General features: G+C 27.0%; 61 protein-coding genes, 1 pseudogene and 1 other annotated feature (2 of these 63 cut by a window edge). Of the genes and pseudogenes, 11 read left to right on the top strand and 51 right to left on the bottom strand.

The features are described from left to right. Nucleotides 1-1,123, top strand: the 3' portion of a protein-coding gene (locus ACZJV1_RS08060; RefSeq protein ID WP_463651962.1) for an amino acid permease. 293 nt of this gene lie to the left of the window's left edge; the window shows 1,123 of its 1,416 coding nt (coding positions 294-1,416); the start codon falls outside the window, past its left edge; its stop codon occupies nt 1,121-1,123. Between the two features lie 230 nt (nt 1,124-1,353). On the opposite strand, the gene aspS is transcribed toward ACZJV1_RS08060, so the two are convergent. The 4 genes from aspS to ACZJV1_RS08040 form a co-directional block, all read right to left on the bottom strand. Continuing rightward, nucleotides 1,354-2,643 carry an aspartate--tRNA(Asn) ligase gene (aspS, locus tag ACZJV1_RS08055; protein ID WP_463651961.1) on the bottom strand — a complete coding sequence of 430 codons (1,290 nt, stop codon included), beginning with the start codon at nt 2,641-2,643 and terminating at the stop codon, nt 1,354-1,356. 163 nt (nt 2,644-2,806) lie between these two features. Continuing rightward, nucleotides 2,807-3,031 (bottom strand) — a binding site (T-box leader). A 56-nt stretch (nt 3,032-3,087) separates the two neighbouring features. Beyond that, a complete protein-coding gene (locus tag ACZJV1_RS08050; protein WP_463651960.1) occupies nt 3,088-3,399 on the bottom strand; it encodes a PTS sugar transporter subunit IIB in 312 nt (103 codons plus the stop codon). Nucleotides 3,400-3,428: 29 nt separating this feature from the next. Beyond that, the gene (locus ACZJV1_RS08045; RefSeq protein ID WP_463651959.1) at nt 3,429-4,610 is read right to left on the bottom strand and encodes a trans-sulfuration enzyme family protein; all 1,182 of its coding nucleotides are present in this window, start codon (nt 4,608-4,610) and stop codon (nt 3,429-3,431) included. A 12-nt stretch (nt 4,611-4,622) separates the two neighbouring features. Further along, entirely contained in the window at nt 4,623-5,921 is a 1,299-nt protein-coding gene (locus tag ACZJV1_RS08040; protein ID WP_463651958.1) for a PTS sugar transporter subunit IIC, read from the bottom strand. A gap of 151 nt (nt 5,922-6,072) precedes the next feature. Here ACZJV1_RS08040 and ACZJV1_RS08035 point away from each other — a divergent pair, with 151 nt between their 5' ends. Next, nucleotides 6,073-6,792, top strand: coding sequence for a GntR family transcriptional regulator (locus ACZJV1_RS08035; protein ID WP_411167411.1), 720 nt, complete (start codon nt 6,073-6,075; stop codon nt 6,790-6,792). A gap of 337 nt (nt 6,793-7,129) precedes the next feature. Here the strand turns inward: ACZJV1_RS08035 and ACZJV1_RS08030 are convergent, their stop codons facing one another. From ACZJV1_RS08030 to ACZJV1_RS08010, 5 genes are all read right to left on the bottom strand, one after another. Then, nucleotides 7,130-7,852, bottom strand: coding sequence for a GntR family transcriptional regulator (locus ACZJV1_RS08030; RefSeq protein ID WP_463651957.1), 723 nt, complete (start codon nt 7,850-7,852; stop codon nt 7,130-7,132). 131 nt (nt 7,853-7,983) lie between these two features. After that, complete coding sequence (locus ACZJV1_RS08025) at nt 7,984-8,700, bottom strand: SIS domain-containing protein (protein ID WP_460288855.1); 717 nt, start codon at nt 8,698-8,700, stop codon at nt 7,984-7,986. A gap of 45 nt (nt 8,701-8,745) precedes the next feature. Further along, nucleotides 8,746-10,026 (bottom strand): neutral/alkaline non-lysosomal ceramidase N-terminal domain-containing protein, encoded by a 1,281-nt coding sequence (locus ACZJV1_RS08020; RefSeq protein ID WP_463651956.1) that lies wholly within the window; start codon nt 10,024-10,026, stop codon nt 8,746-8,748. 312 nt (nt 10,027-10,338) lie between these two features. Beyond that, the gene (locus tag ACZJV1_RS08015) at nt 10,339-11,058 is read right to left on the bottom strand and encodes an MBL fold metallo-hydrolase (protein ID WP_463651955.1); all 720 of its coding nucleotides are present in this window, start codon (nt 11,056-11,058) and stop codon (nt 10,339-10,341) included. A 248-nt stretch (nt 11,059-11,306) separates the two neighbouring features. Further along, nucleotides 11,307-11,894: a hydrolase gene (locus tag ACZJV1_RS08010; RefSeq protein ID WP_411167406.1), complete on the bottom strand. Its 588-nt coding sequence runs from the start codon at nt 11,892-11,894 to the stop codon at nt 11,307-11,309. A 255-nt stretch (nt 11,895-12,149) separates the two neighbouring features. Between ACZJV1_RS08010 and ACZJV1_RS08005 the strand changes: the two genes are divergently transcribed. Then, nucleotides 12,150-12,701, top strand: a complete 552-nt coding sequence (locus tag ACZJV1_RS08005; RefSeq protein ID WP_463651954.1) for a helix-turn-helix domain-containing protein — start codon at nt 12,150-12,152, stop codon at nt 12,699-12,701. Between the two features lie 351 nt (nt 12,702-13,052). After that, nucleotides 13,053-14,153: a PQQ-dependent sugar dehydrogenase gene (locus tag ACZJV1_RS08000; protein ID WP_463651953.1), complete on the top strand. Its 1,101-nt coding sequence runs from the start codon at nt 13,053-13,055 to the stop codon at nt 14,151-14,153. A 184-nt stretch (nt 14,154-14,337) separates the two neighbouring features. On the opposite strand, the gene ACZJV1_RS07995 is transcribed toward ACZJV1_RS08000, so the two are convergent. From ACZJV1_RS07995 to ACZJV1_RS07985, 3 genes are all read right to left on the bottom strand, one after another. Continuing rightward, nucleotides 14,338-16,275 (bottom strand): KUP/HAK/KT family potassium transporter, encoded by a 1,938-nt coding sequence (locus tag ACZJV1_RS07995; protein WP_463651952.1) that lies wholly within the window; start codon nt 16,273-16,275, stop codon nt 14,338-14,340. 296 nt (nt 16,276-16,571) lie between these two features. After that, a complete protein-coding gene (locus tag ACZJV1_RS07990) occupies nt 16,572-17,192 on the bottom strand; it encodes a nuclease-related domain-containing protein (protein WP_463651951.1) in 621 nt (206 codons plus the stop codon). A gap of 229 nt (nt 17,193-17,421) precedes the next feature. Next, the gene (locus ACZJV1_RS07985; RefSeq protein ID WP_463651950.1) at nt 17,422-19,137 is read right to left on the bottom strand and encodes a methyl-accepting chemotaxis protein; all 1,716 of its coding nucleotides are present in this window, start codon (nt 19,135-19,137) and stop codon (nt 17,422-17,424) included. A 446-nt stretch (nt 19,138-19,583) separates the two neighbouring features. Between ACZJV1_RS07985 and ACZJV1_RS07980 the strand changes: the two genes are divergently transcribed. Then, nucleotides 19,584-19,973 (top strand): hypothetical protein, encoded by a 390-nt coding sequence (locus tag ACZJV1_RS07980; protein ID WP_463651949.1) that lies wholly within the window; start codon nt 19,584-19,586, stop codon nt 19,971-19,973. Nucleotides 19,974-20,333: 360 nt separating this feature from the next. On the opposite strand, the gene ACZJV1_RS07975 is transcribed toward ACZJV1_RS07980, so the two are convergent. From ACZJV1_RS07975 to ACZJV1_RS07965, 3 genes are all read right to left on the bottom strand, one after another. After that, a complete protein-coding gene (locus ACZJV1_RS07975) occupies nt 20,334-20,933 on the bottom strand; it encodes a VanZ family protein (protein ID WP_463651948.1) in 600 nt (199 codons plus the stop codon). A gap of 395 nt (nt 20,934-21,328) precedes the next feature. After that, entirely contained in the window at nt 21,329-22,555 is a 1,227-nt protein-coding gene (locus ACZJV1_RS07970; RefSeq protein ID WP_463651947.1) for an amidohydrolase family protein, read from the bottom strand. 8 nt (nt 22,556-22,563) lie between these two features. Continuing rightward, a complete protein-coding gene (locus ACZJV1_RS07965) occupies nt 22,564-23,634 on the bottom strand; it encodes a hypothetical protein (protein ID WP_463651946.1) in 1,071 nt (356 codons plus the stop codon). Between the two features lie 269 nt (nt 23,635-23,903). Here ACZJV1_RS07965 and ACZJV1_RS07960 point away from each other — a divergent pair, with 269 nt between their 5' ends. After that, nucleotides 23,904-24,077 (top strand): DUF6440 family protein, encoded by a 174-nt coding sequence (locus tag ACZJV1_RS07960; RefSeq protein ID WP_411167396.1) that lies wholly within the window; start codon nt 23,904-23,906, stop codon nt 24,075-24,077. Nucleotides 24,078-24,248: 171 nt separating this feature from the next. Beyond that, nucleotides 24,249-24,419 carry a hypothetical protein gene (locus ACZJV1_RS07955; RefSeq protein WP_322413194.1) on the top strand — a complete coding sequence of 57 codons (171 nt, stop codon included), beginning with the start codon at nt 24,249-24,251 and terminating at the stop codon, nt 24,417-24,419. Nucleotides 24,420-24,553: 134 nt separating this feature from the next. On the opposite strand, the gene ACZJV1_RS07950 is transcribed toward ACZJV1_RS07955, so the two are convergent. The 10 genes from ACZJV1_RS07950 to ACZJV1_RS07905 form a co-directional block, all read right to left on the bottom strand. Further along, nucleotides 24,554-25,084 (bottom strand): GNAT family N-acetyltransferase, encoded by a 531-nt coding sequence (locus ACZJV1_RS07950; RefSeq protein ID WP_411167395.1) that lies wholly within the window; start codon nt 25,082-25,084, stop codon nt 24,554-24,556. Between the two features lie 214 nt (nt 25,085-25,298). After that, on the bottom strand, nt 25,299-26,714 hold the full coding sequence (locus ACZJV1_RS07945; RefSeq protein WP_463651945.1) for a sensor histidine kinase: 1,416 nt from the start codon (nt 26,712-26,714) through the stop codon (nt 25,299-25,301). A gap of 1 nt (nt 26,715) precedes the next feature. Then, entirely contained in the window at nt 26,716-27,423 is a 708-nt protein-coding gene (locus ACZJV1_RS07940; RefSeq protein WP_463651944.1) for a response regulator transcription factor, read from the bottom strand. A gap of 48 nt (nt 27,424-27,471) precedes the next feature. Then, nucleotides 27,472-28,185, bottom strand: coding sequence for an ABC transporter permease (locus ACZJV1_RS07935; protein ID WP_463651943.1), 714 nt, complete (start codon nt 28,183-28,185; stop codon nt 27,472-27,474). A gap of 14 nt (nt 28,186-28,199) precedes the next feature. Then, complete coding sequence (locus ACZJV1_RS07930) at nt 28,200-28,946, bottom strand: ABC transporter permease (RefSeq protein ID WP_463651942.1); 747 nt, start codon at nt 28,944-28,946, stop codon at nt 28,200-28,202. After that, the gene (locus ACZJV1_RS07925; RefSeq protein ID WP_463651941.1) at nt 28,940-29,860 is read right to left on the bottom strand and encodes an ABC transporter ATP-binding protein; all 921 of its coding nucleotides are present in this window, start codon (nt 29,858-29,860) and stop codon (nt 28,940-28,942) included. Before ACZJV1_RS07925 ends, ACZJV1_RS07930 begins: the two co-directional genes overlap by 7 nt. A gap of 177 nt (nt 29,861-30,037) precedes the next feature. After that, a complete protein-coding gene (locus ACZJV1_RS07920; protein ID WP_463651940.1) occupies nt 30,038-30,241 on the bottom strand; it encodes a hypothetical protein in 204 nt (67 codons plus the stop codon). A 94-nt stretch (nt 30,242-30,335) separates the two neighbouring features. Further along, nucleotides 30,336-32,720, bottom strand: a complete 2,385-nt coding sequence (locus ACZJV1_RS07915) for a cation-translocating P-type ATPase (protein ID WP_411167388.1) — start codon at nt 32,718-32,720, stop codon at nt 30,336-30,338. Nucleotides 32,721-32,953: 233 nt separating this feature from the next. Then, the gene (locus ACZJV1_RS07910; protein WP_463651939.1) at nt 32,954-33,997 is read right to left on the bottom strand and encodes a serine hydrolase domain-containing protein; all 1,044 of its coding nucleotides are present in this window, start codon (nt 33,995-33,997) and stop codon (nt 32,954-32,956) included. 62 nt (nt 33,998-34,059) lie between these two features. After that, on the bottom strand, nt 34,060-34,554 hold the full coding sequence (locus ACZJV1_RS07905; RefSeq protein WP_463651938.1) for a GNAT family N-acetyltransferase: 495 nt from the start codon (nt 34,552-34,554) through the stop codon (nt 34,060-34,062). Nucleotides 34,555-34,962: 408 nt separating this feature from the next. On the opposite strand from ACZJV1_RS07905, the gene ACZJV1_RS07900 reads away from it, so the two are divergent. Further along, on the top strand, nt 34,963-35,661 hold the full coding sequence (locus tag ACZJV1_RS07900; RefSeq protein ID WP_463651937.1) for an SDR family oxidoreductase: 699 nt from the start codon (nt 34,963-34,965) through the stop codon (nt 35,659-35,661). 109 nt (nt 35,662-35,770) lie between these two features. Here the strand turns inward: ACZJV1_RS07900 and ACZJV1_RS07895 are convergent, their stop codons facing one another. The 3 genes from ACZJV1_RS07895 to ACZJV1_RS07885 all read right to left on the bottom strand — a co-directional run bounded on the left by ACZJV1_RS07895 (nt 35,771) and on the right by ACZJV1_RS07885 (nt 37,469). Then, nucleotides 35,771-36,259 (bottom strand): CarD family transcriptional regulator, encoded by a 489-nt coding sequence (locus ACZJV1_RS07895; protein ID WP_411167385.1) that lies wholly within the window; start codon nt 36,257-36,259, stop codon nt 35,771-35,773. Between the two features lie 139 nt (nt 36,260-36,398). After that, nucleotides 36,399-37,295 (bottom strand): GNAT family N-acetyltransferase, encoded by an 897-nt coding sequence (locus tag ACZJV1_RS07890; protein WP_463651936.1) that lies wholly within the window; start codon nt 37,293-37,295, stop codon nt 36,399-36,401. Nucleotides 37,296-37,334: 39 nt separating this feature from the next. Then, complete coding sequence (locus ACZJV1_RS07885) at nt 37,335-37,469, bottom strand: hypothetical protein (protein WP_463652146.1); 135 nt, start codon at nt 37,467-37,469, stop codon at nt 37,335-37,337. A 258-nt stretch (nt 37,470-37,727) separates the two neighbouring features. Here ACZJV1_RS07885 and ACZJV1_RS07880 point away from each other — a divergent pair, with 258 nt between their 5' ends. Continuing rightward, nucleotides 37,728-37,943 (top strand): hypothetical protein, encoded by a 216-nt coding sequence (locus tag ACZJV1_RS07880; RefSeq protein WP_463651935.1) that lies wholly within the window; start codon nt 37,728-37,730, stop codon nt 37,941-37,943. A 194-nt stretch (nt 37,944-38,137) separates the two neighbouring features. Here the strand turns inward: ACZJV1_RS07880 and ACZJV1_RS07875 are convergent, their stop codons facing one another. The 9 genes from ACZJV1_RS07875 to ACZJV1_RS07835 form a co-directional block, all read right to left on the bottom strand. Then, nucleotides 38,138-38,575 carry a VOC family protein gene (locus tag ACZJV1_RS07875; protein ID WP_463651934.1) on the bottom strand — a complete coding sequence of 146 codons (438 nt, stop codon included), beginning with the start codon at nt 38,573-38,575 and terminating at the stop codon, nt 38,138-38,140. Between the two features lie 302 nt (nt 38,576-38,877). Then, a complete protein-coding gene (locus ACZJV1_RS07870; protein ID WP_463651933.1) occupies nt 38,878-39,336 on the bottom strand; it encodes a VOC family protein in 459 nt (152 codons plus the stop codon). 165 nt (nt 39,337-39,501) lie between these two features. After that, a complete protein-coding gene (locus tag ACZJV1_RS07865; protein ID WP_463651932.1) occupies nt 39,502-40,059 on the bottom strand; it encodes a GNAT family N-acetyltransferase in 558 nt (185 codons plus the stop codon). A 171-nt stretch (nt 40,060-40,230) separates the two neighbouring features. Then, a complete protein-coding gene (locus ACZJV1_RS07860; RefSeq protein ID WP_463651931.1) occupies nt 40,231-41,061 on the bottom strand; it encodes a pentapeptide repeat-containing protein in 831 nt (276 codons plus the stop codon). Between the two features lie 282 nt (nt 41,062-41,343). Next, nucleotides 41,344-41,913 (bottom strand): hypothetical protein, encoded by a 570-nt coding sequence (locus ACZJV1_RS07855; protein WP_463651930.1) that lies wholly within the window; start codon nt 41,911-41,913, stop codon nt 41,344-41,346. 37 nt (nt 41,914-41,950) lie between these two features. Continuing rightward, the gene (locus ACZJV1_RS07850; protein ID WP_463652145.1) at nt 41,951-42,079 is read right to left on the bottom strand and encodes a CPBP family glutamic-type intramembrane protease; all 129 of its coding nucleotides are present in this window, start codon (nt 42,077-42,079) and stop codon (nt 41,951-41,953) included. A 163-nt stretch (nt 42,080-42,242) separates the two neighbouring features. Further along, a complete protein-coding gene (locus ACZJV1_RS07845; protein ID WP_411167378.1) occupies nt 42,243-42,500 on the bottom strand; it encodes a hypothetical protein in 258 nt (85 codons plus the stop codon). 322 nt (nt 42,501-42,822) lie between these two features. Continuing rightward, nucleotides 42,823-43,176 carry a helix-turn-helix domain-containing protein gene (locus tag ACZJV1_RS07840; protein ID WP_411167377.1) on the bottom strand — a complete coding sequence of 118 codons (354 nt, stop codon included), beginning with the start codon at nt 43,174-43,176 and terminating at the stop codon, nt 42,823-42,825. Nucleotides 43,177-43,354: 178 nt separating this feature from the next. Continuing rightward, a complete protein-coding gene (locus ACZJV1_RS07835; RefSeq protein WP_463651929.1) occupies nt 43,355-43,639 on the bottom strand; it encodes a hypothetical protein in 285 nt (94 codons plus the stop codon). 405 nt (nt 43,640-44,044) lie between these two features. Here ACZJV1_RS07835 and ACZJV1_RS07830 point away from each other — a divergent pair, with 405 nt between their 5' ends. Further along, complete coding sequence (locus ACZJV1_RS07830) at nt 44,045-47,260, top strand: discoidin domain-containing protein (RefSeq protein WP_463651928.1); 3,216 nt, start codon at nt 44,045-44,047, stop codon at nt 47,258-47,260. 181 nt (nt 47,261-47,441) lie between these two features. On the opposite strand, the gene ACZJV1_RS07825 is transcribed toward ACZJV1_RS07830, so the two are convergent. The 4 genes from ACZJV1_RS07825 to ACZJV1_RS07810 form a co-directional block, all read right to left on the bottom strand. Further along, entirely contained in the window at nt 47,442-48,827 is a 1,386-nt protein-coding gene (locus ACZJV1_RS07825) for an AMP-binding protein (RefSeq protein ID WP_463651927.1), read from the bottom strand. A 2-nt stretch (nt 48,828-48,829) separates the two neighbouring features. Further along, entirely contained in the window at nt 48,830-49,966 is a 1,137-nt protein-coding gene (locus tag ACZJV1_RS07820) for a thiolase family protein (protein ID WP_463651926.1), read from the bottom strand. A 107-nt stretch (nt 49,967-50,073) separates the two neighbouring features. Continuing rightward, nucleotides 50,074-50,598 carry a biotin transporter BioY gene (locus ACZJV1_RS07815; protein ID WP_463651925.1) on the bottom strand — a complete coding sequence of 175 codons (525 nt, stop codon included), beginning with the start codon at nt 50,596-50,598 and terminating at the stop codon, nt 50,074-50,076. Nucleotide 50,599: 1 nt separating this feature from the next. Then, nucleotides 50,600-51,178 carry a hypothetical protein gene (locus ACZJV1_RS07810; RefSeq protein WP_463651924.1) on the bottom strand — a complete coding sequence of 193 codons (579 nt, stop codon included), beginning with the start codon at nt 51,176-51,178 and terminating at the stop codon, nt 50,600-50,602. 118 nt (nt 51,179-51,296) lie between these two features. Here ACZJV1_RS07810 and ACZJV1_RS07805 point away from each other — a divergent pair, with 118 nt between their 5' ends. Beyond that, the gene (locus tag ACZJV1_RS07805; RefSeq protein WP_463651923.1) at nt 51,297-52,277 is read left to right on the top strand and encodes a biotin--[acetyl-CoA-carboxylase] ligase; all 981 of its coding nucleotides are present in this window, start codon (nt 51,297-51,299) and stop codon (nt 52,275-52,277) included. Nucleotides 52,278-52,323: 46 nt separating this feature from the next. Here ACZJV1_RS07805 and ACZJV1_RS07800 read toward each other — a convergent pair whose 3' ends face one another. From ACZJV1_RS07800 to ACZJV1_RS07755, 10 genes and pseudogenes are all read right to left on the bottom strand, one after another. Next, nucleotides 52,324-52,665, bottom strand: coding sequence for an SdpI family protein (locus ACZJV1_RS07800; RefSeq protein ID WP_463651922.1), 342 nt, complete (start codon nt 52,663-52,665; stop codon nt 52,324-52,326). A gap of 241 nt (nt 52,666-52,906) precedes the next feature. Continuing rightward, the gene (locus ACZJV1_RS07795; RefSeq protein ID WP_463651921.1) at nt 52,907-53,446 is read right to left on the bottom strand and encodes a GNAT family N-acetyltransferase; all 540 of its coding nucleotides are present in this window, start codon (nt 53,444-53,446) and stop codon (nt 52,907-52,909) included. Between the two features lie 96 nt (nt 53,447-53,542). Then, a complete protein-coding gene (locus tag ACZJV1_RS07790; protein WP_463651920.1) occupies nt 53,543-54,022 on the bottom strand; it encodes a hypothetical protein in 480 nt (159 codons plus the stop codon). A gap of 384 nt (nt 54,023-54,406) precedes the next feature. Next, the gene (locus ACZJV1_RS07785) at nt 54,407-54,871 is read right to left on the bottom strand and encodes a pyridoxamine 5'-phosphate oxidase family protein (protein ID WP_463651919.1); all 465 of its coding nucleotides are present in this window, start codon (nt 54,869-54,871) and stop codon (nt 54,407-54,409) included. Nucleotides 54,872-55,075: 204 nt separating this feature from the next. Further along, entirely contained in the window at nt 55,076-55,237 is a 162-nt protein-coding gene (locus tag ACZJV1_RS07780) for a hypothetical protein (protein WP_463651918.1), read from the bottom strand. 21 nt (nt 55,238-55,258) lie between these two features. Beyond that, nucleotides 55,259-55,690, bottom strand: coding sequence for an NUDIX hydrolase (locus tag ACZJV1_RS07775; RefSeq protein ID WP_463651917.1), 432 nt, complete (start codon nt 55,688-55,690; stop codon nt 55,259-55,261). 25 nt (nt 55,691-55,715) lie between these two features. Continuing rightward, nucleotides 55,716-55,952 (bottom strand): hypothetical protein, encoded by a 237-nt coding sequence (locus ACZJV1_RS07770; protein ID WP_463651916.1) that lies wholly within the window; start codon nt 55,950-55,952, stop codon nt 55,716-55,718. A 114-nt stretch (nt 55,953-56,066) separates the two neighbouring features. Next, a complete protein-coding gene (locus ACZJV1_RS07765) occupies nt 56,067-56,501 on the bottom strand; it encodes an NUDIX hydrolase (protein ID WP_463651915.1) in 435 nt (144 codons plus the stop codon). Between the two features lie 268 nt (nt 56,502-56,769). Further along, a pseudogene (locus ACZJV1_RS07760) lies at nt 56,770-57,280 on the bottom strand (adenylate kinase). 118 nt (nt 57,281-57,398) lie between these two features. Then, nucleotides 57,399-57,671, bottom strand: partial view of a helix-turn-helix transcriptional regulator gene (locus tag ACZJV1_RS07755; protein ID WP_463651914.1) — the final stretch only. Its footprint extends 414 nt past the window's final position; 273 of the gene's 687 nt are visible here — the last part of the coding sequence; its start codon lies beyond the right edge, outside the window; its stop codon occupies nt 57,399-57,401.

Here is a 57,671-nt window from a genome sequence, read left to right as displayed (position 1 = left end):
TGAAGAAATCTTAGGGTCTTTTATGGGATTCTATGTAGGTTGGACTTTTTGGATAGCAGCCGTTCTAAGCATAGGGGCTGAAACCATTGCCATGGCTATATTTTCAAAATTATGGTTTCCAAATATCCCTGTATGGGTATTATCAATAGCTTATTCAGCAATAGTAATTGCTATAAATGCATTTGGCTTGAAAAACTTTGGTAAAATTGAAACAGTTATGTCTTTCATTAAGTCAGCTGCCTTAGTAGTATTTATTATAATCGGTATAGCAACAATATTTGGAGTATTTAATACTAATAATCCAGTTGGAATTACCACTCTATTAGATAACGGAGGCTTATTCCCCAAAGGTTTAAGAGGACTACTCCAATCAATGTTAATTGTTATTTTTTCCTATGCTGGCATTGGTGTGGTTGCTATGGCATCATCAGAGGTTAAAGATCCAAGACATGATATACCGAAGGCCATGCTTATACTTCTCTTAGTATTGATTTTTTTATATGTTATCTCAATTTTAACAGTTGTCTGCCTAATACCATGGAATACTATTTCAATGGAAAAATCGCCATTTATATCAGCCTTAGAGTCAATTAATATCCCCCTTGCGGCTTCAATAATGAATGCAGTGGTCTTGGTTGCATCATTTTCCGTAATGACAGGGTCATATTTTTCTGCCATAATGATGCTAGTTTCTTTAGGAGAATCTCATGAAGCTCCAGCCTTTGTGAGGAAGAAAGGTAAGAACGGAGTACTTTATGGAAGCTTAATTCTAACAGCTATAGGGCTAATTGCTATCAATATAGCTTCATATATTTTGCCTAGCAAAATTTATGATTATTTAATTTCGGCATCGGCTTATTTTTCATTTTTTAGCTTGGGTACTATTTTACTTTGCTTTCTACTGTGGCGAAAAACTGTTGCAAATCAGGAAGTTTACAAATCCCCTTTAGCATTTGGTGCTCCCTGGTCAACAGTTATCACATTAGGAATAATATTTGTTTTATTTATATTTTCATTAAGCATTACCGATCAACGTATGGGATTTTATTTTGCTTTAGGTATTTCAGCTATTATCTCTATAGCTTACTTATTTATTCGTGGTAAAGTTAAAAATAGAGCTTAATATTATACAATATGCATAAAAATCACCGTAGGTACTAACTTTTAAATCTGGTACCTACGGTATTTTAATTCAATTATTATTTGAAAATATCTTAATATAGTTAAAGCTGGTTCTATTTAATATGTTAGGATTATCTATAAAAATCTTCATATTAGCTTAAAATGAGAATTATCAATAAATCATCGATTATATCTAGTTCCTTTAAATCATAAACTAAGCAATCCTTATAATTATGGAATCAATCTTTTTCTATCTCTAGTAATTAGAGTTGCTTCTCTTACATTTTCTAATCCTAAAATCTTTGCTGTTATTCTCTCTAACCCAATAGCTAAACCTCCATGTTTAGGCATTCCATACTTAAACAATGCTAGATAGCTTTCATAACTTTTAGGATTAAGACCTTTATATTTCATATTATCTACTAACATGTTATAATCATGAATTCTTTGACCACCTGTAGTAATTTCTATTCCTCTAAATAATAGGTCAAAACTATGTGTTTCATCTTCCCCATTTGGCATTGTATACATTGGCCTCTTTTTCCTAGGATAATTAGTTAAAAATATAAAATCACTATTTAGCTTTTCTTTTGAATATTCACACAGAAGTTTTTCTGCTTCGGGGTCTAAATCTCCATCTAGATCTTCTTTATTGTAATATTTTTTCAATATATTAAGTGCCTCTTTAAACTCAAGCTTAGGTATTTCTCCATTTATTACTGGCAATTCAACTTGTAATAAATCTAAATATTCTTTTCCTTTCCTATTTAGTGATTCCAATATAGATATTAATAACCTCTCTTCTATTTCCATAATATCTTTTTCATCTTCAATGAATCCTATTTCTAAATCCATACTTATATATTCATTAAGATGCCTATTAGTGTTATGCTCTTCTGCTCTATAAGCGTGACCTATTTCAAATACTCTTTCAAATCCCGCTCCAACCATCATTTGCTTGTAAAATTGAGGGCTTTGAGCTAGATAAGCTTTATTTTCAAAGTATTTCACCTCAAAAACCTCTGTACCTCCTTCTGCACCCTCTTTAACAATCTTAGGAGTATGAATTTCTGTAAATCCTTCATTGTTTAGAAACTCTCTAAATGCATTTACTATTAAATTTTGTACTTTGAAAATCGCATTTATTTTTGGATGCCTTAAACTTAATGCTCTATTGTTAATCATTGTATCTAAATTCACTTCTAAGTTTTCTTTGTTTATTTCTATTGGAAGTTCACCTTCAACTTTGCTTATAACATCTATACTTTCTACTTGTACCTCAAATGTGCTTAAGGCATTACTGCTTTCTTTAACATTTCCAATAATAGACACTACTGACTCAATACTTATTTCTGATAAATCAAATTCATTATTATTCACTATACATTGAACTAATCCAGATCTATCTCTAATAATCACAAAAGTTATAAACTTTAATTTTCTAATTTTATAAATCCACCCTTTAATGCATACTTTTTCATCTATAAATTCTCTTAATTCACTTACTAATTTTCTTTTCATCTTATTATTACCTCCAAAAAAATAATCCCCTTGAGTAAAAAAACTCAAGGGGCAAAATATTTCGCGGTACCACCCTTTTTAACAATGTTCTACTAAATTAGAATATACACCATATAGAATGAGCTCTTTTCTATATACTTAAAAACAAAAAGCTCCCACTCCTTATAGGAGTGAAAGCATATCTTCACGGTACCATCCTAATTTAATAACGTATTAATACATTATTATCTCCAGTCCCTATAACGGAGGAAAACCGACTTATCTTAATATATATTTCAGATAAGTATCTCCAGGATGTCTTTCAATATTACTTTTCTCATAGGCTTACACCAACCCTACTCGCTTTGGATACTCAGTAAATATTTACTCTTCCCTTCAAAGAATTTAACTTTATTACATACTACTCTTAAGCAATTAATTTGTCAACAGATATTTAGAATAATGTTATTTAATTAAAGCAAGTGCTTGATTTAAAACTTTTTCTCCGTTCATCATTCCGTAATCAGACATGTTGATAACAGCTAAAGGAATATTTTTTGAAGCTAATTTCTTTTCAAATTCATCTTTCATAAAACGAACTTGAGGGCCTAAAAGTATTGCATCTAACTTTTTACTTTCGATATTACTATCAAATTCCATTGCTGAAATTGCAAATATTTCTGCTTCAATTCCTTTATCTGATGCAACCTTTATCATCTTATTAACTAACAAGCTTGTGCTCATTCCAGCAGAGCATACTAACATAATTTTTTTCATTTTTATTCCTCCTATATAATAAAATAGCCTTATTTATATACAGTATCAAATGATTGTTTTAAATCATTAATTAGGGAATTAGTTTCCTCTAATCCTATGAACAATCTAATGTGTGTAATAGACATTCCTCTATTTTTTAAATCATCTTCATTTCCACCTTTATAGGCTGGTAGAATTAAACTTTCAAACCCTCCCCAGCTAACTCCGATAGAAAAAATCTTTAGATTATTAACAAACTTTATCATTTTATTTATATCTTTATCCTTTAACTCAAAAGATAATAAACTTCCATATCCATCCAGGTATTTCTCAGATAATTTTTTTTGAGTATCATCTTTCGTAGCGTAAGGATGATAAATAACCTTTACATTTTTATTTGCGCTTAGAAAATCAATTACTTTTTTTACAGACTCTTCATGTTGCTTCATTCTCAAATTCAAGGTTGTTAGAGAACGAGTAGTTAACCATGAATTAAATGGACTATTAACAGCTCCAAAGTTCATAAATCCATAGTCAGCAATTTTATCAATAGTATTTTCATTACTTATAACAACACCTGATACTACATCTGAATTTCCGTTAATATATTTAGACATTGAATGTATGCATATGTCTATTCCATATTTCAAAGGATTTTGGAATATAGGTGTTGCCCAAGTATTATCAATAATAGTGACTATATTTCTTTTCCTCGCTAAATATGATATAGATTCTAAATCAACTAACTCCATAAATTGAGAACTTGGACTTTCTAAATAAATTATTTTAGTATTATCTTTTATATATTTTTCTATATCTCTACCTGAATATCCTTTTACATTTGAATGTTCCACTCCATATTTTTTTAAAGAAGTGAAAAACCTATTAGCTTGTCCATATATTGTGTTTATAGATAGTAAATGGTCTCCAGTTTCAATTAAACTTAATATCGTAGCTGAAATAGCAGCCATTCCTGAGCTAAACACTTTAGCTCTTTCACCTTCTTCTAAACAAGCTAATCTTTTTTCTAATAATGAAGTCGTTGGATTACTACCACGAGTATAAATAAAATTATCTTTTTCATTATCTGTTTTGCTCATAAAATCTTCATAAGTATTAAATTTAAAATTACTTGTCTGTACTAATGGAAATACAGTACTATTAAAATTGCTTATTTCATTTTCTGCGAAATGAGTGCATATGTTATTTATATTTTGTTTATTACATTTCATATCTGACTCCTACTAATTTACTATAATTGCTTCTTCCTTTAACATTTTATTATCTGTTTCTTCCTTTAACATTTGATTATCTATTGATTTAATAAATGGATAGTATATTAAAAAGGCCACTACACAAAGAACTAGTTGTAAAATAACTCCACTTATACCTGAAACTAAATATCCGCTAATAAGTACAGGTGTAGTCCAAGGGATCATTATGCCATTTGTTATAGCAACTAATCCAAATTTCATTGAATAATAAGTAATTAAACCTAGAATTGGTGTAGTTATAATCCAAGGAATAAATAAAGTTGGGTTTAAAACTATTGGTAATCCAAATATTATTGGTTCATTTATATTAAAGATAGCTGCTGGTAATGAAAGAGCCCCTAAAGTTTTAGTATGTTTTGATTTTGTAACAAAGATTAAACTTAAAACTAAAGGTAAAGTAGAACCTGACCCTCCGATTAGCATAAATACGTTTCTCATTTGTTCATTTATAATATTAGCTTGAGGAAGTCCAGCAGAGAATGCTTCTAAGTTTTCAGCAGACATTACTTGCCATATTGGTCTCATAACTGATCCTACTATATCATTACCATGTAGACCAAAGAACCATAATACTTGTCCTATAACTTCTGCTACAATTAGAGATATAACGTTAGTTCCTAAAGCTAATAAAGGTGCTTGAACTACTGTAAATACAAAGTTGTGTATATCACCGAAACGTGTCATTGCAAATAAGCCTCTTACTATTACAGCTACAATAGCGATTATCGCAATTGGAAATAATGCAGCAAATGACTTGGAAACAGCTGGTGGAACTGTATCCGGCATTTTAGGTTCTATATTTAAACTTTTAATCTTAATGTATGCGTTTGTAGAAATGAATGCTATGAATATTGCTATAAACATTCCTTTAGCGCCTAACCACTCTAAATCTAATTTTCCATCTACTACAGGTGTAAGAATCATAAATACCATTAATGAAATCATTACAGCATAAATTTCATCTGTTTCTTTAATTTTTGCATAATGATAAGCTAATGATAATAATATTACAAGTCCCATAATGCTTATTGTTGCTGTAGACGCTGTTTTTAATAAATTTTGTAAAACGTTTTCTCCAAAGATAGAGTTAAGGAATTCATCATATCCTCTTATTGGTAGATAAGCGAATAATAAGAAGAATGATCCTATTATAAAGAAAGGCGACATTGACATCATAGCGTTCCTGATAGCAGTTAAGGGTTTATTGCTTGCAATCTTTCCTGCTACAGGTAATAAATTTTTTTCGATGAATTCAATTAAACGGTTCATATATTTCCTCCTTATACTTTTTATATTTAAATTGTACATTCTTATTTTAAATTTGTCTAGGGTAATTTAAAATAAAATATTATTTATTTTAAATCTCTTTAATTTAAATTTGCTTTATGCTAATATAGATATGTAAAAGGAGGTGTTGTGTTTGTTTAAGTATCAACAAATTGCTTCAAAGATAAGAGCAGACATCATAAATGGAAAATACAATGAATCAGGAAGGCTACCAAATGAAGCTACATTATCTAGTTTATATAATTGTAGTCGTATGACTATAAAACAAGCTACCGACCATCTAGTAATTGAAGGATTAATTACAAAGAAAAAAGGTGCTGGTATGTACATAAGACCTAGATTATCTAATAAGAACTCTAGTCTATATTCAAATAAACCTAACGTATTTGGATTTAATAATAGCTTTAAAGATTTAAATACTATTACTAGAATAAAAACTTTTGAAGTTATTAAAGGTGATGATTCAATCACAGAAAAACTAAATTTAAAATCTGGCTCATTTCTTTATCATGTTGAAAGAGTTCGTATTATTGACGATGAACCTATAATTTTTGAAAATTTATATTTTCCTATAGATGTCATTGTAGGATTAACTGAAGAAATAATCTGTAATTCAATATATAACTATATTGAAAATGAACTGAATATAAAAATATATAATGCAGATAAGTTTATTAGAGCAGTTCTTCCATCTAAAGAAGTTCAAGGCATATTAGAAATATCTGAATATGACCCAGTTATAGAAATGCAACACGTTGTTTATAGCTCAAATGGAGAGCCTCTTGAATATGCTAACTTATGTTATAAAGGAAGCAAATATCAAATGCACTTTATTACTCAAAATTATGAATAAATATTTTAATATATTTTAATATATTTTTACCAAACTAAAATAATCTTATTTTTTATTTGTATTGTACTTTTGAAGCTAGTTCTTTAAACTCACTATCATATTTACAATTTATTTACCTAAATTTTATTATAAAAAAAGATTATGAAGATCTTTAATTATATTCTCCATAATCTTTTTTATTTAAATTAAGTTTTCTAATTATATTATGATATATATCTCATTAAGACGTTTATCAATAATTTAACATGATAAGAAAATTGTTTTTTAAATAGTTAAACTAATACTATAGAAACAATTTTATTATAAAGTAAGCTTTACTTAATTTTAAAGAATAATATTATTCTTTAATTACATATCTTAAAACATAAATATCACTATTTACATAATCTATACCAAATTCTATTGGTTTAGAATATTGATCATAATTTGTAGTAGCTATTTCAATAACAATTGCTTTCTCTGTTTCTGAAAAGAATTTAGCTTTTTCTCCAACTAATTCAACTGCTTTTAACTTTTGGTAAGAATGATTTATTTTAATATTATAATTTTTTCTTAATATATCGTAAAATGATTCATTTTCAAAAGTATATTGATTAAGGTCAGGAAACCTATCAGCTGAAATAAATACTTTTTCTATTACTACTGGATTATTATCTGCATATCTTAATCTTTCTAAAACATAAACTTCACTATTTACAGGTATTTTCAAATTATCTGCAATATAATTATCAGCTTTAATCTTATCAAACATTAAAACTTTAGAAGAGGTTTTAAAGCCTAAAGCTTCCATTGTTTCACTCCAGCCTTTAGAAACAGAGTTCATTGTTTTTTCAATATTAAAATGAGCTACAAAAGTTCCCTTACCTCTTATACGAGTTAACATTCCCTTGCTAACTAAATCATCTATGGCTCTTCTTACTGTCATACGGCTTGTATTAAAAAGATTACAAAATTCCTCTTCTGTAGGAATAAGTTCCCCTTTTTCATATCTTCGATCTTTTATTGCATCTTTAATATAATCAATAATTTCTTTATAAATAGGCTTTCCTGAATCTTTCATTATCTAGTCACCTGCTCTTAACTTAATATATTTATATATACATTTTGTATATATTTTATATTCATACAGTATATTAGTCAATATTACTTTAAGTCGAATACAATTCTTTAATATATTACTTATTTTTAATATTAATAGTATTTATTAAATAATTCGTTATTATATTCATCTGCTCCATCTAAGTTTGAACTTTTAAATACTGGTGGCTCTATGCCTTCTTTTACTAATTTATCAACAACAGTTACGATTATAGCTTGAGCTATTGCTATTCCTGTTGCATCTGAAGTTGCTCCTATTGGAACATTAAATCCTTCTATATAAAATGCAGCATCACCTTTTTCAGCACAATTATCTATTACCACATCAGCTATTTCATACATATTTTTTCCTGACTTATGTCTTGATTTAACTTGAGTGGAATGTTTAAGAGATGTTAATGCAATAACACTAGCACCTATTTCCTTAGAATATAAACACATCTCCACAGGTACATTATTTCTTCCTGAATTAGAAACAACCATTATAGTATCATTTTTATCTACTTTATATAAATCTAAAATGCTCTTTGAATATCCATCTAATCTCTCTAAATATGTGCTCTTATTAGGCATTTCATGTAGCATTAATTCTGGAGGCAATATTCCTTTTACATACGCTAGTCCACCAGCACGGATATATAACTCTTCAGCTACCATATGGGAATGCCCTGATCCAAACACGTAAAATCTTCCACCTTTCTTACAAGATTCTACTATTAAATCTGCTGCTTTTTCTATATTTTCACTTTGAGTTTCTTGTACTTCTTTTAATTTTGATATTACAAATTCTAAATATTTATTTGTTATCATTTCTATACACCCCTTATTATTCAATACTTTTAATTATTATGTTTTTTATGAAAAGTCTTCTTTTAATTTATCTAAAATAAATGAAATTATTTTTTCTCCTTGCCCTCTTTTTATAATACTTGAAGAAGCTTCGTAGCATTTACTATCAAAAGATTTTTTGTCAGCAAAATATAAATAATATCCATTTGTATATCCTAAAATTATGTTCTTTCCAGTCTCTTTTATTTTCTTACCTAAACTTGAAAAAAGCTCTCCAGGTATTGTTATAAAGTTCCAATCATTTATTTTTATTATATTTATTTCTATACTTAGCTTCTCCATTTTATCTATATACTTAGCAAACCTTAAATTTGTGCAAGCTCCTTCATACTCCGATTCTATTAATCTTAAATCCCCAGGAGAAATTCCCTCTTTCTTAGCTTCTTCTACTTTTCTTTTTAACTCATATAAAATCTTTTCAGCATTTTCAACACTATCTATATCTTTAATTTCTAAATCTAAATTATAATTTTTAACTTTTAATTTATTTATAGTTCCTTTATATATTGGATTTTCTAAACTAGTTTTAATTGCCCTTGCTAAATTTTCTACAAGCCTGTCTACCTCATCAAATGATGATTCTTTTCTTGTAAATCTAGTACTTATATCACCAGCACTTCCATTGGTGAAAATAACCATATCGTATGAATCTTCTAGATATTTTAAAACACCAGATGGAAGATCAGCTGTAATATATAAATTTTCTTGGTTCATTATTGTTGGGTGACATGCAAAATTATACATTAATATTTTTTTACCATTACTAAGTAGAAACTCCATTGTAAATAATCCTGTATCCCAAGGAAATTCAGTATTATGTCTTTCAGTACATACATCATAAACATGCGAAACGCCTATTTGTATTTCACACTTTTCTCTATTATCTAAGGCAACTTTTACCCCTTCTGCCAACTTCCTAACATAATCTTCAACTAACTCTTTATTATAATCTCCAAAAACACTCTCTAAACCCTTAAATATTCCATTTATATTATCAGAAACTCCTTTAGGCCCAGAATGAGTATGTGTAGCTCCCACTATTATATTGTTTTTCTTTATTCCTAAATATTTGACTTTATCATATATTTTTTCAACAAAATAATTTTCAACACAAAGGATATCCATTTGTATAAAACATAACAATTCATCTTTATTATCAATTATTAATATCCTTCCAAACAACTCATCATGAATACCTTTTGATTGTCTAAAACTATCATACCCTGAAAGTAATACTCCAATTGGTGGCGTTATATTTACCTGTGAAAATCCAACTCTTGTAGACATATAATTTCCCCTTTCCATTACATTTCAATTAAATACTTTAATTAGCTTTTAATAATTATTTTATTTATGTACATCCTTCTATATATTAATTTTATAATATGTATATACAATTTGTATATACATATTATATGTTTATTTAAAATTTAAGTCAATAAAAAACAAACCTATATTTAATAAAATTATTTTTGCTATCTAGCATTTTTAATAGTTAATATAAAAAAAGATTATGGAAAATTTTTATTGTTTTTTCCATAATCTTCGCTTTAATTTAATTTAAGTTAACTTTTTAATTATTTTATAATATTTTTAATATTAAATTCTTTTAAGTGCTTTTATTATATCCTTATCATATATTCCACCATGATAACATATTATTCTATTTATATCATAATTTAAAAGCCTCTCAACAGATTTCTTATCTTCATTCATATCTAAAGTGTACTGAGGTAGTGCAATAACTAAATCTCCATTGTCTATAACTAAAGCATCTCCAGCTATTAAAGATTTACTTTCTTTATGGTAAATAGATATATGTCCCGGCATATGTCCAGGTGTAGATACTATTTCAATCCCTCCACAGAAATCAAAATAATCTTTATCTTTTAAATTTATATCTACATTACAAATTTCTATTGATTCAAGCATTTTATGAAAATTTTTAGCTTGCTCTTTTTCTTCTTCTGGCAAAGAATTATATATACTTTCTGCCTGTTGTAATCTTAATGATTTTTTATTACCATTAATATATGGTGCATCTTCTTTAGATGCTAACACTTGTACGCTAGGATATTTTCTCTTAAATTCTGCCAATGCGCCCATATGATCAAAATCATGGTGTGTTATAATTATTTTAGATAATTTTTTTATATCAATTTCATTACTTATTGCAACATCTTCAATTAACTTTAAAAAGTTAGGATACCCACAATCTATTAAAATCATTTCCTTTTCATCTTCTAGTATAACTGGATAAATAGTATTGTTTTCTCCATCAAAGCTAAAGTTTACTTCTAATATATTGATTTTACTCATGTTAGAAACCCCCTAGTAAATTATTAATTGCTTTAATAATATCATAAACATAAAAAATATAGTTAGTACATGAATAACTCTGTACCATATATGATCATAATACAGTGCAATTAAAGAATTTAACTAAAAATATTTTATTTAATTTTTATTCTAAGTTTTCTAATAATTCGTCTAATGCTATTTTCAGTAAGATAATATTTATTAATTTAATATATTCTTCTTTATTTTCTTTATAATAAATATATCTACTATTTATTATAAACTTCCATTTGCTTATTAATATGTTCCTCACAAGAACGCATAGCTAAAATTGTCTCTTCAAATAATTTATCTAATTCCCATCCAAGCATCTCTGCACCTTGCTTAATTACATCACGTGAACATCCAGCTGCAAATTTCTTATCTTTAAATTTTTTCTTAAGACTTGAAATTTCCATGTCCATAACACTCTTTGACGGACGCATTCTTGCAGCTGCACCAATTAATCCTGTAAGTTCATCTACTGCAAATAATACTTTTTCCATTTGATGCTCTGGTTTAGGTTGTTCCTCTAAACAAAGCCCATACCCGTGACTAGCTGCTGCTCTTATTAACCTTTCATCAATACCTCTTTCTCTCATAATTTCCTGAGTTTTGCTACAATGCTGTTCTGGATACATCTCAAAATCTAAATCGTGAAGTAGTCCCACTAAAGACCAAAAGTCTGCTTCATCTTCATATCCTAATTTTTCTGCAAAATACTTCATAGCACCTTCAACGGTTAAAGCATGTTGAATGTGAAATGACTCCTTATTGTATTCAGTAAGCAAGTTCATTGCTTCTTCTCTTGTTATCATAATAATATCCTCCTTTAAAACTTTATAAAAATTTTAACTTTCAAAAATATTATATCTACACCATAACGATTCATAACTCTGATAAAATTTAGCTTTTTAATTTCCTAAATTAATTCATAAATATTTTTTATCTCTATTGATTCCTATAAATAGTTACGATATAATATTTTACGAACGTAAAATATATTTAATGTTAATTATATTTTACACTTGTAAATTATAATTGTCAATGTGATTATAGGAGGTTATCCCTTAATGAATATAAATTTTATTATTGCAGAAAATCTAAAAGCACTTCGTACTGAGCGCAATTTAAGTTTGGGTCAACTTGCTGAATTATCTGATGTTAGCAAAGTAATGATATCTCAAATTGAAAAAGGTGATACTAATCCAACTATAAATACTTTATGGAAAATAGCTAACGGATTAAAAGTTCCTTATACTTCATTACTTGAACAAAAGGAAAATGATACTTGTATTATAAGTAAAAAAGACATTGAAGCTCAGCTTACTGAAGAAGGACATTATCGATCATATTGTTACTATACAAGTACACCTTATCGTAATTTTGAACTTTTTCAAATTGAAATTGATGAAGGTTATTCGTACAAATCCTTAGGTCATTCTGAAAAGTCACAGGAATATATTATGGTACTTGAAGGTGAATTGACATTAAAAATAAATAATAAAATTTATAAATTGAATCCTGATGATTCTATAAGCTTTTCCGCATCTACTGAACATATATATACTAATAGCGGAAAGGGAATTTTAAAGGCTACAATAACAAATTTTTATCCTGCCTAATACTTAGGCAGGATATTTTAGGATTATATACTAATATCTAAATTCAATAAATTTATTCCAGCATTTCTTAACATAAAAGAATAAGAAGCTCCCTTCAAATAAAATAAAACCTATATAATAGACACTTGTAAAAGGTAGCCTATCTATATAGGTTCATTTTACATATGTCCTCATTTTTTATTAGGTATTTGTTTGTTTTTTATTTATACATGTACCATTAACATTGTAAATGAATAATATGATAATTAAGCCAATAATAACGATACTAAGTGATACTTTTATATTATTGTTTTGGTTAGTTTTTAAACATAGATTCTCGTATGTATTTATTTAATTTTGGAGGATATCATTATGAAAAAAATAATTCATAATATTTTGCACAATATAATATTTCGTAGTAATAATAAGTCTAATACAAAAAAAAATTCAGCTAAACTAAGACAATTTTCCTATGAAATTCAGGTTATAGCTGAAAATCTATATGTGCCTTGGGCAATAGATATAAGTGATGAAGGCAAAATATATTTTACAGAAAGGTCTGGATCAATTAGAATTATTGAAAATGGTAAGCTTTATCCTCAACCGCTTATCAAATTTAGCCAACCATTTACAAGTCAAGGAGAAGGTGGTCTAATGGGGATTGCTTTAGATCCAAATTATTCACAAAATCATTACATTTATGTTATGCATTCATATATAGAAGGCAGCGAAATATATAATCGTGTTGTAAGATTAATTGAAAATAATAATAAAGCATACATTGATCGTGTTCTTATTGACAAAATTCCTGGAGGACGAATTCATAATGGTGGAAGAATAAAAATTGGTCCAGATAAAAAATTATATATAACAACTGGAGATGCAGGAAATGCTGAATTAGCACAGGATATAAAAAGTACAGCCGGGAAGATACTTAGAATAGAATTAGATGGTAGTATTCCAAAAGACAATCCAATTATTAATTCTCCTATTTATAGCTTTGGTCATAGAAACCCTCAAGGTTTAGCTTGGAATTCTAAAAATATATTATATGCATCAGAGCATGGACAGTCAGCTCATGATGAAATAAACATAATAAAACCAGGAGCAAATTATGGCTGGCCTTTAGTTCAAGGATATGAAGAATCTGAAGATATTACAGTTACTAAACCTTTAATACAAAGTGGAGAAGAAACATGGGCTCCATCTGGCATTGCCTTTGCTAATCAAGGCCCATGGAAAGAAAAGTTACTTGTTGCTAATTTACGTGGACAACAATTACTTACTATTTCTTTAAATGGAAAAGGGACAATAGTTAAAAATATAGAGCCCTGGTTAAAAAATGAATATGGCCGCTTACGTGAAGTTATTCAAGGTAAAGATGGATCAATTTATATAACAACAAGTAATAGAGATGGCAGAGGAAATCCTGCTATATCTGATGATAAGATTCTTCGTCTTATTCCAAAATAATATTAAGTTGCTTAAAATAAAACTCTTTTATTTTAAATAAACAATTACATTTTTTAACCCATCTGTAAAAAAGATAAAGGAGATATATCTTATCTATGATATACCTCCTTTATTCCATTAAGAAATCTTATATATTTATTATATGTAAATATTAATTTTTTTAATCACTGCTATAATATTTTTTTTAGTTTACTCTTGTTAATTTTAATGTCTCTTTATGTCCTATAATAATAGGTACCTTCTCTATTCTAACGTTACTAGTATCTATTCCAAACCATCTGGCTGGTGAGACAGTTAATTTCTTAATTAATAACTTTGTACTTGTAATAAAGCTATCCCATCTAGAAAGTTCACTTTCGTTAGAAAGTATTTCCTCTAATAATATAAATCTAAAATCTCCAACAATAAATTTTCCATTTTGGCTAATCATATAGTCCTTTTTAGTAAATTCAACCTCACCACTACTAGCTAGATCTTGGATAATTTGATGTAAAAACACATTAATTTTTTGATCTACACGGAATCCAAGGTTAAATTGAATACTAAATGCTTTATTTGGTACAATTGTTCTCACAGTATATTCTGTTGTATATGGTTCATCTGTTACCCTAACATTTACAAACCAATAAAAATTTGCACGTTTTGGTTGTTTATTAAATATAGAAAATATTATTTTACTTTCTATCTCTTTATAATTTTGTGATTCAGTTAAATAAACAAGATTAGTAGCATATAAAGGTATTTCCTTATCTTCTTGTAATGATTTAAAATGCTTCTTATAAGATCTTATATCAACATATTGACTAAATCTTTTTCTAATTATTGTACCATAAATCCAAATATACATAAGGAATATAAGTGCTCCTGAAATTATAATAGTCACATATCCACCATGTATAAATTTAAATAAATTAGCATATAAGAATGCTGTTTCTATAACCATAAAAGTAGCAAATATTATTATAGACATAATTTTTTTCTTTTTGTTAAATCTTAAATATTGAGATAATAAAATAGTCGTCATAAGCATTGTTATAGTAATTGCCAAACCATATGCTGCTTCCATATTTTCTGATTTTTGAAATTTTAAAACTAATAAAACACAACCAACATATAATAAATAGTTAACAGCAGGTATATATATTTTCCCTTTATCATCATTAGGATATCTAACTTGAAGTTTTGGGAACATATTTAATTTAATAGCCTCAGAAACCAATGTAAATGATCCTGTTATTAAAGCTTGGCTAGCGATTACTGCTGCAATTGTAGCTATTATAGTTCCTGGTATAACAAACCAACTTGGCATAATTAAAAAGAATGGATTTTCTTTAATTACACTTCCTTCTCTTAGCATTAACCATGCTCCTTGTCCTAAATAGTTTACTACTAAACATATTTTTACAAATATCCATGTATAGTGAATATTTTTCTTACCACAATGACCAAGGTCTGAATAAAGTGCTTCTGCTCCAGTAGTACAAAGGAAAACAGCTCCTAAAATGTATACACTTCTAGGATTGGTTGCTAGTAATCGAATTCCATAATAAGGATTTAAAGCTTTTATTATTTGAGGATATTGCATTATTTGGCTAAAACCTAAAGCAAAAAGCATTAAAAACCATATAACCATCATTGGTCCAAACATTTTTCCTATTACATCAGTTCCAAATCTTTGAAGCAAGAATAATACCGTTAATATACTTATTACAATTATAATTATTCCCTTAGTTTCTATTGGAAAAACTAAAGTTAGTCCCTCGATAGCAGATGTTACTGTTACTGGTGGTGTAATCATCCCATCTGCAAGTAATGATGCTCCACCTATGACAGCAGGTATAATTAGCCACTTAGCTTTTTTTCTTACAAGAGTATATAAGGAAAATATACCCCCTTCACCTTTATTATCTGCCTCTAAAGTTATCATTACATATTTTATTGTTGTTTGAAGCGTCAAAGTCCAAAAAACAAGAGATACTCCACCTAAAATAAGCTGATTTGATATGTATCCATTGTCTACTCCAAGCATTGATTTCATAACATAGAGAGGTGATGTACCTATATCTCCATATACAATACCTAATGCTACTAAAAGAGACGCTATGCTAATTTTCTTGTTCATTTTTTATTATTTCCTTCCTATGTTTGCAAATTTAAAAATCTAACTTAATCATTATAATCCTCGCTTCTTTTAATGTCTACATCACTTGTATTTAATATTTTATCTTTATTTATATATATAGTTATATGTATTTATCTAAATATTTATTCTTTATAACAATGCTCTAAAATACTCTAAAATACTTAATAATACTCTAAAATATAAATCAGGAAGGCATATAATAGCTTCTTCCTGATTCCAAATAATATAAAGTTTTTTAACACTTATATATAGTTTACTATAAAATTAAGGCTCCTCTATGATATACTTCTATTAATCCTCTTAACATGTTTTTTTCTTGCTCTAATATTATCTATATTCCCCTTCTTTATTTCATTATAAAGATTTTCTATTTCTTCTTTTGAAAGTTTTATATCTGACGGGTATTTTTTTATAAATTTCTTTAGCTTTTTTAATTGAATTACTGACGTTTCTGTTTTCACTTTTTTTAGTTTTGATTTATTTGTAAAGACTATTACTGAAATAAATATATCTCTTTTACCTAGATATTCTTCTAAGGCTTTTATGTGTCCATAGTTTTGTCTTATTGGGTTGTAAAATTGATTTTTATTTCTATTTAGAACCTGTGTCCAGTATTTTGAGTATTGTTCTCCATAAATTGAGCCACTGTAATCCTTTGTTTCTATTACAAATACTCCTTTTTTTCCTATTAGGACATGATCTATCTGGCTTGTGCCATTCTCTCTTTTTATCATTATGTCACTTAACAACTTATATCTAGGAATCTTTTCTAGAACCTCATTTACTTCTTCTTCTCCTTTGTTTATTTCTTTTTTCCATCTTCTTTTTTTAATTAATGCTACTATAACTATTATTACTAATATTAATATTACTAAAATTATCTTTTGTATATCCATTTTCCTTCTCCTAATTTTTTATCTCTTGTGCATTATTTATTTCTATCCTTTCTATTTTAGTTTTTACTTACATTTTATATTTTACTATTATCTTTGTAAATAAGGTTATTCTAATGTTAAAATAAAAAGGTTAGACATCAATTTGTCTAACCTTTTTCACTTACTATATTTACTATTGTTATAAATAGCTTTTTCAACTCTATCTATATGACCTTTTAAAATCAATTAATTAAATTTTAAATTTTTGTATCATTTCATTAAGTTTTTGTGCAAGCTCTGCTTGGCTTTGTGCTGTTTGAGCTACTTGTTCTATAGCCTTTGTAGTTTCATCCATACTTTCTTTTATTGTAACTGCTTCTTCACTAGATTTTTGTGAAGCTTCAGCCATATTTTGAACTGCTTCACTTACTTGTCCAACTGTAGCAGTAACTTCTTCTGACATAGAAGCAATTTCATCAGACATTTTACTTACAAGATCTGAATCACTGTAATATTGATTTCCTGTTTCTTTGTAGTTTTCAATTTGGTTATTTACATTTGTATTTATAAAATCTAATATATCCTTACCTGTATCTATGCTACTTTTAAATGCAGCTTGAACTTTTGAAATAGTTTCTTGAATACTTAATGCTGATTCTTTAGATCCTTCTGCAAGTTTTCTTACTTCTTCAGCTACTACAGCAAAGCCTTTTCCTTGCTCTCCTGCTCTTGCAGCTTCTATAGCTGCATTTAATGCAAGTAAATTGGTCTGCTCTGCTATACTCCCTATAGTATCTGCCATAACCTTTATAGTATCTACTATTTTACCATCTTCAATAGCTTTTTCCATATTTGTTTGTTTTTCAGCATATATTCTCCTTGTTTCTTCAATTGCTTTTTCACTATTATCCTTAACTTCTGAAGCTCTTTCTTTAGATTTATTTGCATTATTGCTTCCTTCCATAGCGGTTGAAGATAATACATTTATACTTGCGTCTACTTCTTGAACAGAAGCACTTATCTCTTCAGATGTAGCACTTGATTCTTGCATTCCTGCAGCTATGTTATTTACAGCTTCATCAATAGTTTCTGACTTTGATAACAATTCCTCTGCTGTTGCTGAAAGTTCTTCAGAGGATGCACTTATATCTTCTGAGTTTTCCATAATCATTTTTATTAAATTATTTACATTTTCTTGAGCTGCATTTAAAGCTACACCTGTTTGTCCAAATTCATCCTTTCTTGTAATAGTAAGAGGAGTTGAAAAATCATAGTTTGATAATCTTTGTGCAAGATCTTTTATTTTATTTAGCGGATTTATTATATTTTTACTTAATATATATGCCATTAAAATTATAATGACAAATACTATCACTGTATAAATTATTACTGTGTATACAACCTCATTAAATTGTTCTATATTTCTTAAATTAGCCTCCTCAGCTGATTTTTCATTTATCTCAATACATTTTACCAGTTTTGGAAACATAGATGCTATTGAGGCTGTTATTTCTGAATTATAAAGTTTAATTGCTTCATCATAATTATTTGCTTTTACAAGGTCTATTACTTTAGATTTTAACTCTCTATATTTTAATAAATCTTCTTTAAAATCAAAATATATATCTTTTTCTTCTTGAGTAGCAGCTAAACTTTCATATTCCTCCATGATTTTTTTATTTTGTTCCATAATATTATCAAGAGTTTTTACTTCTTCATCTATCTTAGATTTATCCTTTTCAAAAATAATTTTAAATACATTAGCATTATCATAATTTAAATTTGATTTTATTGCTTGTAAATCTTTAATAGATATTAAGTTAACATTATACATTTTTTTTGCACTTTCATTTATAGTTCTAGAGCTTAATATACCCTCTCCTCCAATTAATAATATAAAAATACATATTACTGAAAAGATTGTAATAAGCTTTTTCTTTACTCCTAAATTAATAAAAAATTTCATTTTAATTCTTCCTTTCTTCTTTGTTGTTTGTATATAACTTTTTCTTCCTTATAAATACTCGTCCTTTTTCTATATAATTTTAAAATATTTTAAGAAAAAATTTATTTTTTATAATTAATATATAATTTTATTAAAATTTATATTAATATTATAATTGAAACCTTTTCTTTTTAATATTTTTTATATTGTTTAATATTTTCATTTTGGTTTTTATTTTTTATATTTTATACTCATTTACGAGTATTTTATTTAAGATAATATAGAGAAATCCACTTTAGAATAGACCTCCTAATTATTTAGCTACTAAATTGATTAATATATTTTTCTCTTTTTACTTATATATGCATCAAGTTTCTTCCTTTTAAAGTTAATATAGTAAAAATTTATTTATTTTAATTGTTAATTATAATATACTAATATAAAGACTTTTGAAATGAGGAGATATATTGAATAAAACTACACTTGTTAACTTTAGTAAAGTTATTTTTAGCTTATTTATAATTTCCACTATAGCTATGTTATTTATTGTATATAAAAATATTAATCATCCATTAGCCAAGAACTTTGGGATTTATTATTTATATTTAACATTTTTTATAGTTATATTTACTCCTATAATAGTTATTATTAAGATTAGAAAATTAAAATGGATAGAAATAAAAAATAGATTAATTAAATTTATTGCTTTATTTATTTTATTAGGATCCTTGAACTTCATTCTTGATTACTTTTTTAAACCTGGCGATATAGATTTAGTTAAAAATCTAACTTTATCCTTTGGTTTTTCATTTGGAATATCATTTTTAGATGTTTTACTCTTAAGTAAGAAAGATTAGATTATTATATCATTATTTATATAGTTAAATGAAAAAAGTATCAATATTAAGTAATTATTGATACTCTTTTTTATTAAATAATTGTTTATTACCTTATTCTTTATAGAAAAATATGTGTAATTATTATTTCATCGAATAATTAAAATATAATTTCCTATAGGTAAAAAAATAGTTAGTAAAACTACCTCTAGTCTACCAACTACTTTCCTAATATCACTTTTGTTTAACTAAATTTAAGAATATTGTATAGATGTCTTGTTATTCTTTTATTTTTTAATAATTATAATTAATCACACTGGTGAAAATTATATCATTTATAATCTATATAAAATGTTAAAAGAATAGCTTTTATCCTTTTCTCTAACTTAAAAATGTACTTATAATTGCAATTATAATGTATAGATAGGATTCTAATTTAATAATTACGCTATCATTATAAGCACTTTTAACTACTGTCTTATTAGAAAGCTTATTAAAAATAAACCATCCGCAAATAGTTCCTATGGCATTCATTATTAAATCATTAATATCTGATGCACGAAATGGAATAAATAATTGACCAATTTCGATAATAATTGAAAATAATATTCCTGCAAATAATGTAGGTAATAATGTTCTATACTTTTCCCATAATGTTGGTAATAAGAATCCAAATGGCATAAAAAATATTATATTAAGTATAGCTGAAATTTCAAGTCCATCGTTAAAAGGTAATAAATTTATAGTAGGATTAAATATTAGCTTATTTGATGCTAAAAGTCTTTGCCATTCACTTAAAGAAGGAAACCCTACTACCTCTTTTAATGCAATCATAAGATATAACATAAATAGATATCCAAAAAAGTAATGTTGCCATTCTATTTTCTTTTTAAGCTTATTACTATTTCTATTTAATAAAAAATTTAAAATAGTTATTAGAAAAATTGACATTATCATTGATATCATATAACTTTTCATCATAATAATTTTCTCTTCCCCCATTAATATTCAATTAAAAAGTAATTCAAAGAACTCTTTTTACTCATTTTAGATTTTTAAACATATTATACCATTTATTTAGCGAGTATTCTAGAAGGTTTCTCCAAAAGTAATTTTATTATAATATATTTTACCTACCATTTTACTACAATTGTTATTTATAGATATTAATATTATAATTTAGAAAAATATCTAAAATAAAAGGAGGTATGCTTATTGTTCTTTTATTTTATTAAATTTAATTTTCATCCTAAAATAAAAAAGCTATCATTTCTCATATTACTGTGAAATAATAGCTTTTAATCTTTAGCTCTGTTAGACATTTTTGTTGATATGATAGTTACGTAATCACATATGATGGAATTTTAATATCTGACCTATCTATTCTCCCTATCTACAACGCATTGTCCTTCATAAAATACTTTTATAATATCTTTAGTATCTGTAATATCTAACCCAGGAATACCTCTACTTGCAATAAAGTTTGCTTTCATTCCAATTTTTAATGCTCCGATTTTATCTTCTAATCCTAAAACTTTAGCTCCATTTAAGGTTATTAATGATAAATTTTCATTTTCATCTAATCCTAAGTTTTTTAATATTATCATTGATGGATTTGATATTTTCATTAATACTTCTGGTCCTTTTGGATTATCATCATTAAAGTTCAACCATGGCAAGCCAGTATATGGAGGTAAATATGAATCTGTCGCTATTGCAACAAGTATTCCTTCCTTAACCATACTTGCAATTTCTTCTGGTAAGTTTGGTGTTAAATGTGTTCCTCCTAATGGAGTTGCAACAATACTAATATTTAAATCTTTTACTTTTTTCATTAAATCTTTAGTTATTCCATGGCCATGATGTATAATATCCATTTTAGCTTCTAAAGCCATTTCTATTCCTTCTACTCCAGCTACATGACAGCCTATTTTCTTTCCTTTTTTATGGAACATTTCTACTATTTTATTTATTTCCTCTTGTGTATAAATTATTTCCCCTGCTCTTGGAACTAATTTTTCTTTTAAATTAGCAGGAGTTGCATTAATAAAGATATTTTCTCCTGGATACTCACTTTCTTCAATTAGCTTTTCTATTATTTCTTCATTAGTAAGAGTACTTTTATCAACTGTATTTTTTCCTGTTATAGATGTTAAATTTACTAGATTTTTAAAACCAATTGTTATGCTATTAGTTGAAAATACTATATCTATAGGTAGTTTTTTCACTCTTTCTTTATACTTATTTAAATTTATTTCATACATTGGTGAGCCACAAATTTGTTCCCCAAAGGCTGTAATTCCTGACATTAATCCATTTAAAATTAAAGCTTCTTGTGCTATTTCATAAGTAACTTCAGTTACTGGATAAACTGTTGATGGTGCATATTCAAACAAATGTGTATGACAATCTACAAGTGATGGTGTAATTACTAAATCTTTAAAATCTATTATTTCTAAATTTTTATATTTTAATTTAATACTATTGAAATCCCCTATATCTTCTATAATTCCATCACTTACTACAAAAGCTCCATTATATAACGTTCCTAAATCACTTACTGTAATAATTTTATTTGATTTGACTATATATTTATTATCCATACAAACCTCTAAATAATTATTGGTGTTAAAAGTAATCCTATAATTAAGCAGCTTACAATTCTAATAGCTGTACCTAATAAAGCTGCAAATAAGGCATCTCTTTCATTTAAATCTGAATTTCCCTTCCAAGTAACTGGTATTTGTCCAAATATAACTGATAATGGTAATCCTGAATTAGCAAGTACAAATCCTCCTACTACAAGAGCTGGTGAAATACTCTCCATTTCACTTAGTTGAGCCATTGCCAGTGTTGGACTAGCAAGTATTGATACTATACCTGTAGCTGGTTCTATACTTAAGCCTTGTAATACTGTATTCATAAAGCTTTCAATTAATGACCAAATTCCGAAAAAATCAAGAACTCCAATTATAGTAAATACAGCTGCTACTGCTGGAATAATAACTAAAAATAATAGATGAGCTCCTTCTTTTGCAGAACTAAAAATAGTATCTAATATCTTTGTTTCTGGAGTGAATCTTGGTAATTCTTCTAATTCTACTGCTTCAGTATCCCTATAAACAGTTTTTGATAAGATAATTGGAACTAAAACTATAGGTAAAAATATACTAACTATCACTAAAGGTAATGCTGATATACCAAACTTAGTTAAAACAACTATACCTAACACAAGTGTTGCAAAGGATTGAGGTGATTGAATCATTGTAGCTATAGCAATTTTTTGCTCTGCCTTTGTAGCTTTTGCCTTAATTAAAACTGGACCAGCTATAGCCCCTGCTGCATTTATATCACCTAAAACATTATATATACTAGGAATAATTACAGATGGATTTATTTTAAAGACCTTCATTATTGGAATAAAAATTCTAATTAGTGCATCTGTAAATCCTAATCTCTCTAAGATTCTACCTACTATTACACTTATGATAATTGCTACACCAACCTCACTTAATAGAAATACATTTACTACTATTGGGAATACCTGTTTTGTAATACTATCGAATAAACCTGATATAGATTCTGGAGATACTAAAAGAGTTATAAAGGATAAAATAACTAATGCTAGACCTAATATTTCAATACCTCTCCACTTCTTCCTAGAATTCTTGTTTAATTCCATTTTCTATTCTCCTAATATTTTTGTGTAATATATAATATTAGGAATCTACGAAATTGTTTACCTTAGTTTGTAATGTCTAATAATCAACCTCTTCTTTGTAAAGTAAAATATTTAGTCATAGCCACTAAAGTTTTATTGTATATAGATTGTAAAATTGTTTTAAATTTACTTTTACTGCTATATAATAGATATATGGTCTAATAATTCCTCATTGTATATGGCTATAACTTATAAAAGTATCAAAAAATTTAAATTTAGGAGGTAATTTTATGAGGCAAGATAAAAGATTTGAAATTGTATCTACACAAGGAGCTATAGAAAGTTATAGAGTAATAGTTGATAAAGAAACTGGTGTTAATTACTTATATGTTAGCAATGGGACTTCTGGTGGATTAACTGTTTTACTAGACTCTGAAGGAAAACCAATCATAACAAAAAAATAAATAATGACTCTTAATCTTTAAGTTGTTTTACACAAAACTATATATAATTTATATTCAAAAATATTGAAATTTATTATAATATAAGACAAGCTATTATATAATTAATATATATTAAGAAAATCGTTAGATAGGTATAATTAAATTATACTTATAGATTGGGGGTAAATTAAAATGGATGAAAGTGGTAATACTGTAGTGAAAGAGACTATTAAAAAAGGAATTTCTTTCGGTTCTTGTTTAGCAATGATTATATCTTATACTGCATGGAAATCAATACCTTGGGCAATTTTTCACGGTATTCTAAGTTGGGTGTATGTTATTTATTACTGGATTACATATTAATAATATAGATTGTGTTAGATAAAGGTGTTGTTTAAGAGAAGTCATCTTGACTTCTCTTAATTGGTATAATAAAAGAACCCTATTTCTAGAGTTCAATATTGATTAGTTTATTTTCTTGACTATTTTAAATCATACTACTTACACCATTCTTTCTTCAATATAGCATATTCGTATGTATCAAGCCATATAGGCTCACCATTAATATCAGTTTTAAAATATATATTTTTCAAAAGCAACCCCTCACGTCTCATGTGTAAGCGTTCAAGTAGTTTCCAAGAATGTTCATTCTTTGGGCTACACATTGCTATAATACGTCTCGCTCCTAAATGTTCAAAGGCATAATTAAGTAATGCTTTTGCACTCTCTGCTGCATAACCTTGCCCTTGGTACTTCCTATTAAACACATATCCTAATTCCCATGTATCAAAGTCTCCTTCATCCAAATATAAGTTTCCAATTAACTTTCCACTTTCTTTTAAGCAAACTGCATAAAAAGACTCATCATTTGATCTTCTAATTGTCTCTTCCTTAGCCTGATTTTCTGAATAAACATCATATGGTTCGAATTTAACAACTTCTTCATCTGACAAGTATTCATATAAATCCTGCCAGTCATTTTTTTGAAACTTTCTAATAATTAATCTATCTATAACTATGTTTTCCATTCTAATCTCCCTTATTATCTATAGGAGAATGTACCTCCTACAATTTGTTTCCTCAATAAAAATTTCTACTTTCATATCAAGTTCCTCCTTTCCCTAAAATTTAATCTATATATATTAATAGATTACTAAATAAAATATAACTGATTCTACTTCTTAACTAAAATTAAATAGTTAAGAAGTAAAGAACATTTATATTACAATTATATCATCAACTTCAAAATAATGTATATAACGAAGCTAAATATATTGTTATCTTCGTTCCTGATCCTACTTCACTTTCTATATTAATGCTTCCACCATGCCATTTTATAACTTCTTTGGCTATTGCCATTCCAAGTCCTGATCCTTTGGATGATGAGCTTGTATTTACTCCTCTATAGTATCTATTAAAGATATTTTTTAAATCCTCTTCCCTTATTCCTTGTCCGTTATCTTCTATTATTATTTTTATATGTTCATCTTCTCTTAAAACAGATATATCAACTATAGTGTCTTTAGAATTATGCTCTAATGAATTAATTACAAGATTATTTAATGCTCTTTTTAAATACTTTTTATCACAACTTAATAATATTTTTTCATCATCATAATTAAAGTTTATTTCTCTTTCGCTATACTTACTATTATTTAATAAATCTATTATAATTTCCTGAGATAAAGCTACTATATTCTCTTCTTTAAAACTAATTGGAAGCACTTTATTTTTTAATTTGTAAATTAAGGATAAATCATTAACTAATTCTTGAATATACTCACTATTGTCTAATATACTATTTCCATACCTTTTAGCATCTTCAATATTTATTTCATATGCATCACCTTTCAGAAGTTCTGCATACCCCTTAATTGAGCTTAGTGGAGTTTTTAAGTCATGACTGATATTAGCTATCCATTCTTCCTTTGCTTTATCTACTTCTTTACGATGAATTTCATTTTCTTTTAAAATAACAGATAAATCATTTATATTTTCACTTACTTCTTTATATATTCCTTGCTTATTTTTTTTATCTTTATATATTCCATTTTTTAAATCATCAATATCCTCAACTACTGATACCATTGGTTTAACTAAATTCTTGCTGAAGATATACGATACAATAATCATTACAATTAAAGCAAAAATTATAATTGCTATATGATACTTTAAACTTTCTTCTGTGAAAGTCATCTTAACTTTAAAAATCTTATTTATTGGTAATCCAACTAATAATGTATAGCTTTCATTTCCACTAACTATATTACTTGTTGAAATAGTAGTAGGTGCCTTACTTTCCCATGGATTTTGTATAAGTTCTATTAAATCTGCTGTTAAATAGCTACTTGGTACATTCTCTGGTTTATTTACTTCATATACTTGATTATTTTCTTTATTTAAAACTTGTATCCAAATATTATTTTCTACTAATGTATCAATATTTTTATCATCTAAATTAAATTCATCATCTCTCTCTAAATCTTCTATATATGTTTCTACAAGCTCTGAAGGTCTAAATGATACGCTAAATAGTTTTTCTCCAAATGTTATATTACTATTATATATTACTAAATTTAACACTATATAAACTGTCATAGTTATATAATAAACTAATACCATAGATATTAGTAATTTTATCGTTAATTTTACTTTCATATTAATCAACTAGCTTATAGCCAATCCCCTTTAATGTTTTTATATGCTTTGGATCACTTGGATTATCTTCTAGCTTTTCTCTTAAATGTCTTATATGAACCATAATGGTATTATCATAACCATCATACTCATATCCCCAAATTTCCTCACATAATGAACTTTTACTAAATACTTTGTTCTTATTTTTTGCAAGATATAAAATTAGTGAATATTCCTTTGCAGTTAGTGATATATTTTCTCCTCGCTTTTTTACTTCTCCTGTATCTTCGTTTATAGATATATCGCCAAATACATATATCTTTTCTTTTTTTGTTTCACTGATGATATTTACTCTTTTTAACTGTGATTTTACTCTAAGTACAACTTCTTTAATATTAAAGGGCTTAGTTACATAGTCATCTCCACCAGCTTCTAACCCTTTAATTTTTTCTTCATCTTCACCCTTTGCTGTTAAAAAAATTATTGGACACATTGAAAATTTTCTAATTCTATCACAAACTTTGTATCCATCTATATCAGGTAAATTAACATCTAAAATTATTATATCTGGATTTGTTTCTTTAGCTAATAAAATTGCATCTATTCCATTATCAGCCTCATATATTTCCTTAAATCCTTCTTTAATAAATACTTCTTTTAATAATGATAATAATTCTCTTTCATCATCTACCAGCATTATTTTTTTGTCTAATATTTCATCTATAGCCACGATAGTTCATCCCCCTTATCATTAGTTGTATTTTACCATAATTAGACTTTATTTTATATCTGATTTTGTAAAACTTATAAAATCTAAAGAAAACATTGCTAAAGATAATAGTATAGAAGCACCTAATATTATATATCTTTGTGAGTTTGTTATGTTACCTCCAACTACCATCATGGAATATGTCCATGGAGCATAAACCCAAAAGCTACTTTGTGCAATAAATATATTTGTAATTAGCATAATAACTCCAGCAGATATTACTGGTATTATACTTGAAAAGTTTCTACCAATTATAAATAGTAAAATTATTATTGGTAATGTTGTAATAAAAATTTGTAATCCATAAGATAATATATTTAAATTAAAGCTTACGCTTTTGCTTATATAGAATCCTCCTAAGGTTGTGCAAACAATATATGATAATAATGAAGTAATTAAAGTAATTATCATTACCCTGTACTTAGAGAAATAAATACTACTTTTCTTAATAGGTAAAAGCATTAACTGTTTCCAGCCACTATTGTCATTTTCAACCTTTGTTATTACACATGCTGTATATATATTTAGTAGTGGTAAAAGTAGTGACAAATAAGCAACTGATGAAAATACTAATATTGCTTCTGAAGGATTTAGTCCACCTACAGAGCTTAAGTTTTGTGCTTGCTTTACAACTATTAATATTATTGGTATTGGAAGAAGTAACGCCATAAATAATAATGAGCTCTTTTTAATTTTTAATAATTCTACTTTTAATAATTCCATTTCTATACCTCCACCTAATAAACTTCCTTATTATTAAAATATCTTTTTATTAATAATGAACCTATAAAAATTATAACTGCTGATATAATTAAAACTAAAGTTATTTCATCTCTACCTTGAGTTATTGAAAGTAATGAAAAACCATAAGGATTAATATTTTTAATAAAGTTTTCACTATAGTATAGATTTGAAGAAACAATACTTAACACTGCAGCTATACCTAGGGATACAAGTAAGTTCTTATTTTTTATATTTAAGAATAAATGTATAACCATTATTACTAATGATGCTATTAACTGTATAGCAAACATAACTATAAAAAATCTCCAAGGTATAGGCTCTTGAAACTTAAATATTTTACCTACTGCTATTAAAGAGAAAACATTTAATAATAACATTACTATAGAATAAAAACTTGCTACTATATATTTTGATAGTAAAATATTTGTTCTCTTTATTGGTTGAGTTAATAAAAATGTCCAAGAATTATTTTTATATTCACTTTCAAATAATGTTGCTAAAATTAATGCTGCAAATATAGGCATAAAGTCATTAAAATATAACATTCTTTGCTCCTTTATTAAAACTTGCCATGATGTTAAGCCATTTTCAATTGCCTTTGGTAATAACCAACTTTCATATCTTATTAATAAATCTACACCTAAAAGCACAGATACTCCTAAAGGAATAGCTAGTACAAATAAAATAACTAGATTTCTTTTTTCCTTAGCAAATTCGTTTTTTATTAAACTTATTAGCATGCTTCACCCTCCTTAGTTAATCCTAAGAATATTTCTTCCAAAGAGCTTTTTTCTTCTGATAAATAATTCAATGCATATCCTGCCATAACAAGTTCTTTGCAAATTGTAGATGCAGATGCATTATTTCCTTTAACCTTTAACTTACCACTTTCTTCATTAACTCTATAACCTCTTGAAACTAATAGCTTACATACTAATTCATTTTCTTCATCATTTTCTATACCTATTAATACTTCATTAGTTGAATTTTTCTTTAAATTATTTAAAGAGCCTTGATATAGTAACTTTCCTTTATTTATTACAGCAACTTCAGTAGCAACTAATTCAATTTCACTTAATATATGACTAGAAATTATTATCGTAATATTTTTTTCTTTAGCTAAGTATTTTATTAAATTTCTTATTTCTATAATTCCAGCTGGATCTAGCCCATTTGTAGGCTCGTCTAATATTAAAAGCTTTGGATTTCCCATAAGAGCTTGTGCTATTCCTAACCTTTGCTTCATACCTAGTGAAAACTCTCTAACTTTCTTATTTCTATCATCCCATAAATTCACTAGCTTTAACTTCTTTTCTATTTCTTCTTTATTTACTTTTAATACTCTTCTTAATATATCTAAATTTTCATAAGCTGTTAAATGACCATAATATGATGGACTTTCAACTAAAGCTCCTATATCCTTTAATATCTCTTCTCTATTATTTCTTATTGATTTTCCAAAAACACTAATTTCTCCACTAGTAGGTTTTACTAGCCCTAGTATCATTTTTATTGTTGTAGATTTTCCTGCACCATTTGGTCCTAAAAACCCATAAACCCCTCCTTCTCTAACCTTTAAATTTACATTATCAACGCTATTTGCATTATTAAATTTTTTAATTAAATTTTCTGTTTTAACAATATATTGACTCATAATTACTCTCCTCTTCAACTTTATGAGTTAATTATAAGTTCCTAACCTTAATGTAAATTTCAGATGACCTTAATTCTAGCTTAATTTTAGAACTCTATTAGATTTAAATATTGATTTGTAACACAAAATAAGGTAGCCAATATTGACTACCTTATTTTAATTAGAACTTAATTATCTTTAATTAAATCTATATGGATTTTTCTTTTTCATTAAACAATAGCACATATATATACCCCAAACGATTATAAATACAAAAGAAATTCCTTCACAGAAGCCAAATGTAAAATCTGATAATGAACTCTTTAATATATGACTTAAAGATAAAATCAAGTAACCCACTGCTGAAAATAATAGCATTACAAACTGAAATCTTTTATTCATTTTACTAACCTCCATAAAATTATTATATATCATTCTACTAAATTATATGAATACTTCAAATAAATTGAAATTAATTTATTGCTTATTTAAATTACTAATATTTTTTATCTCCTATCTTCTTCACTATTCCTGTAATTAAAGTTATCAGTGGCCAAGATAATACTACTAAAAATAATGCTATAAACATAAATACACCACTTAAAGGAGTAAATATGAATACGTTTCTTGCTAAAGGAACTATAAAACTTATCATGAAAATGCCTATCATACTCACCACTAGAGTTAGTCTCCAAATATTTAAAGGATAAGCTACTCTAGCTAATACTACAAGACCTATTCCACCTGCCACTATTACAGATAATGTTCTGCATTCCTCTAATGAAAGGCCTGCAGTATATGTAAGAATAAATATGGTTACTGTACTTAATGCTATTACCACTCCATTAGGAATGGAAACTTGTAATATTCTCTTTAAAAATCCTTTTTCCACTCTATCCTTATTAGGTCCTAATGCTAAAAAGAAAGAAGGAATTCCTATGGAAATAGATCCTATAAGAGTTAGTTGTATTGGCATTATAGGGTAAGGAAGAAGTGCTATTGCAAATATAGTGGATAGGATTATAAAATTAATTGCCTTAGTTAAATACAACTCTGATACTTTTTCAATGTTATTTATCATCTTTCTTCCCTCTGACACTACTTCAGGTAAAGCACTAAAGTTAGAATCAAGCAAAACTAATTGAGCTACTGCCCTTGTTGCATCACTACCTGATGCCATAGCTATACCACAATCTGACTCCTTTAATGCTAATACATCATTAACCCCATCTCCAGTCATTGCAACTGTATGCCCCTTTGACTGAAGGGCTTTAACTAACGCTTTCTTCTGATGAGGAGTAACCCTTCCAAATACAGTGTTTTCCTCAACCACCTTAGCTAATTCCTCTTTGTCATCTGGCAAAGTTCTAGCATCAACATAATTTTTAGCTCCTAAGACTCCAGCTCTCTCTGCTACTGCAGCAACTGTAACTGGATTATCTCCAGAAATTATCTTTAAAGTAACTCCTTCTTTTCTAAAATACTCTAATGTTTTTGGAGCTTCTTCTCTAATTATATCCTCTATTAGTATAAGAGCTCCTTTCTCCATATTATTAGGTAACTTCTCACTTAATTCTTCTCCATTAAAGTTAGCTAATAATAATACTCTTCTTCCTTTTACTGCTTCTTCCTCAACCTGTTCTCTTATATCTTCGTATGAATCTCCTAAAATCATTTCTGGAGCCCCTAATACCCAATTTCCTTTATCTTCAATGGTTATTCCACTCCATTTTCTAGCTGATGAAAAAGGTACCTTTTTTAATATATTTAAGTTTGATGAAGTGCTATATCTTTCTAAAATTGCATGTTGAGTTGGATTTGTGTGAGGAAATGCATGAACTATAGCTGATAATACCTCGTCTATATCTTCCTTACCTCTTTCACCTAAGGCCACAACATCAATTAACTTTAAAGCTCCCTCTGTTATAGTCCCCGTTTTATCCAAACAAAGTACATCAACTCTAGCTAAAACCTCTGTAGCTGGCAGTTCTTGAACAAGAGTTTTCCACTTGGATAATCTAACTACGCCTACAACAAAAGTTAAGCTTGTTAATAATACCATTCCTTCTGGAACCATTCCAACTATTCCAGCTGTAGTCCCTATTACTGCTTCCTGCCAGCTTCTCTCACTAAAAAGAATTTGCGTTGTTACCAACAATCCTCCTATTGGAATTATTAACCACATTATTATTTTTAATATTTTATTTGTGGCTCCTTGGAGCTCTGAATTAATCAATTTAAATTTTCTTGCCTCATCTGCAAGTTTTGCGGCATATGTATTGGCTCCTACATTGCTTACTTTAGCATAACCCTCTCCTGCCACTACAAAGCTTCCTGATAGAAGATTACTACTTTCTTTTTTCCCAACAGAATCTGCTTCTCCAGTTAATAGTGATTCATCTACTTCAAATTCACTATCTTTAAGCACTATTCCATCTGCTACTATTTGATTTCCTGGAGTTAAAATCATTACATCATCTAAAACTAGTTCTTCTACATATATCTCCTTAGCCTCTCCATTCCTAATAACCTTAACCTTAGACATATTAAGTACAGAGAGCTTTTCTAGTATAGACTTTGCCCTAAGTTCTTGTATTATTCCTAATAAAGTATTACTTATTATAACTCCCGCAAAAAGTGCATTTTTAGGAGAACCTGCAGTTATTACAATTACTGCCAGCACTGCATTTATAGCATTAAAAAGAGTAAATAAGTTTGCCCTTATTATTTGTCCTATTGTCCTTGATGGTGCTTTAGGAAGTATATTTACCTGTCCTTTTTTAATTCTTTCCTGTACTTCTCCTTCGGTCAGACCTACAACTTTTGCCCCTAATTTGTCATTATTCACTGATTCATCCTGAGTTTCTAAATTTCTATCCATCTATCGCTTTAACTCCTTATTATAAAAACCTAAAATTAATACTTTTAATCTTTATTAACTTTAAATAATTCTATTTAACCATATATTAAATATACTTATCCTTTAAGAGGATTTTAATACAATGTAGTCACCTTAATTTCTTTGCTTTATAAATATTTTATATCATTAATCTTCACTTAACCTTAAAAACTTCTTAATTTTTACTTAAAATTTATTTTTAAAATAATTAATTCTTATTTTGCTGCCATTGCAAGTTGCATTGATATTCTAATAGGTAATGACGGACCTCCCATTTGATTTAAGTCACCTACAAAAAACAAATCCTTTTGAGGATAATAAAAAGCAAATGAACCTGTTGATCCTGTATGACCAACTAACTCACCTTCACCTGAAAAGAGCGTCACTACGCCACTCAAAGGAACTTGCATATATCCGCCTCCGTATCTAATTGGTCCCATTAAAAATTGTAACTTTCTATATATTGATAACTTGCCAAAAATAGCTTTGTTAAATAGTTTTCCTCCAAAGAATGCTTTGATAAATATCATCATTTCACTAGCAGTAGTAACACCTCCCCCACTTGATCCACAACAAGAAAGGTATTTAGGACGTTTCAATACTGTGTTTTTATAATAAATGTTAGGCACAACATTATCTTCATTTTCTATAAGATATGTTTTCTTTAGTCCCAAAGGGAAAAATATAAATTTCTCATATGCTTCCATTAGCGTAGTACCATTTACCCTTTCGACAATTTTACCTAACATATCAAAATTTATATCAGAGTAATAAGCTTTTCTCTTTGTTCTTGGTGCAAAGTGTGGTTTTACTTTCTTTATACACTCTACAGTTTCTTCAAATGTAATACAGAAATCCTTTTTTACTATTTTATTCTTCGTGGATGCTTTTCCCTCTTCAAATATATCTGGCAAACCGCTTGTTTGGAACATTAAATCTGATAATGTAAGATCAAAAGAGTATTCTTTCCCATAATAGACATGTAATCCCCTTAACATAGAATTGTTAAAATACTTTGTAATCTTATCATCAAGTGATAGCTTACCTTGTTCTTGTAATACTAAAATACAAGTAGTTGTAAATAATTTTGTAATGCTAGCCATTAAAAGTGGAGAATCTAATTCTTTTCCACCATAACTCTTACTAAATGAAAAGTCACCACTTGTATTTTCAATAAATAGCACACTTTCATGAATTTTTTTTAGGCTTGTAAATTTATTAAAGATTTTTTCAAACTTTTCTATTTTATTTATTTTCATAGACCCTCCTTTCAAGATTACATATACACTATATTAGGATTATATTCTTTATTATCTGTAAACTAATATAATTTAGCCATATAATATTCATCTACATACTTTCCATCAACTATCATAGAATTCTTTTTAATTCCTTCTACATTAAAACCATTTTTCTCATATAGATGTTTTGCACTAGTATTAGGATACATTACTGTTAACTCAAGTCTTGTAACATAGTTGTCTTTTGCCCATACATCTAATTCTGAAAATAGTTTCTTGCCAATTCCTTTACCACGAAAAGCTTCACGAATACCAACAACAATATAAGCTGTATGTTTAATTCTTCTTGGTACTCCTCTTTGAGCAGAAAGGAATCCAATAATATTATTATCTTCTGTCACAACTAAAAGTAAATTACTACCTTCAGTACATTGTTTTATCATTCCATGTATTCTACTGACATCATTAGGCCTCTCACCTGGTTCAAGCATCATATATTTTGTTTCTTTATCTAAAGCTAATAACATATTTAACAAATTATCTGCATCTTCAATTTTTACTTTACGAATATTCATTAATGCTACCTCCATTATAATTTTATTTTACTATATCTTATAATTATTTTTCTATTAAATTCCAAAAATTTCATCAATTATACCAATTATATATAAATTATTACGTTTTTAAAATTACTATTAAACATAAAATAAAGGAAGCTCTTTGGGGATTTTTCATTGTTATTAAATAAAAGCTTTGAAACTAGCTGCATATTTTGTAGGAATAAATTCAATAATTTCATAACTAGCTGCATATTTTGTAGGAATAAATTCAATAATTTCATAACTAGCTATTTTTTCTTTGTAAAATTGGTCTTCACTAATAGGTTTGATATAACTGAGACTTAGTATAAACATATTGATTCTATCATTTAAATGGGTTATTATAATGAAAAAAGTTATTCTCTATAAGAAAGGATTATAAATATGAGCAAAAATATTGTAGTTATAACAGGTGCTGGCAGTGGATTAGGCGCTGCATTAGCCAAAAAATATTCCAGTTTAGACTATCACGTATGTTTACTCGGTCGTACTAAATCAAAGCTTGAACAAACAGCAAAATTTTTAACTAACAGCTATTCTATTTATGAAGTAGATGTTACTTCAAAACAAATGGTATCTCAAGTAATTCAATCTATACAAGATGATTTTGGATCAATTCATTTACTTATTAATAACGCTGGCGTTGGATTTTTTGATTATGCAGAGAACTTGAGTGAAGATTCAATCCACCAAATGATTGATATTAATTTAAAAGGAACAATTTTTTGTACTCAAGAAGTGTTAAAAGGGATGAGAAAACATAATGAAGGAACAATTGTAAATATTGTTTCTACAGCTGGTAAAGAAGGAAAAATAACAGAATCCGTTTATTGTGCAAGTAAATTTGGTGTAAGAGGATTTACAGAGAGTCTAGCCCTAGAATTGAAAAAAACTTCTATTAATGTATTGGCTGTATACATGGGCGGTATGAAAACTGAGTTTTGGGATGGTGTATTTTCAGAAGAACAAGCCAAGAAATTAATGGACCCTAATGATATCGCGGATATTATCATTGATAATATTAAACCAAGAAAATATTTAGCTGTAACTGAAGTTGTTATTAAAAATCAAAAGGATAATTGAGCTAAAAAAAGTAGTTACTAAAGCTAATAGATTTAGTAACTACCTCTCTTTTAATACTATATTTAGATATGTATTATAGACATTTGTATTTCTAGATTTATTAATGATATTAGATATTATTTTTAATATATTCTTGAACTTCATCAACATCAATATCTAAAACTATTGCTAATTCCTCATATAAATGCTTTCTTGCACTAATCATAATATCTTCATCAGTTTTATTAAGTTTTTTACCTAATAAATTTTTTTCATTTTCTTCTATTTTTATAGAGTTAATAACCTTTATAATTTCTTCATTATTTCCACTTTTAATAATAGATTTAAACTCTTCGTTTCTCCTTCTTGTATCCTCTATATCAATAGTCTCATTTTTAGAAATTCCTTCTATTAAATTCATTACTTCACTTTTTGTTAGGAGTTCTCTCATTAAAATTTTCTTATTATTTACAGGAATTTTAATAGTCATTTTATTATTATAAACTGGAGATAAAATATAATATTCTAACTCTTCATTTCTTGAAGAAACCTTTTCTATGTCTATAATTTTGCAAACACCGTTTGAACCATATACAACATAATCATTTATTTCAAACATAAATTTCCCTCCTTATATATTTACTTCATACTAAAAAAAGTAGCTCCTACAGCTAAAAACTTTTAGGAACTACCTGTTGTATATTAATTATACCATAAATATAATAATATTGCTTAAATCTTTCTAATAATATATATTGTTAAATATTTACTTTATAATAATTCATCACTGATTCTTCTTTAAAGCCACAGGATTTATATAAATTTAGAGCATTTTTATTTTTAACTTCTACATCTAACTCAACATCATATATACACTCTTTATTTAAATTACTTAAAACTTCCATCAAGGTTTGTCTTCCATACCCCTTACCCCTGAATTCTGGAATAATTCCAAATCCACTTATGAATGCCATATTTTTATCCTTACTTACTTTTATTTTACCAATAGTTTTCTTATATAATTGGATTAAATAAGTAATAGTATTATTCTTTTCTTCATCTTCTGGTAATATTAATTCACTACTTACATATCCAAAGAAAACCTTATTTAAATTTTCAATTTGATCTACATCTTCATTTTTACACTTCACTAAAGAAATATCTTTATTATTTTCCCGTATATCATAGTTTAAACACTTCATTCTACATTCAGAAAAGGAATAAATAGCTTCTGTATTTTTTATAAATTCTATTGCTGAAGTTGACTTATCATCACAAAGTAATAATATCTCATTAAAATTTCTTTTCTTACATTCATCAATAGCTAGTTTAATAAGCTTTGTAAATATGCCTCTTCTTCTAAAGCTAGGATGAACTATTCCATTTATTTCAGCAACATTTGCTCCAAAGCTTGAAATTCCTATATATCCTATTAAATCATCATTAATATAATATAAAAATTCATTTATATCATTTAATGATTTTTCATAATCTTTATAAATTTGTGTTCTATACTCTAACTCTAACTTCAAATTTACTTTATCTTCTTTTATGCAAATATCTTCTAACTCTTTTATTTCTCTATGTTCCTTTTCATTTATATACTTTTTAAGAATAATATGTTGATCTAATACTTTATTATTTATATTAACCAAACAAAGCCCCTCCCCATATTTATATTTACTCTTCCTCTTTCATAAAAAAAATAATTTATATAGTAAGTCCTTCAAAGAAACACTAAACTTCTTTACATCTTTCAAAGCCTCATTAAAATGTTCTTTTAATTCATTAGTATATATATCACTTTCAAACGGGAAAACAATGGTGATATGTGGGTCAATACAATTTGCAAGTGGGTCATACTTTTCCCTTATACTTTTAATAATATTAATGTTATTGAAATCTGGAAATAAAATTACTGACCTTTTCGAAATATCATTCCTATAAACTTATAATACCTTTAAAACTTGTGAAAATTAAAATATATACTAATTATAGCATTATATTCATATATTATTTCAATATAATAGTTAAATTTATAATTTTTGTATATAATATATATTAGAATAGTGGAGGTGATGATGTATATGAAAAAGTTAAATAATTATACAAATTGGGGATTGCTATTTTATGTTATTTTCTTGCTATCAAATTGCTTTAATTTATTTCCAGAATTTATAAAAGGATTAGGCGTAGGATTAGGCTCTACATTAATCTTTATTGGAATATATTCCGAAAAACACGATATGTCTAAATTAAGAAATTATAAAAAAATGCTATTAAGACGAGTATTATCAAAATAGCATATGTAATGAATATTTAAAGAGGGATAATGTCCCTCTTTAAATATAATATAAAATCAACATTATTTTAAAACAAAGCCTAAATTTAAGGCAAAAACCATCTTAAATTCATTATAAATAATGCTATGCTTAAATAAATTTTTTATTTATAATAATTTACATCATAAGAATAGGATGAATTTTAAATCAATGTATTAATTCAAATAATTTGAGTTTTCAAAGTAGGTTTTATTGCTATAAATAAGTCCTATCCCAATCAATCTTTTATCAATATCTTCAATAACAAATTCATAACTACCATAATCTGTTTTATGTGGTTTTGATACTATATGAACACCTTTGGAAACAAACTCTTCATAAATTATATCAACTCCACCAACTGTGTCAGTATCAATATAAGCATCATAACCTGCACCATATCTTTTAGTGTTTGATTGTATTTTCCCAAACTTTGATTGTACAATTACAAACTCAATAGAATCTCTATATATTGTTGCAAAATTATCACTCTTATCATAATGTGCTGCAAATTTAAATCCCAATTTTTCAGCATAGAAATCTACAGTTTTTTGTACATCTTCAGATATAAAAACTGGACATACATTTATTAATTTAACTTCATTATTTTTCAATAAGTTCCCCTCCTTAATTTTGTAATTAGCAATGTCAATATTAGAATATAATTATTCATAGTATATTAAATTTGCTCAATACATACAGGTTGCATCACTTATTTTTACGAAATAAATTAACTTCTGATAAAATGCATATAAGCAAAATAAATCCTAATCTTAGCTAAGTATCATCAGTAAATATTCCTTTATTTAATAACTTGATAACTTAATAAATAATCATAATTTCATCTCATAAAAATTAATTATTTCTAAATATATTAAGATTATTGATTATTAAATCAGGAAATTATAGTGATTCTTTACATGCAGGACTTCACAAAATCTATAGGATGCTGAATTATTGCAGATGTTTCTTCAACAGAATATCCTTCTGATAAATATCTTTTTGCAATAATAGCCATAGATTCACCAATTTCAATCATATGGTAATCAGGATCATAAATTCTAATAACCCGTTGCTTCCATTCATGCATTTTAGTTTTATGAACATACTCAATATTAGTGTATGACTCTAATTTCTTAACAAAAGTGTCAAAATCATCAACCTCAAAATACAACTCCATATTGTTAGACTTTTTAAGTATAGATTCTTTTGATATATCTGTTAGCCAATGAAAATCTTCTTGTATAGCAAATCCCCCACTAAATGTTACATTTCTACCAAAGTCAAAAGTAACAGTTTGTTCAAATAATTCACAATAAAACCTCTTCGATACTTCAACATCTTTTACAGCCAATAAAGCTAATTGGAATTTCATATAACACCCCTTAATAATCTAACTGAATTTTACTTTACAATATCTTACTATCATTAATTATAACATATTTTGTAAATATCTGGTTATTTAATTTTTAGATATAATAGATTTTATCCATTTTATAATATAATTAGATTATGTATAATAAAATAATGTACGAATTTATTAGTCATTATTTTTATCTAAATACTTTCCCATTATAACGGTATTATAATAATTTCCATCTTTATGAATACGATCATTTATTAATAATCCTTCTTCTACAAATCCATATCTTTTATATAATTCAATTGCTTTTTTATTTGTTTCTACAACAGTTAATGAAATTTTTTTAATTTCTACAGTATTTGCCCATATCAAAATATTTTCTAGCAGTACTTTACCAAGCCCATATCCCCAGTATTCTTTTAATATACATATTCCAAACTCTGCTTTATGTCTAAATCTAATTAGTTTATTTCCTTCACAACGTGTAAAGCCTACTATCTTTCCATTTACCTCTGCTATTAAAAATAAATTTGTTTTTAATACAGTATCCTCATAAATTATTCTTTCAAAATCTTCTGGAGTTAACAATCCTTCCCCTGGGTCCCTATCAAGGTTTTCTGTTTCTCCATCTATTTTAACTCTTAGGTTAGATAATTCCTCAGCATCTGCTTTTGTTGGACAACGAAGTATCCATGTTAAATTTTTACCTTCAATTCTTTTATCCTTAATTACCATAAACTTCTCCCATTAATATTCTTAAATAAAAAATATCGTATACTCTATTTGAATAATACGATATTTTCTATTATTAATTTTATCCTTCACTTTTGTATTCTTTCTATGATTAATATTCATTTATAATATAAACTATATAGTTGAATATACTTTTTATTTTTGATTACTTAATCATTTTAACCAGTGATCTGGTTTAATTAGTGATTTAGGTAATCTTGTATTAACATCACCTTTAGCACTATTAATTTGAGCTTGAGTTAAAAAAATGCTGTTAATTAAATTTGCTCCACTTAAATCTGCATCCCTTAAATCAGAACCAATTAAATCTGCCCAACTTAAATCTACGCCTCTTAAATTTGATGCAATTAGAAAAGCTCCACTTAAATTTGCACCTCTTAGGTCTTTTTTTCTAAGATCTGCACCCATAAGATTTAATCCCCCACCTATTGCTTTCTTTCCTTTTAAAGAATTCTTACCATTATTAAATTTTTTTCTCAAAAATTCACTAGTTTGTAGAAGTAAAGAATTAACGCCTACTCTAATAGATGTTAAATCTAAATTTATAATTGATTCTACCTCTAAATGCGTTAGATTTTCTATTTCATCTATCTTTTCAATCAGCTTGTCTTTATTTATATTGCTATTGTATTGTAACCTAACAGCTTCATTAAGGTACCAGAGCATTTCATGAAGTTGCTTCATAATAATAAAAACATCAAACATTTGCTTTGAAGACTCAGGATTTTCCTTCCAGTCATGTCCAGAATAAGTGACTTGAGCTACCTTTTGCCCTGCACCAATGCAATCATATGCTATACAACCTTTTAGTCCTTTCTTATTAAGATCTTCATGAACTTTACATTTAAAATCACCTGCTAAATTAATACAAGGTTTACCTGCATCTTTATTAACTGGAAATCCATCCATAGATGAAAAATATAGCGCAACACAACATAGTCCAAAGCACTTTTCACAATCAGGCTGTAGTTCTTTATAATTCATTTTTATCCATCTCGCATTCATAAAATATATTATATAAATTATATCATATACATATTATTATTCAATTTCTAAAGATATTTTCTCTCTATTATTCATTAAAATCTATAGTTATTGTATTCCTACCCCCTGCTGCTCTTATAGTAAATTTATTTTCATAAATCACTATACTAATTTATCTCATTCATCATATAATCACAGAAATTATTAATTTCATATTTTTTATCTTATAATAAATAATTGTTTTGGTAATAAGACACTGCTTATAGTATTTAGAATCTGCAGCTAAAAATCATATTTAAAATACTCCTTAATGAATTTAGCCATAGGTTCTTTTTCACTATCTCCTCCTATATAATCTAAATCTTCATCATAAAAATACAAATATGCTATGCTTTTCTTCTCTTCAGATACTCCTATCATACCAAAGGACTTAGGGTATTTCGTGTTAGGAGTACTATTTTTATCTATAACTCTAAATGTATAACTCTCTACTGAAAACTCATATTCAGGAATGTAGTATTTACTTTTATCAAATTCGGACTTAATTTTTTCATCTAAAAAAATATATTGTTCATTTAATTTCTCTTTTTCACTCTCAAATGTATTATCATCATAGCTCACAATAAGAGCAACTGAATGAGACTCAAATATTAACATAGATTTATGTGTATATTTGTATTCTATATTCTTATATTCAGGCAAATCCTCTAACTCTGGCATAATATCTTTTGCCTTTGAATCAATTAATGTTCCACTATTAAGATAATCTTCAACATTTAAGCTTTTATTACTACAACCAGTAATAAAAAGACTAAAAACAATTGCAATAAAAATAAAGTATTTTTTTCTCATTAAAAATCATCTTTCTAAAAATAATTACTTATTTTATTTAATTAGATCCATATATTCCTCTTAAAATTGAGGTCATTAAAACTTGCATTATACTTTGCCCAACTGGATAATGCCATAATCCAAATAAAATCGAAGATATGATAACCGCTATAACTGGAGATTTAATTAGAATCTTAACAAGTTGCTTTCCTATTCCATCTTTTGAAAATCCTACTGTTCGAAATATTGGATTTTTTTGAATGTGACATGTTAATATAATAAATTCTATAATACTTAGTCTTAAAATAATTGAAGTATCTATAGATACTCTTTTAGCAATTTATTTATATTTAAATAATATACACACACTGAGCATATGCTAAATAAATAAGCAGTATTAATACAAAACTAGAAAAAATTATAATTTTCTTTCTTCTATCAATATTATGGCTATTATCAACAATTCGTCTATTTAAGACACCAGTAAGCATTGGTAACATAAAAAACAATGATATTCTTTCACTAACTGAATATATTAACAAAATTAAAGTAACTATATTTATAGCTACTGCTGAAACAACTGGATTTTTATATATTATTGACATCATATCTTCTTCCCGCCCCCTTAAATCATGATTAATTAGAATATATATAACTTATTTTTAATAAATAGCTTAACTCTAAATAAAATGCGTATCAATAATACAAATTCTAGTCTTAGATAATCCATGTAAATCCAAAATCAGCTTCTACATTTTATCCTTAGATTCATTATAAATAACTTCTCTATCCTTTTAACTATCAAAGTCCTCTTCAAAATATCCACAATCACAACATATATATTTTGTAGATGTAGAAATTCTAAAAGCATTAATACTTAAGGCATTATTGTATCTGGTTCTATCATGTGCTTTCACTATTTTATTTGAATTACATCTTAAATCTTGATGTTTCAACCCATTTATCTAATGCTTTTTTACTAAATATAAATTGTCCAGATATTTGCACACATGGTATCGATTCATCTTTAATAATTACTTGAGTTAATCTTTCCTGGCTTATACCCAAGTATTGTGATGCCTCATCTAATGATAAAATATCTTTTGAATCTAAGTTATTATTTTCTTGACTAATTGTATTAGTAATATTAAATAATCCTTGGCTTATCCCCTCTCCAATGAATCGTCCATTATTTTGCATACCATTAGATATTATTGAAGCACTAATAATAATTGAAAGTGATAAACAAAAAATAGAAATAGGTAATAATTTTTCTTTTGACATAGCACATTCCCCCTACTATTAATTAATATTTTAAAGTATCTTTATAGTAAACCAATGAAATTATTCTATATGATTTTAAATTGTCCTCTATCTTAATTGATACCTTTGCATCTAGTCTATAAAAAATTATTTATTCACTTTAAAGAAACACTCTATATAAATCTTGTAAGATACTATATTAAATTAGTGATGATATAGCAATGAAGCCTAGAAAAATTGTAGATAAAGCCATTCCTGCTTTTCCATAATAACTTTCTCTATTTTTATATCCAATTAAAATAGATATACAAAATAAAATAATAGATATAATTGAATGTGGAAGTGGTATTCCTAAAGCATTTAATATATGTTGACCTATATACTTACCACCTATATAAGTAAATGAAAATATTACAGCTATTGAAGATATTATTAAGGACATATCTCCGTTGTTACTTTTTTTAGAATTTGTTATTTCTTTCATAATTCATACCTCTTTCAAAATTTACTTTATTAATTGGCTCTGTTAGACATTTTCATCTAAGACAACTTATTAATAAAACATTATAACCAAAAAGCAATCCATTTTTTAGGTTATATGTAAATAATAACATATATTTCTTCTATTTAAATAGTAATCTAAATAATCTCTAATAAAAATAATTAAAGTAGCTGTCATACTAATAAATATTGATTGCATGATACTAGCTAACGATTCATTGCGTTTACTAAGTCAATTCGTAGAGGAACAACTAAAATTGAGTCTACATAGATGAATTAGATATTAGGGTATATATTTTATTGAAAATTAGTAAAAAATATGACACAAAAATGGCTAAATAATAATAAAATATTTTGTAATAACTTTAATGAGTATAAGGAATATTTTATGAAAAAACTTAAATTTCTATTTATTTGTTTAGCTATGATGATATTACTTGCATTAACAAACTATAGCCCAGGTATGAAAGTAGTCTTTGCAGCAGATACTACCAATATAGCTTTGATGAAAGTCGCAACGGCAGATAGTTGGCAAGCCATATATGGGAACAATCCTGACAATGGGAATGATGGTAGTTTATCTACAAAGTGGTGTGCTAATGATGGAGCATGGGGACATTGGTGGAAGGTGGACTTAAATGGGTTTTATTCACTTACTGGATCAGAGGTAACTTGGGAAAAAAGTAATAAATTATATAAGTATAAAATTGAAGTATCAAGCGATGATAAAAATTGGACTACAGTAATAGATAAAACAGATAATACTAATAAAAATCAAATACAAAAGGATGATTTTGTTATAGATAATGTTAAGTTTGTGAAAATTACAGTTACAGAAACAGAAAGTGGAATCTGGGCTAGTTTTTATGATTTTAAAGTATTTGGAAAGGAAGCTCTTGGGGAGCCATATGTTTCTAATACTTTTACACCAAGTAATACAGAAAGAAAGAACATGAATTTTAATACTGACTGGTTATATAGTAGTGAAGATATATCAAATGGTATGGACATTACTTTAGATGAAAGCAGATTTACTAAAGTAAACATACCTCATGCAAATAAAATTTTAACAACTAGAGAAAATATTGATAGCAGTCAATTTCAATTTATATCTTGGTATAGAAGGCATTTTAGTTTGCCTTTAGATTATAAAAATAGCAGAGTTATTGTTGAATTTGAGGGAGTAGGTACATTTTCACAGATATATGTTAATGGTAAATTTGTTACAGATCATAAGGGAGCATATACATCCTTCAAAGTTGATATAACAGATTATATAAACTTTGGAGATGATGATAACGTTATCTCTGTTAAAGTTGATTCTACTGAAAGAAAAGATATTCCACCAGAAAATTTCTTAGTGGACTATTATTTATTTGGTGGTATCTCAAGAGATGTGAATTTAATAATTACAAATCCTTTATATGTAGATAGAACATACCTAGTTACATCTCCAATTGATTACAATAATACAAAAAGTGTAGTAGTTTTGACTAAGACAAATGTAATTAATACAAGTGATAGTTTAGTAAACTGCAAAGTTAAAACAAATATAGTAGATAAAGATAATAATCTTGTGGCTATTGCAGAAACAGTTGGAGATGTTCCAGCTAATGGGTCTTATGAATTTAACTCTCAGACTACTAGAATAGTAAATCCCGATCTTTGGCATCCAGATAATCCGTATATGTATAAAGCTTATACACAAGTAATTTATAATGATGAAAACGTAGATGAATATATAACTCCAATAGGTCTTAGATGGATTGAGTTTAGTAGTAAAGATGGCAAATTTTATATAAATAATCAATACTTAAAGGTGAGAGGGCTAGATAGACATGAGACATTTCCTTATATAGGACGCGCAGCCGCTGATAGGTTACAAAGAAAAGATGCGGATATCCTTAAGTATGATTTAGGATGCAATATGATAAGATGTTCTCACTATGTTCAAGATCCAGAATTTTTGAATAGATGTGATGAGATTGGATTATTAGTATTAGAAGAAGCTCCAAGCTGGGGAAATATAGGAATGTCCGATTGGAAAGAAGTATTTATTAATAACATAAAAGAAATGATTCTAAGAGACAGGAACCATCCAAGTATAGTAACTTGGGGAGTACGGGTTAATGAATCTATAGATGACAATACTTTTTATAAAAAAACAAATGAAGTTGCAAGAGGACTAGATCCAAGTAGAGCAACTACAGGATCAAGGTTTACTTCAAATTATTTAAGTACATTTTTAGAGGATTTATTTGGATTTAATGATTTTACAGGAGGAATAAAGGCTCCTAGGGTATTACCTTGGCTTGTTACAGAATATGAAGGTCATATTTTCCCAATAAGATCATTTGATGAGGAAAGTAGACTCTTACAAAACTTTACAAGACATGCTAGTGTTCAAAATGAATCTTATGGAAGAAGTGATGTATCAGGAGCGTTAGGATGGTGTGCTTTTGATTACAATACACCTATAAGTGACAGTGTCAGTAGCAATAATATAAGATATCATGGCACATATGATCTTTTTAGAAATCCAAAGCCAGTAGCAGCTTTTTATAAATCCCAAAGTAATAGAGATTTATATGGAAGTATGGTATATATAGCAAATTATTGGACACCAAATGTTCCATCAAGTATAACTGTTGCAAGCAACTGTGATGAAGTTGAAATTTTTGTTAATGAAGTATCTAAAGGCATAAAGAAACCAAATACTTATATGAATTTACCGTATCCATTAACTATTTTTGATAATATTAGCTATGAAACTGGAAATATAAGAGCAGAAGGAAGAGTTAATGGCGAGGTTATAACAACATTTACAAGATATACTCCAGGAACTCCTAAAAAGATTATATTAAAAGCAGATGATACGTCTATAGTAGCAGATGGAAGTGATACAACTAGAGTTTATGTGGCTGTTGTTGATGAGAATAATCAAGTAGTACCTTATGCTGATAATAATATAAAATTTACTGTTAATGGACCATCTACATTAATTGGAGAAAATCCATTTAAATTAGAAGCTGGACAAGGCGCAATATTTATACAAAGTAAACTGGATGATTTAGGACGGATCACTATAAATGCAGAATCAAATGGATTAATTAGTAGTGAGATAACAATAGATACAACTGAACTTAAAGAGTCAAGAGTACCTTGTAATTATAGCAATAAAACCATTGATCCACAGCCAGGCGATAATTTGGCTTTAAATAAATTTGCAACTTCTGATAGCGAACAATTAGGAAAAGGAAATGGTGCATATAAAGCTAATGATGAAAATTTATCAAGTAGATGGTGTGCAAACAATAGTAATGCTAATCATTGGTGGAAGGTTGACCTTGGAGATATTTATCCTATAGATGGAGTAGAAATTAATTGGGAATATGCAGAATTATATAATTATGTAGTAGAGGTTTCAATTGATAATAATAATTGGATAAAGGTTGTAGATAAGAGCAATAATGACAGTAATGAGAAAAATCAAATGAGTGGTTTTTCAAAAGAAAATGCTAGATATGTTAGGATAACAGTTACAGGACTAAAGAGTGGTTATTGGGCTAGTATGAATGAATGTAAAGTATTTTATGCAAAGTGATATATTGAATAGGAAAATTGAAGACATTATGATATCTTTTGTTAATTTATAAGCTATAAAGTTTATGAGGTACTACTCTAATGATTAAAATAAAGGTGCTAAAAATAACATGAATTTGATGATGTTAATTTATAATATTTTTAAGGGGCTGTCACACTAAAATAATTAGTGCACAGCTCCTTTATAAATTACTTTCTAGTATATTTTTAAACTTTTTCTTGTCTATTTTTCCTGAATCATTTAAAGGAAGGCTTTTTACGAAAAATATCTCTCTCGGAATTTCTACTGGCATAAGCTTTTCCTTGCATTTTTTAATAATATCTTCTTTATTAATACTACTGTTAGAAATTATAAATACAGCTACGTTGATTTTATTCAGATTATTAGTGTAATAAACTGCTGAGCATTCCATAACTTCTTTTATATTTTTTATTTCTTGCTCTATTTTTAAAAGATTAATTTTTACTCCATTTTTATTTATTATATCTTCTTTTCTTCCTTGTAAAAATAGGTATCCATCCTCATCAATATAACCTGTATCATTAACTGAAAAAGGAACTTCTATTCCATCAATATGATATTTTGTATCTACATAAATACAATCATCTTTTATAAATACATTTATATCTTTAAATGGTTTTCCTACACTTAATGGTTTCATTCTCATTTCTTCATATGTTATATATGTAATAAAACTTAATTCACTTGCTCCATAATAAAGAATTATTTCTGCCTTAGGAAAATTATTTTTAAGACTATCTGCTACTTCATTAAAAAGTAATTCTGACCCTGAAAATATGCTTATAATATTATTATTTTTTTCTTTTAAACCTTTAGATAATAATTTTAATTTAGAAGGAATAAGGTATATATTTGTTACAGAATTATCTTTAATTGATTTTATCCATCTTTTTGGAGATAAATTTTCGATTGTAACCATGGTTCCTCCTACATATAATACTGATAATAAGGCATTTAAATTTCCTGTAAAACTTAGACTTCCATTTATAAATAATATAGATTCTGAATTTACTTTAAATATATTATTTTGTATATAGAAAAAATCTGTCCAGCTTTTATATGTTCTATATAATACTTTTGGAATACTCGTTGAACCTGATGTTAAAGCTCCAAAACATATATGTTTATTATTTAATAAATTTTCATTGAAATTAAATTTATATAAATAAATTAATTCTATCTCTTTAGAAATAACTTTAATTACTTCCTCGTTTTTAAATTCTAATTTTTCATCGCTAATAACATAATCTATATTATTGGTAGATATTATTTCCTTAAGTGCTTCATAAGGCAAGCTATGATGACATATTATTGGTATATTATTAAGTCCATTAGAAGAAAAGAAACTTATTAATTGAAAATAAAGCTTCTTAGAAAAAATTAATATATTGCATTTTTCACGCTTAATATTATTTTTTAATATATTCTGTATACTGCAGACTTCATTATAAATATGATTATATCTATATACTTTTTCATCTATAATTAAAAAGTTTTTATTTCTATTATTTCTTCTAATATCACATAATAAGTCAAAATAGTTCATACCTAGCTCCTTTTTATTAATATTGAAGATCCTATCCCTCCTGCTGCTGCAATTGTTGAAACTCCATACTTTCCATTTACTAGATCTAAACTTTTTAAAAGATGTATCATTATTATCGCTCCAGATGCACCAAACGGATGTCCATATGCTAAAGCGCCCCCTAAAATATTATATCTATCTATTAAAGTAGGATTTTTTATTTGAAACATAACATCAATAACTGCAAAAGCTTCATTAAATTCAAAAGCTGAAATATCCTTATACTCCATTTTTTGTTCCTTTAATAATTTATCTGTTACTAATATGGAACTTTCTGGACTATATAAAGGACTAGATCCTTTTAATGAAGTAGCTATTATTTCTGCCTTTGGCTTTATATTATTATCTTTTAAATACTTTTCTGAGCATAAAACTACAAAGGCTACCCCATCATTTGTTAAGCAAGAATTAGCAGCATTAATAACTCCATTTTCTTTTACTAGAGGTTTTAATCTATCAATAAGCCTTTTATTTATAGTTTCTCTTATTCCTTCATCTTTGAAACTATTATTTATAGAACAAATACTATTATTTAAAACTCCTAAATTTCTTGCCTTAGCTGCTCTTTTATGACTTTCTAAAATCCAGTAATCAAGTTCTTCTTTTTTTATATTATATTTTTCTGCAATCCTCTCAGCTCCAATTAACATAGCATTTTCTTCCATCTCATAGGGTGAAAATTGTGCTGTTTGAAAATATGGCTTTTCTTCACTATATCTTGTATCACTTTTATTATAATATCTTACTGGCTGCAATGAACTACTTTCAAATCCACCTGCAATTATTAAATCACACATTCCACTTTTTATTTTAGCAAATGCTAAATCTATAGTAATGCTTCCAGATCCACATTGCATATCAACAGTGTATGCAGGAATTTCCTCTGAAACTCCTGCATATAAACTCATAAGCCTTGTAATATTACCACCTGTCCCTACTGAATTTCCACAAATTATTTCATCAATATCAGTAAGTTTGTATTTATTAATTAATTCTTTTAAAACTTCTGACCCTAACTTTTCTGGTAAAATATTTTTAAATATACCGTTTTTTATTCCTATATGACTTCTAAGTCCACCTAAAATATATACATTCTTCATTTCAATATCTTCCTAAAATCATGTTATTTTTAAGCTTTTTAAATATCTTATTTATCTTAAAAAGTATATTAATTAAAATCCTTATTTTAAATTATTATTTAGCAATACTAATTTTTTAATACCTTATTTAATTTTACTGCTATGTATGAACTTAAAAAGCACTTTAATATATCTCCAACTATAAATGGAAATACTGCTAATGATAATGCTGACATAATGCTTATTTTTTGTACTAAACTCATAAAAATTGCTCCAAAGGCATACAGTACAATCATTCCAACAAATGTAGTTACAAATAGATATCTTTTAAAACTATTATTCTTACCTTTTAAGTAACTTATTAATGGAGCTATCGCTAAAAACCCTAATATAAATCCACCTGTTGGGCCAAATAACTTACCAAATCCACTTGCTCCCCCTGAAAAAACAGGTAATCCAAAGGCTCCTAAAAATATATATAATAAAACAACTAAAAATGATTGCTTAGGTGTAAGTATTAAAGCTACTAAGTTAATTGCAATTGTTTGAGCAGTTATCATTGCAGGGGTAAATGGTAGCGGAAAAGAAATATATGCTGATATACAAATTATTGCTATACAAATTGACATTTTTGTTAATTCTTTTATTTTCATCTTAATCCCTCATTTCTGTATCTTCTGTAAAATTACATTTAAAACACAATATATTGTTAACATATCCTAAAATAGTGTTTTTCACCTTTTTTATATAAATATCATCTTCTGCATAAATAGGCCTAATAAATTTTATTGTAATAGTTCTAAATTCTTTTATTAGTATAGATAAATGTATTAAAATAAGTAAACCTTGAACAATAGGCTTATCAAGCATATGAATATTATTTATATCATTAGTATATTTGCTAAATTCAGCTACTTCATCTTTCGAAATAGTTGTCCAATACTCTAATAACCCTATTTTCTCCTCCCTTCTAACTTTGGAATTTTCATTATTATCTTTATAATGAACTAAATCAATTGTTAATTTTGATAAAAGATTATTATCTCTGTATGCCTCACTTACAATTTTTGAAAATCTATCATTAGATTTTTCTACATTTACTTTGTACAAATATTTTTCTTGGCTAACTTTTAGTTTTTCTAACTTTAATTTAACCATATAGCAGTTTTTATATCTTTCATCACTTATTTGAGTTAATGATTTTGCAAAATTTTTTATAAAATAATCTAACATATTCTATATAATACTTTCTATTTTTATAATAGTCAACCATTTTATAGTTTAAGGTGACAATTATTATGGTATAATATATTAATAAGATAACAATAATGAAAATAAAATAGGTGGAAACATGAGTGTAAAAGATAAAACTTTAAGTGTACTTGAAAATAACAAAGGAAATTACATATCTGGTGCTGATCTTGCTAAAGAGCTTTCAGTAAGTAGAAATGCTATTTGGAAAGCAATAAAATCATTACAAAATGAAGGATACAATATTTGTGCTGTTACTAACAAAGGTTATTGCCTTTCTACTGATACAGATATACTATCTTCTCAAAGTATTTCTAAATATTTAAATAAAGGCGATAATGATTTTAATATTAATGTTTACAAAACAATTAATTCAACTAATAGTGCAATAAAAGAGCTTGCAATTAATGGGGAAAAAGAAGGTACAGTAATTATTTCAGAAGAACAAACTGAAGGACGAGGAAGATTCGGTAGAAAGTTTCACTCTCCTAAAGGTACAGGAATTTATATGAGCATTCTTCTACGCCCACAAATGCATGCTTCAAAGGCTTTTCTTATTACTGCCGCTACTGCTGTTGCTGTTGCTGAAGCTATAGAAAATGTTTCTGATAAAGAAGCTAAAATAAAATGGGTTAATGATATATATTGTGATAATAAAAAAGTCTGTGGAATATTAACAGAGGCATCTTTTGATTTTGAAAGCGGTATAATTGATTATGCTGTTTTAGGTATTGGTATTAATGTAAGAACACCAAAAGAAGGCTTTTCAGAAGAAATTAAAGACATTGCTAAAGGTATTTTTGAAGATGAAACTTCAGCTCTATCTGATATTAGAAGTAAGCTTATAGCTGAAGTTTTAGAGCGCTTTTGGAACTATTACAATCATATTGAAGATAAATCTTTCCTAAAATCATATAAAGAAAGATCTCTATTAATCAATAAAGAAGTAAATATACTTTCTAGTAAATCCTCTGAAAGAGCTGTAGTTCTTGAGATTGATGATGAATGCAGACTTAAAGTTAAAATGGAAGATGGTTCTATTAGATTATTATCTTCTGGTGAAGTTAGTATTAGAGTATAAAAAGAGGATGTATCAAAATAAATTTTGATACATCCTCTTCTAATTTTTATTTATACAACAACTTTCTACTTCCATCTTTATTAAAAACTTTTCTCAAGTGTACTTCATCAACAACAATCATAATAACAAAACCTATTAAAACTATTATATTTTGATAACCTATACTAATATTTTTAATTAAGTAATTTAAAATAAATTCTAAAGCAACATAAATTAAGCCCAATATAAGAAAAGTATTGCCTGAATATTTTTGTGCCTCATTCCATGTATCTTGATTTTTCATTGACAATGGGGTTCTATAACCATATATAGAATTCATTTTCCGTGGTGGAAAAGCCTTAAGTATGAAACCAGCGACTATACATATTATTCCTACAAGACCTATCATATTTACCTCCTAAATTCATTAAAAATTTAAATATTGCCATAATAAATTAATACTATTTTACTATTTATCAAGTATAAAGGTATAAGTTTCCCCATCTCCTCCAAATCAAACAAAACTGTAGTTACTTAAAATAATTATTTAATACCTACAAGAGTACTTGATGAAAAATCATCTTCCAATTTCAATCATTTCATTTCCATATTGAACTACGAATTGAAGATTTTTCATTATAATACACAACTTAATGAAAATACTCTGAATTTAAAATGCTATAATAAAGTATATTAACCTCTTTATTGTCTAAAAATTTTAATCTTTCTTTTTTAGTAAACCTATATTTAAATCCACACTTTTCATTTACTCTTTTAGAATTATTATTAAAATCAAAATGACCACACCAAATTAAGTCTAAATTTAATTTATTAAAACCATAATCAACTAAGCAATTTACAGCTTCAGGAACATAACCATTTCCCCAATATTTAGGATTTAAAACATATCCTATTTCTCTTTGCTCTAAATTAGCCAAATTAATATCAGGCTTTCTCCTATGCAGCCCAATACCACCAATAACTTTATTTTCAGCCTTTAAAACTATGGCATAAGTGTCATTATTACGTATAAACATTTTTATTTTTTCTTTACTTTCATTTTCATCTTTATGAGGTGGCCATCCAGCATTTGGACCCACTAAATCACTTTTAGCATATTCATATAAATCCGCGCTATCACTCTCCTTCCATTGCCTTAATACCAATCTATCGCTTATCAATTTTTCCATTTAATACTCCCCTTTTATCTCACAACTTAATACAATTTTAAACTAAATAACCATATAATTACATATACTTCTTTTATAGCAAATTATTAATAGAATTTATTGATAATATTTTATTTCTTTTAAGTGCTGAATGTGTATTCCTATATGACCAATTCCAAGAATTATTATAGATATAATCATCCAAATTACCTTTCCATATACCCCTAATATTAAAAATGCAACAACAGGAAGAGTTGATCCTGGCACAGGAATACCATAGAAACTGCGATAAAAATTTTTTAAAGTATGTTCCCCTATAAAATATCTAATCCAATATATCTCGTATAAAATCATCAAAATGCATGATAAAATTAACCATAGACTCCATAGAGAAAAATGAGTAGGATTGAAATCAGAAAAAATCAAAGCACAACATGTTACAGATACTTGTCCAATACGTTCAAATAACAGCAATAGTTTATTTTCATTGCTATAATCATAATCTTCTGGCTGATGCTTTGTCCATATAATGTTTGGTATAAATAACATCAACAAATAAATTAATCCTATATATGAAAATCCTAAATGTCCTATCATAGAATCTCCTCCAAATAATATATATAGTTATATTAATATTCAATAATTGTGTCATTATTTACTATACCTACAAAATATTCTGGCTCTTCTGAAGCAAACTCTTTCGCCTCCTATAACCACTCCTACAACAACAAGTATCTTTTTAAGTTCATTAGTTATATCATTCTAAATTTTGTAAATATTAGATAATTTAAATTTAAAAATCTTATCATCTACAGTTTTTTCTTGACATTCAACATTTTCTCTTAACCATTGAACTGATTTCCCTACTGCTATCCCTAGATTTCTTTCTCTTAATGTTTCAGTAATAATAGGAGTAATATTAAGATATTGTGAAACTTAATATTTAAAATCCTCTTTAAATGAATTTTACTAATAATAAAATTATCTTCTCCCTTTTCCAGAAATATGATCTATACTTATCTTCATAACTTTAGTTTTATCACTTGCATTTTTAATATATATTTTGCCTTTTTCTATATAATCTGCTGAGTACTTATTTATTAATTCTAAAAGAGCTGAGGTTTTTTCGTCATCAAAAACTTCTTTTGCTCTTCCAAATATTATTACACTTTCATATTTAGTACTAAATTTATCTGGTAATACATCAGTTTGCCCAACTACACCAAAAGATACTTTATCATTTTTCTTTATATTCTCTAACTTATGTCCTTCTACAGCACTATGAAAATATATTGAGTCATTTGCATAAACATAACTTAACGGCACCCCATATGGATACCCATTTTCATCTACTGTAGATAAAATTCCATACTCACATTTTTTTAATACTTCTATTGCTTCTGAACCTTCAATCTCTCTATCTTTTCTTCTCATTTCTTTAAACATATTTAACTCTCCTTTTATAAAATATTTATTATCAAATAAATTTCGCTCAAAGATATTGGTGTATCTTAATTTAATTTTATTCTATAAATGAGGACTCATTCCCATAATTTCATCTTCATTTTCTGTTACTCCAATAATATCTAAAAAACACCGTCTATTCACTCTAAATAATACGGCATTTTATTAATTTAGATAAATTAGAATTTAGTCAAATAATGTTTTCCAGTTTGTACTTTGATATGCTTCAAAACACATTTTGATTTGCTCTTCATTATTTTTTTCTGTTGCTAACAATGGTAAGTTATCTAATGAAAAATAATCACTTTTTATTGTTTCAATATTTTTCTCAAATTTCCTATCTATCAAAGAACACAACACAAAAACCTTTCATATTTTATAGGCATATACAGGTAAATTATGTTTTTCTCTATCTTGAACAGCAATAATCATATCTGCTGTAACATTTAAGCCTGCCTCTTCTTTTACTTCCTTTATTGTGTTTTCCTTTACTGATAAGTCTACATCTATCCATCCACCTGGTAATGACCAAGTACCATTGCTTTCTTGGACTAGTAAAATCTTATTATCATTAAATATTGCTGCTCTTGTATCTAGCTTAGGTGTTTGATACCCAATTTTATTACAAAACAAGCTCTTTACCTTATCTAAAGGTATATCTGACTTTAAGCTTATCATTTCTGCTGAAATTTCTCTAATTCTTTCGAAACATTCTATATCAAACTTGTCTTTGCAATAGTATAGTGCTCCTTGTGAAATACTTTGCAGTTCAACAGCCCACTCTAATAACTTATTATCCATTTACTATTCCTCATATTATTTTTATCTATATTTTATAAATTCCATCAGGATTTTTCCTAAAAAAATCCTCAATCTCATCTAATTTTTTCAAAGCTTCGTCTTCATCTTCATAGCTACATATCTCAATTGTATTTTTCAAAAAGAATAGTTGAGAACCATAAGTTCCTTCTAAAATAAATCTTCTTAGAATTAACCTCTCTTCTCTAATAGAAAACATCCTTATGTTTATAAGCTTCATGTTATCCCTTGTCCTTATTATCATAAATGTTCTTCCTTTTACTTAAATTTAAATAATTATTTATCAATTAACTTTATAGTTTGTTTTCATATACTACTTTTTAATACTTAAATAGATTTCATTACCTCTTGTTGATTCTTACCATCCATAAATATCAAATTGAACACCAGACATATAATTTTCTATTGCTCTCTTGATATATGGTATAGTATTAATTGGAAGATTTTTTATTTCAAACCATGATAGATCATCGCATTTTTTTGGCTCCATATTAACTATCTCATTATTCCATGAGTCTGTTGCAAGAAAAAAGTCTATTCTTTCAACTTCTGACTTCCTATGCATAACCCCCACAATCTCTAGGTTATTTGAATTAATATCTATTCCTGCTTCTTCCTTTGCTTCTCTTATCATTGCTGCTTTTACATCTTCGTCTCCATCTAAATGCCCTGCAACTACACTATAATTTCCATCTTCGTATCCTGTATTAAGTCTTCTTAACAACAATATCTTGCCTTCTTTAATAAGTAAAAGATGTGCAGCGACTGGCATTTTAAATTTTTCACTTGCCAAATGAATCTCCTCCTTTTATAGTACAAAATATAAAACAATTATGCATAATTGTTATTATAAACTTCAATAAAGTTTTAAATATCTCACTATTTAATTTTCTAATCTTATATTTTCTTAATTACCTTACAATAACTTCACATTCTGAAATAAAGATTAAGCTAATTTGTATTATATCAAAATTATTTCTATAAAATTTTATCTAATTTCTTAGTTAAATTGAAATTTGACGGGCTGAGATTATGCTCATAATCTCTATGGTAAACGGAAATTATAGTTCAACATCTACCTTGTATTCTTCATCAATCAGAATATAATCGCATCTATATTTTTTACACATTTCTAAATTGGAATCATTTTCTTTTATCAGCATTTCTGGACTTAAAAATGAATCATCAAGGCGACCCTCTATTACATTTGCATATCCTTTAATATCTAAAAAGTTATTATCAATATATTTTTTTGTCATTACAAGACAATAATACTGAATGTGTTCAAGATATTCATCGCTGAAATCATCCTTCCAGTTGAAAGGAATATAGCACCCTTCAACAACTAAATTTTGATTGTTTTCTATTGCGGTTTTGCCATTTCCCTTACAATCGGCCATAAGTAATTTGTTAATAGGTAATCATTTTCCGGCGTAAGGGTAGTCTGTCCACTGCGAATTAAACCCATATTCAAATGATCTATAGATAGATATGGATAACCGTATTTTTAAGTAACTTCTGTGCTAAAAGTGTTTTTCCTGTATGTGAACTACCGGCAATTAGAATTATCATTAAAAATTCACCTCCTAATATAGATTATATAAATAATATTAAAACAATCTTTATTTCATATTATATTATTCTTTTTGAAATTGATTTAAATTCCTTAATAAATTGGAATTTATCATTATTACTCAATAGCAATATATACATCCATATAAGAGACACCCTCTTTATTATATTCCTTTTCAAAACATGATAAGACTTCTTTATTTTCTTTATGACGTAGACCATTTACTTCCATATATCGTATAAGTGTTTTGTATGCATTCGGAATCATGGAGAATGGTGACTTAAATGGCTCCCTAATCGTAATGACTGCATACTGCTGATTTGCTTGTATAATTTTCTCCGAACAATCTAGTGGAAAATTCTTCGGTATTATACACGCAACTGCATAGCC

The organism is Clostridium sp. LS3 (genome assembly GCF_055330225.1).
This window is presented reverse-complemented; position numbering and strand designations above follow the sequence as displayed.

What these genes read in the sequence shown, in the direction of transcription:
- aspS (WP_463651961.1), bottom strand. Translation starts at nt 2,643, where the DNA reads ATGAAAAGAAAATTAGTAAGTGAATTAAGAGAATTTATAGATGAAAAA.
- ACZJV1_RS08050 (WP_463651960.1), bottom strand. Translation starts at nt 3,399, where the DNA reads ATGAAAAAAATTATGTTAGTATGCTCTGCTGGAATGAGCACAAGCTTG.
- ACZJV1_RS08045 (WP_463651959.1), bottom strand. Translation starts at nt 4,610, where the DNA reads ATGAAATGTAATAAACAAAATATAAATAACATATGCACTCATTTCGCA.
- ACZJV1_RS08040 (WP_463651958.1), bottom strand. Translation starts at nt 5,921, where the DNA reads ATGAACCGTTTAATTGAATTCATCGAAAAAAATTTATTACCTGTAGCA.
- ACZJV1_RS08030 (WP_463651957.1), bottom strand. Translation starts at nt 7,852, where the DNA reads ATGAAAGATTCAGGAAAGCCTATTTATAAAGAAATTATTGATTATATT.
- ACZJV1_RS08025 (WP_460288855.1), bottom strand. Translation starts at nt 8,700, where the DNA reads ATGATAACAAATAAATATTTAGAATTTGTAATATCAAAATTAAAAGAA.
- ACZJV1_RS08020 (WP_463651956.1), bottom strand. Translation starts at nt 10,026, where the DNA reads ATGTCTACAAGAGTTGGATTTTCACAGGTAAATATAACGCCACCAATT.
- ACZJV1_RS08015 (WP_463651955.1), bottom strand. Translation starts at nt 11,058, where the DNA reads ATGAGTAAAATCAATATATTAGAAGTAAACTTTAGCTTTGATGGAGAA.
- ACZJV1_RS08010 (WP_411167406.1), bottom strand. Translation starts at nt 11,894, where the DNA reads ATGATAACAAGAGAAGAAGCAATGAACTTGCTTACTGAATACAATAAG.
- ACZJV1_RS08005 (WP_463651954.1), top strand. Translation starts at nt 12,150, where the DNA reads ATGAATATAAATTTTATTATTGCAGAAAATCTAAAAGCACTTCGTACT.
- ACZJV1_RS08000 (WP_463651953.1), top strand. Translation starts at nt 13,053, where the DNA reads ATGAAAAAAATAATTCATAATATTTTGCACAATATAATATTTCGTAGT.
- ACZJV1_RS07995 (WP_463651952.1), bottom strand. Translation starts at nt 16,275, where the DNA reads ATGAACAAGAAAATTAGCATAGCGTCTCTTTTAGTAGCATTAGGTATT.
- ACZJV1_RS07990 (WP_463651951.1), bottom strand. Translation starts at nt 17,192, where the DNA reads ATGGATATACAAAAGATAATTTTAGTAATATTAATATTAGTAATAATA.
- ACZJV1_RS07985 (WP_463651950.1), bottom strand. Translation starts at nt 19,137, where the DNA reads ATGAAATTTTTTATTAATTTAGGAGTAAAGAAAAAGCTTATTACAATC.
- ACZJV1_RS07975 (WP_463651948.1), bottom strand. Translation starts at nt 20,933, where the DNA reads ATGATGAAAAGTTATATGATATCAATGATAATGTCAATTTTTCTAATA.
- ACZJV1_RS07970 (WP_463651947.1), bottom strand. Translation starts at nt 22,555, where the DNA reads ATGGATAATAAATATATAGTCAAATCAAATAAAATTATTACAGTAAGT.
- ACZJV1_RS07965 (WP_463651946.1), bottom strand. Translation starts at nt 23,634, where the DNA reads ATGGAATTAAACAAGAATTCTAGGAAGAAGTGGAGAGGTATTGAAATA.
- ACZJV1_RS07960 (WP_411167396.1), top strand. Translation starts at nt 23,904, where the DNA reads ATGAGGCAAGATAAAAGATTTGAAATTGTATCTACACAAGGAGCTATA.
- ACZJV1_RS07955 (WP_322413194.1), top strand. Translation starts at nt 24,249, where the DNA reads ATGGATGAAAGTGGTAATACTGTAGTGAAAGAGACTATTAAAAAAGGA.
- ACZJV1_RS07950 (WP_411167395.1), bottom strand. Translation starts at nt 25,084, where the DNA reads ATGGAAAACATAGTTATAGATAGATTAATTATTAGAAAGTTTCAAAAA.
- ACZJV1_RS07945 (WP_463651945.1), bottom strand. Translation starts at nt 26,714, where the DNA reads ATGAAAGTAAAATTAACGATAAAATTACTAATATCTATGGTATTAGTT.
- ACZJV1_RS07935 (WP_463651943.1), bottom strand. Translation starts at nt 28,185, where the DNA reads ATGGAATTATTAAAAGTAGAATTATTAAAAATTAAAAAGAGCTCATTA.
- ACZJV1_RS07930 (WP_463651942.1), bottom strand. Translation starts at nt 28,946, where the DNA reads ATGCTAATAAGTTTAATAAAAAACGAATTTGCTAAGGAAAAAAGAAAT.
- ACZJV1_RS07925 (WP_463651941.1), bottom strand. Translation starts at nt 29,860, where the DNA reads ATGAGTCAATATATTGTTAAAACAGAAAATTTAATTAAAAAATTTAAT.
- ACZJV1_RS07920 (WP_463651940.1), bottom strand. Translation starts at nt 30,241, where the DNA reads ATGAATAAAAGATTTCAGTTTGTAATGCTATTATTTTCAGCAGTGGGT.
- ACZJV1_RS07915 (WP_411167388.1), bottom strand. Translation starts at nt 32,720, where the DNA reads ATGGATAGAAATTTAGAAACTCAGGATGAATCAGTGAATAATGACAAA.
- ACZJV1_RS07910 (WP_463651939.1), bottom strand. Translation starts at nt 33,997, where the DNA reads ATGAAAATAAATAAAATAGAAAAGTTTGAAAAAATCTTTAATAAATTT.
- ACZJV1_RS07905 (WP_463651938.1), bottom strand. Translation starts at nt 34,554, where the DNA reads ATGAATATTCGTAAAGTAAAAATTGAAGATGCAGATAATTTGTTAAAT.
- ACZJV1_RS07900 (WP_463651937.1), top strand. Translation starts at nt 34,963, where the DNA reads ATGAGCAAAAATATTGTAGTTATAACAGGTGCTGGCAGTGGATTAGGC.
- ACZJV1_RS07895 (WP_411167385.1), bottom strand. Translation starts at nt 36,259, where the DNA reads ATGTTTGAAATAAATGATTATGTTGTATATGGTTCAAACGGTGTTTGC.
- ACZJV1_RS07880 (WP_463651935.1), top strand. Translation starts at nt 37,728, where the DNA reads ATGAAAAAGTTAAATAATTATACAAATTGGGGATTGCTATTTTATGTT.
- ACZJV1_RS07870 (WP_463651933.1), bottom strand. Translation starts at nt 39,336, where the DNA reads ATGAAATTCCAATTAGCTTTATTGGCTGTAAAAGATGTTGAAGTATCG.
- ACZJV1_RS07865 (WP_463651932.1), bottom strand. Translation starts at nt 40,059, where the DNA reads ATGGTAATTAAGGATAAAAGAATTGAAGGTAAAAATTTAACATGGATA.
- ACZJV1_RS07860 (WP_463651931.1), bottom strand. Translation starts at nt 41,061, where the DNA reads ATGAATTATAAAGAACTACAGCCTGATTGTGAAAAGTGCTTTGGACTA.
- ACZJV1_RS07855 (WP_463651930.1), bottom strand. Translation starts at nt 41,913, where the DNA reads ATGAGAAAAAAATACTTTATTTTTATTGCAATTGTTTTTAGTCTTTTT.
- ACZJV1_RS07845 (WP_411167378.1), bottom strand. Translation starts at nt 42,500, where the DNA reads ATGATGTCAATAATATATAAAAATCCAGTTGTTTCAGCAGTAGCTATA.
- ACZJV1_RS07840 (WP_411167377.1), bottom strand. Translation starts at nt 43,176, where the DNA reads ATGTCAAAAGAAAAATTATTACCTATTTCTATTTTTTGTTTATCACTT.
- ACZJV1_RS07835 (WP_463651929.1), bottom strand. Translation starts at nt 43,639, where the DNA reads ATGAAAGAAATAACAAATTCTAAAAAAAGTAACAACGGAGATATGTCC.
- ACZJV1_RS07830 (WP_463651928.1), top strand. Translation starts at nt 44,045, where the DNA reads ATGAAAAAACTTAAATTTCTATTTATTTGTTTAGCTATGATGATATTA.
- ACZJV1_RS07825 (WP_463651927.1), bottom strand. Translation starts at nt 48,827, where the DNA reads ATGAACTATTTTGACTTATTATGTGATATTAGAAGAAATAATAGAAAT.
- ACZJV1_RS07820 (WP_463651926.1), bottom strand. Translation starts at nt 49,966, where the DNA reads ATGAAGAATGTATATATTTTAGGTGGACTTAGAAGTCATATAGGAATA.
- ACZJV1_RS07815 (WP_463651925.1), bottom strand. Translation starts at nt 50,598, where the DNA reads ATGAAAATAAAAGAATTAACAAAAATGTCAATTTGTATAGCAATAATT.
- ACZJV1_RS07810 (WP_463651924.1), bottom strand. Translation starts at nt 51,178, where the DNA reads ATGTTAGATTATTTTATAAAAAATTTTGCAAAATCATTAACTCAAATA.
- ACZJV1_RS07805 (WP_463651923.1), top strand. Translation starts at nt 51,297, where the DNA reads ATGAGTGTAAAAGATAAAACTTTAAGTGTACTTGAAAATAACAAAGGA.
- ACZJV1_RS07800 (WP_463651922.1), bottom strand. Translation starts at nt 52,665, where the DNA reads ATGATAGGTCTTGTAGGAATAATATGTATAGTCGCTGGTTTCATACTT.
- ACZJV1_RS07795 (WP_463651921.1), bottom strand. Translation starts at nt 53,446, where the DNA reads ATGGAAAAATTGATAAGCGATAGATTGGTATTAAGGCAATGGAAGGAG.
- ACZJV1_RS07790 (WP_463651920.1), bottom strand. Translation starts at nt 54,022, where the DNA reads ATGATAGGACATTTAGGATTTTCATATATAGGATTAATTTATTTGTTG.
- ACZJV1_RS07785 (WP_463651919.1), bottom strand. Translation starts at nt 54,871, where the DNA reads ATGTTTAAAGAAATGAGAAGAAAAGATAGAGAGATTGAAGGTTCAGAA.
- ACZJV1_RS07775 (WP_463651917.1), bottom strand. Translation starts at nt 55,690, where the DNA reads ATGGATAATAAGTTATTAGAGTGGGCTGTTGAACTGCAAAGTATTTCA.
- ACZJV1_RS07770 (WP_463651916.1), bottom strand. Translation starts at nt 55,952, where the DNA reads ATGATAATAAGGACAAGGGATAACATGAAGCTTATAAACATAAGGATG.